Origin of the sequence: Crossiella sp. S99.2 (assembly GCF_023094165.1) — a bacterium.
Lineage (GTDB): Bacteria > Actinomycetota > Actinomycetes > Mycobacteriales > Pseudonocardiaceae > Crossiella.
This window is the reverse complement of record NZ_JALMDK010000013.1, coordinates 228,461-280,414: the sequence shown is the minus strand read 5'-3', so window position 1 is coordinate 280,414 and position 51,954 is coordinate 228,461. Positions and strand designations below refer to the sequence as shown.

The following is a 51,954-nucleotide window of genomic DNA, read 5'->3' as shown; positions in this document are numbered from 1 at the left end:
GCAGCACCATGCTGACCGAGGTTAGCCCGGGTGATCACCCGGCCGACACCCCCATCCAATTCGCCAACAGAGTCGTCCTACTTGGGCCAACTCGACGGTTGGCGCTGTCCCCGGAGCCGGGCCCGGCCAGGTCGGCGGGCGAACATCAGGTGCTGATCCGCCGGATCTCGGGTAAGCATGCAAGATGGCGACCGAAACGCGGGAGATCGAGCGCAAGTACGAGGCGGCGGAACCACTGGCCCTGCCCGACCTGGGCGGCCTGCCCGGCGTCGCCGCCCTGCTGGGCCCCGACGAACTGGCCCTGGACGCCACCTACTTCGACACCGCCGACCGCCGCCTGCTCGCCGAGGGCGTCACCCTGCGCCGCCGCACCGGCGGCGACGACGCCGGCTGGCACCTCAAGCTGCCGCTCGGCCCGGACACCCGCGAAGAGATCCGCCTGCCCCTGGGCCGCTACCGCAAGGTCCCAGCCACCCTGGCCACCCTCGTCCGCGCGCACACCAGGGGCGGCGACCTGACCCCCATCGGCCGCCTGCGCACCACCCGCCGCCGCTGGCACCTGGTCGACACCGAGGGCGCGGTACTGGCCGAGGTGGTCATCGACGATGTCAGCGCCCAGACCATGGGCGAGTCCGCCACCCTGGACACCTGGCAGGAAGCCGAAGTGGAACTGGTCAACGGCGACCTGACCCTACTGTCCACAGTGGACGAACGCTTCGCCGCGGCAGGCGCCCGCCGCAGCACGTCCAAGTCCAAGATCGGCCGCCTGCTGGGCACCCCGCCCCGCCCGGTTTTCGCGCACACCCCACCCCGCCCCCTGACCAAGAAGTCCGCCGCCATCACCGTCGTGCTGGCCTACCTCCGCGCCCAGGCCGCCGCCCTGGTGGCAGGCGACATCCTCATCCGCCGGGACAAGCCGGACGCCGTCCACCAGATGCGGGTCGCCACCCGTCGCCTCCGCAGCACCCTGCGCGCCTACGGCAAGGTCATCGACAAGGAACAGACCGGCCGTCTGTCCGACGAGCTCAAGTGGCTGGGCGCGGTCCTGGGTGCGGCGCGAGACCTGGAAGTCCTGCACGACCGCCTGACCCAGCACATCCAGGACACCCCGGACGATCTCGTCCTCGGCCCCGTCAAGGCCAGGGTCGAGGGCCACTACCGCCAGGAGTTCGCCGCCGCCCGCAAGAAGGTCCTCGCCGAATTGGACGGCCAGCGCTACCTGGACCTGCTGTGCCTGCTGGAGTTCGCCCTCTCCGAACCCCCGCCCACCCGCCTGGCCACCCACCCCGCCAAGGACGTCCTGCCCCAGCAGGTCCGCCGCGCCTACCGCAAGCTGGACCGAGCGATGACAGCGGCCGCGACCAAGGACGGCCCGGAGCAGGAACTGGCCCTGCATGAGGCCCGCAAGGCGGCCAAGAGAGCCCGCTACGCCGCCGAAGCGCTGGAACCGGTGTTCGGCAAGAACGCCACCCGCTTCCGCAAACGAATGAAGGACCTGCAAACCCACCTGGGCCACCACCAGGACGCGGTAGTGAGCCGCCAAGCTCTCCGCGAGCTGGGCAGCCAGGCCCACCTGGCCACCGAGAACGGCTTCACCTACGGCCTGTTCCTGGGCCGCGACGAGGCACGAGCGGCACAGTTCCGCACCGAACTCCCGGCACTGTGGCGCAAGGCTTCGGCAACCAAGCTCCGGAAGTGGCTCCGCTAGCAGCGCCTGAGTAGAAACCCGAAGCCGTCCAGGATTGGATCCTGGACATTGTATCCAATCGGTGTCAGGATCCGGCCACACCGGATCCCGTCCGCCGTTGGCCGGGATCGGACCTGGCAGCGGGCTGCCCGCCGGTGGCCCGAGATGGGAGTCATTGGTGACTCGTCCGCACCCCCGCCGGCCGCGACTGGCCGCATCTGCCGTCTGCGCATTACTCCTGACCTGCGCCGCACCCACCTCCGCCGTGGCGGACGAGGCCGTTCCGCTCCGCCTCTACGCCAAGCCCGGCGGCGTCACCACCGGTGACTGCGCGCAACCCAGCACCGCCTGCGGCCTGGACCGGGTGCTGGCCCGGCAGCGAGAGCTGACGCCCACCATGACCCGGGACCTCGTGGTGTACTTCGACGGCGGCCGCTACCAGAGCACGCAGCCCAGAACACTCGGCGCCGCGGACTCCGGCAAGAACGGCCACCGGGTCATCTGGCGCAACCTGCCGGGCGAATCACCGGTGCTCAGCGCGGGCGTGCCGATCACCGGGTGGACCAAGGACCAGGACGGCCTGTGGCGCGCCGACGCCAAGGGCCTGGACTTCCTCCAGCTCTACGGGCTCGGCAAGCGGTTCACCCGGGCCCGCACCCCCAACACCGGGTTCGTGCCGTCCCGTCTGATGCTGGTCAAGGGCCAGCAGGCACTGCGGATCAGCATCCCCGGCGCCGCGCTGCCGGACGGGGATCTCGGCGGCCTGGACGGGGCGCACGCGGTGGTGCAGTTCACCTGGCGCCAGCTGCGCTACCGGATCGACGCCGTCTCCGCGGCCCAGGACGGGTTCCGGCAGGTCGTGCCGAAGTCGCCGGAAGGGATCACGAACCCCACCGGCACCGGCGGCACCCTCAAGGTCGCCCTCGAGACGAAGGAGTGGGTCACCGGCCAGCGGTACGCGACCTTCTTCGAGGGCGCCAAGGAGTTCCTGGACGCCGACAACGAGTGGTGGCTGGACCGCAAGGCCAACCGGGTCTACCTGAAGTCGGCCCAGGATCCCAGCACCCTGGGCATCGTCGCACCGGTGGGACAGCAGGTCCTACGGCTGGACGGGGCCTCGGACATCCAGTTCCACGGCCTGCAGTTCGCGCACACCAGCTGGCTGCTGCCCAACCAGCAGGGCAACCTGCAACGGCAGGGCGGGGTCCACTTCGAGGCCGTGCCACCGGGTAAGACGAGTGCGGGCTTCCCGGTCTGGGAGGTCAACCCCGGCGCCGTGCACATCGAGAACTCGCGGAACATCTCCTTCACCCGCAACGCTTTCCGCCACCTCGGCGCGACCGGCGTGGTGCTGGGACCCGGCACCAACCAGGTGTCCTTCGACAGCAACGTGTTCACCAAGATCGCCGACAGCGGGATCTTCATCGGCACCCCCCAGGACCCGGCTGTCCCCGAGCAGGCGCAGAACCGCGGCACCACGGTGCGGAACAACTACTTCGACGACCTGGGCCTGGACTACCACACCGATTCGGCCGTCACCGCGACCTACCCGAACGGCCTGGCCATCGAGCACAACACCATCACCAATGTGCGCAACATCGGCATCAACCTGGGCTGGACCCACAACCTGGAACTGAACCAGGTGTCCGCGCTGCGCGACGTGCGGGTGCGGGACAACCGGCTGGAGCGCAACTGCCTGGTGGCCATCGACTGCGGTGCCATCCACACCAAGGCGAACTTCCACTACGCCGCCGGGGTGCCGCGTTCGACCATCAGCGGCAACTACATCACCCAGGTGAACCGGCAGCCCACCGCGGTGGGCTCGACCAAGGTCGCCGCGATCTACCTGGACGACCGGACCAACCGGCTGCTGGTGGAGCGCAACCAGTTCGACTCGGTCGACGAGGGCGTGTACAGCCCGAACCCGATCGGCCAGGACAACACCATCGAGCGGGAGCCCACCGGCGGCCAGCAGGTCAAGGACAACGCCGGTCTGCCGCCGGCGAACAAGTGGCTGACCACGTTCGACTTCGCCAGGGACAGCATCGGCGGCAAGGCCGGCCCCTACCCGGATCCCGCCTGACCACAAGGAAAACCAGCACCGGAGCCCACCCGCCGACGGTAGCGGGTGGGCTCCGGTCTGCCAGGGGGAGGACTCAGTCCGTCCCGTCGCGGCCGGGTTCGATCCAGATCGGGCTGCTCCACGCGGTCGCCTTGCGGCCGCGGTAGCTCGTGCGCTGCCGGACCCGGAGGTAGTAGAAGGTCCGCTTCGCCGGCGCCACCGCCGAGAAGTTCCCGCTGAAGTCCATGCCCGTCGGCACCCAGGCCGCGATCACCTTGGTGGACTCGCCCGCCCCGACCCGGCCGCGCAGGACCTGCACCGTGTCCAGCTCCCCGGTGCCCGCCACCCTGATCGCGAACCGGAGCAGGCCGCCGGCGGTGCGGAAGGACTGGCCCATGGGCGTGCCGTTGACGCTGAAGTCCAGCAGCATGCGCGCGCCGGTGGTGCCGTAGCTCTGGCGGTCGTGCAGGGCGTCGAAGACCGCGCCGCGGTCCAGCGCGGGCGCGAACACCGCGGCCAGGCCCAGCTCGCCGCGACCGGGCTGGGCGCGGTGGTTGTCCGAGGAGCCGATCACGCCGAGCTGGTGGCCGAGTTCCCAGGCGTCCCGCGCGTAGTGCGGGCCGTTGCGCGAGGTGTTGGTGGAGAAGTCGGAGTTCTCATACGACAGGTCGAAGGAAGGGTCGTAAAACTCCGACTGGCCGTGGCCGGAGTAGATCTCCACGGTCCTGCGCAGGTCAGGGTCGTGGTGCCGCCAGTCCACCGCGGGCGAGGTGCTGCCGGGGATGCTGCCGGCGGTCTTGGGGGAGAAAGCGACGCCGGTGTGGTGCGGGATGGTCAGCGCCCGCCTGCCCTGGAGCGCGCGCCACAGGTCCAGCACGGTGCCCTGGTCCGCGCCGAACACGAGTGCGTCATCCGGGTCGCGGAAGTAGACGTTGTGATGTCCCCATGGCTCGTGGAACGTGGCCTCGTAGGCGAGGAAGGTGACGAACCGGCCGGGGTCGTGGTACTTCGCGACCTGCTCGCGCAAGTGTTCCCAGTCCCCGTCCCGCCAGCGCTCGCAGTGCTCGGTGAGCGCGTAGAAGTCCAGGCAGGAGACGTCCCTGGCGTACTCGTAGGGGAAGTGGCCGACCCCGTCGAAGCTGTGGTCGGCGTGGGAGTGCAGGTCGCCCCAGTACAGCCGCTGCCGCGGCGCGGCCGGGCTCACCCAGCACGGGTTGGTCAGCCCCGACGGCAGCGCGGGCAGGTACACCGACACCCGCACCACCCCTGGCGACCGCGCGGTGAACCCGATCTCGAACGTCCCGCCCAGCTCGCCGGGCACCGGGTCGTCCAGCAGCACGTCGCCGTCGCGCACCCGCGGCACCGGCAGACCGCCGACCGAGTTGACCCGGTTGCCCTCGGCGTCCACCACGACCACCCGGATCCGGCCGGACTCGCCCGCGCCGAGCAGCGAAGGGCCGTAGCAGAGCAGTTCGGCCGGGGCGCCGGGCTGGACCCGCAGCACCGGCGACTGCTCGGCAGGCAGGGTCCGGGCGTGCCCGGCGCCGTCCGGGTCCACCGCCACCAGCACCTGCTCCGGGCCCTCCGGGTGCAGCGCGGCGGCGAATCCCCTGCTGCCGCCGGAGACATCGCCGAAGCGGATCTCCACCAGGTCGCCCGGCGCCAGCCTGCCGCGGAGCACGGTCAGCCTGGTGACGTAGACGTAGCGGCCCGCCCTGCCGTCGATCCCGGTCCGGTTGCTCTTCACCACGTCCTCGGCCACGCCGCCCTCGACCTCGCAGCGCACGCTCGCCGAACCGGAGGCGACCCGGCCGGTGACGTAGTTGTCGGCGGCGGGCTCGTGCGACTGCACGCCCTTGGCGCCGTTGCGCCGCCAGGCGTGCCAGCTGTCCGGCAGCTGCACCCGGATGGTGCCGCCCCGCTCCAGCGGCTGGTCACCCACCCGGAAGCGGAACAGGTAGCTGCCCCACTCCGCCGCGGTGATCAGTTCTGGCGTGCACCAGGCCCTGTCGGTTGTCCTCGGGTCCGTTGTCATCGGGTTTGCCTCACCATCCCCCAGCGCACGACGGTGCGCCGCTCGATGGGCCGCAGCAGCAGGCGGTCCATGGCCAGCCACAGCAGGCCGACCACCACGATCGCCACCACCACGACCTCGCTCTGGTAGTTGCGGGAAGCCGACAGGGTCAGGAAACCCATGCCGGAGTTGGCCGCGATCAGCTCCACCGCCACCAGCGCCCGCCAGCCGAAGGCCAGGCCGGTGCGCAGGCCGGCCAGCACGCTGACCATCGCGCCGGGCAGCAGGACCTCGCGCAGCACCTGCCACCGGGTCCCGCCCAGGGTGCGCACGGCCCGCGGCAGCACCCGCTGGATGCCGTGCACGCCGAGCAGCGTGTTGTACAGCACGATGAAGAAGATCGCGTTGGCCACCACGAACAGCACTGGGCCGTCGCCGAAGCCGAACCACACGATCGCCAGCGGGATCCAGGCGATCCCGGCGACCGCCTGGAAGAAGGCCACGATCGGTTCCAGTAGCAGGGTCAGCACCCGGCTGGCGGCCATGGACAGGCCGAGCAGCAGGCCGAGACCGGCGCCGATGAGGAAGGCGACGGCCAGCCGCAGCAGGCTCGCCCCGATCGCCTGCGCCAGGGTGCCGTCCACGAGCAGGCGCCATCCGGTGGCGGCCACCTCGGCGAGCCGGGGCAGCTGGTACGCGGGCAGTTCCACCAGCACGGGCAGCAGTGCCCAGCCGAGCAGCAACAGCAGCACCGGGACCAGCCACAGCGCGCGGCCGGCCAGCAGCAGCGCGGCGATGGCCGCGCGGTGCGCCGCGGCCCTCACCCTGCGCTCCGCGCGACGCCCCAGCGCTGCACGGTGGCCGCCTCGACCGGCCGCAGGTAGCACCGGTCGATGAGCAGCCAGAGCAGGCCGATGACCACCATGCCGACCACCGTGCGCGAGGTCTGCATGTCCTCGCGGCTCTGGAAGATCAGGAAGCCGAGGCCGCTCTGCGCGGCGATCATCTCCGCGCCCACCAGGGACCGCCAGGCGAATCCCGCGCCCAGCCGCACCCCGGTGAGCACCGAGGGCAGCGCGCCGGGCAGCAGCGCCTCCCAGGTCACCTGCCAGCGGCCGGCGCCCAGCGTGCGCAGCGCGCTGACCACCGAGGGCGGCACCTGCCGGATGCCGGTCAGGGTGTTGTAGAGGACCAGGAAGAAGACCACGTAGCCGATGGACAGCTCGATGGTCAGCGTGCTGTAGCCGAACCACAGCACGAACAGCGGCAGCCAGGCCAGCTCGACGATCGCGTGGAAGAAGTCCAGCAGCGGCATCAGCATCCGCACGGCCGTCTCGCTCAGCGACAGCAGCACGGCCAGCGGGACCGCGCACAGGATGCCCGCGAGCACACCGATCAGCCAGCGCTGCGCGCTCACCTCGACGAAGGCAGGCAACAGGCCGTGCGACCACAGCTCACCCGCGGCCAGCCAGACCGAGGCCGGGGTGGGGTAGAACCGCTCGTCCTGCCCGGCCAGCAGCGCCGATGCCTGCCACACCGCCAGCAGCAGCCCGAAGGACAGCAGCAGCCGCGGCGCCGTGCGGGTCACCGCGCACCGTCGAGGGCGCGCGCGGCGTGGATCTCGTGCAGCAGTTCGGCGGCCACCTCGGCCTGGGCCGGGCCCGCGGCCACCGCCCTGCGCTCCGGCCTGGGCACCCGGCCCTCGACGATGGTGTGCACCCGGCCGGGGTGCGGGGCCAGCACCACCGTGCGGTCGGCCAGGAACGCGGCCTCCTCCACCGAGTGGGTCACGAAGACCACGGTCTTGCCGCTGTCCCGCCAGACCCGCACCAGCTCCTCCTGCAGCCCGGCCCTGGTCTGCGCGTCCACCGCGGCGAACGGCTCGTCCATCAGCATCACCAGCGGATCGGCGGCCAGGGTGCGGGCCACCGCGGCGCGCTGGCGCATGCCACCGGAGAGTTCGTGCGGGTAGCTGTCGGCGAAACCGGCCAGGCCCACCCGGTCGAGCTGCTCGCGGGCGAGCTCGCGGCGGCGTGCCTTGCCGACCCCGGCCAGCTTGGGGCCCAGCGCCACGTTGTCCAGCACGGTCCGCCAGGGCAGCAGGGCGTACTCCTGGAAGACCATGCCGCGGTCCCGGCCGGGGCCGCGCACCACGACGCCGTCCACGCTGACCGTGCCCTCCTCGGCTTTGACCAGGCCCGCGATGATGTTCAGCAGGGTGGTCTTGCCGCAGCCGGAGGCCCCGGCGAGGCAGAGGAACTCGCGCGGCCGGATGTCCAGGTCGATCCGGTCCAGTGCCCGGACCCGTTGCTTGCGGTCCTGGTCGATGTAGGTGTGCCCGACGCCGCGGATGGTGATGCGACCGGTCTGTTCGCGCACTGCTCACCTCCGTTCGTGGACGGACCGCACCCAGTGCAGGCCCGCGATCTCGCGTAGTTCCGCCTCGGTCACGCCGAGCAGGTCGACCGTTGTGCCGCGCACGCCGACCAGGCTGCCCCGCTCGGCCAGGAACGCGGTGTTGAACTGCTCCGGCGGGAAGTTCAGCTCGACCCGGATGTCGGCCCAGCCCCGCTCCCGCGCCGCCTCGGCCAGTCCGGCGGGCAGCACCTGCTCCGCACGCACCGCGCCGTAGACCGCCTGCGCGCCCAGCAGGGCCAGCGCGGCCGCGGTGGCCAGCACCGGCGCTCGCCACGAACTTGTCGGCACCGCGACTCCTATCCGGGTAGTTCCTGCTCGGCGGACAACGGCGGCAGGTCCGCGAAGTACTCGGGATGGCGGCGCCGGACCGCGGCCAGGTACCGGTTGTCGATGGCCGAGGCCACCGGGTAACCGGCCGGGAACCCGGTGGAGCGCACCAGGAACGGCACGGTGTACTCGGTCAGGCCCGCCAGCACCGGCTTGGCCAGGCGCGGGTCGAAGCGCATCCGCCGGATGGCCTGCCCGGCGATCTCCTGGGACAGTCCGTTGATCCAGTGGGTGGCCACCTCGGCCAGCGCGCCCGGCTGGGCGCGGGCGAGCTGGGCGGTCCGCGCGATCCCGGTCAGCACCGCTTCGGTGGCCCCGGGATGGGCCGCGGCCCACGCGGTGTTCACGATGACCACGCCGGGGTCGTTCCACTGCCGCGCGCCGCCGCTGGCCACCGCCACCGAGCCGGCCACCTCCGCCAGCGCGCGGCTGGTGATCGGCTCGAAGGTCACGAAAGCGTCGATGGAGCCTTGCCGCAGCGCACTGGTCATGTCCGCGGGCGCGATGTTCTGCACCGTCACCTCGCCGGGGGAGAGGCCGTGCTGGCCGAGGATGCTGCTGAGGTAGGCGTGCGGGCCGGTGTTCACCGAGACGCCGACCTTCTTCCCGCGCAGGCTCGCCACGTCTCCGGCCCGGATCCCCGAGTGGGGCCCGGCCACGATGGTCTGGTTGACGTTGTAGGCGCTGCTGGTGGCGTCACCGTGGCTGATCGCGAGGATGCTGATCGGCAGGCCCTTGGCCTTGGCGGTCAGTGCCACCGAGGCGGCCAGCAGGCCGAACTGGGCGCCGCCGGCGGCGACCTGGTTGGTGATCTCCACCCCGGTCGCGTGCAGCCGCACGTTCGCCCTGATCCGGTCCGCCAGGAAGAGGCCCTGTTCCAGCGCGGTGAACACGGTGCTGTGGTCGATCGCGGCCGCGCAGGCGAACTGGACCTTCGACAGCTCGTTGCCGTGGGGGGCGGGCCCCGCGCAGCCGGTCAGGGCCAGCGCCGACACGGTGATCGCGGCCAGTGCCCGGTGCGGATGTCCCTTGCTCATGTCCGCGCGCTCCCGTCGAACGGCGTCGGCCATCCGGGTGGGCTGGCCGTGCTGCCGGATGCTGGCACATATTGGATTTAATGTCCAGAATGCAGTAAGCTGGTGGCATGGCCGACGACGCAGCCGGACCGGCGCCGAAGATCCCCCGCATCCGGCGCACCATGCTCGCCGACGAGGTGTACGAGTCCCTGAAGGCGATGTTGATGGACAACGCCTTCCCGCCGGACTCCCGCCTCACCACGGACTTCCTGGCGCAGGAGCTGGGGGTGTCCCGGACTCCGGTGCGGGAGAGCCTGGCCCGCCTGGAGACCGAGGGCCTGCTGGTCAAGCGACCGATGGCCGGGTACTCGGTCACGCCGCCACTGGACCGGCGGGCCCTCGGGGAGCTTTACACCGTGCGGCTGGCGCTGGAACCCATGGCCACCCGGCTGGCCGCGGTCTACGCCACCGACGAGCAGCTGGCCGCGCTGGCCCCCACCGAGCCCAGGGCCGCGCCGCAGGACCGGAGCCGGTACGCCGACTACCGGAGCTTCGTCGCGCACGACGCGCAGTTCCACGACGGGGTCGCCGCCGCGGCCGGGAACGAGCTGCTGCGCCGGTCGATCCAGCGGCTGCACAGCCACCTGCACACCTATCGGCTGTGGTCGCACGGCACCGACCAGCCGATCGAGGCGCTGCGGGAACACGCCAAGATCGCCGAGGCGCTGCGCGCCCGCGACAGCGAGGCCGCCGAGGCCGCCATGCGCGCGCACCTGGAAGGCGCGCTGGCGAGGTTGAACACCGCGTTCGAGTAACGCGGGCCGAGCCCTGCCGGGCCACCCCAGCCCCCCACCCGGCAGGAGGCGTCCCGGCCTCGGGTCCCCTGCTGACGGGGCCGGGACGCGCTGGGGCGCAACGGCCTGGTCGCGGGCCGGGAAAGGTTTCCGTGCCCAGATCCTCGATCAGTGCGATCCGGCCTGCCGGGGTGGCCGCCTGGCCCGGCGTTCGCCGGCACACCTGGCGGGCCGTCCTGCTCGCGGCGGTGTTCACCGCGGCGTACACCCTGTTCGCGCTGGGCCGTCATGCGGCGTTGCGGACCAACGGGTTCGACCTCGGGATCTTCGAGCAGGCCGTGCGCGGCTACGCCAACGGAGAACTCCCGGTCTCCACCATCCGCGATCCCCACCTCATCCTCTTCGGCGACCACTTCAGCCCGGTCATCGCCTTGATCGCGCCGTTGTACCGCCTCTTCCCGGCCGCGGAAACCCTGTTGGTGGTCCAGGCCGTGCTCTTCGGCGTCTCCATCATCCCGGTCACCCGGGCCGCCACCCGGCTGCTGAGTCCGGCGGCCGGGCTGGTCATCGGGGTCTGCTACGGCCTGTCCTGGGGTTTGCAGGCGGCGCTGGCCTTCGACTTCCACGAGATCGCCTTCGCGGTGCCCCTGCTGGCTTTCGCGCTGGAGGCGTTCCTGTCCGGCCGGTACGGGCGGGCCGTCGCCCTCGCCGCACCGCTGGTCCTGGTCAAGGAAGACCTCGGGCTCACCGTCGCCGTGCTCGGACTGCTCATCGCCACCCGGACCGGCCACCGGAAGCTGGGCCTGGTCACCGCGGTGGGTGGGCTGGTGGCCGCGCTGCTCACCGTGTTCGTGGTGATCCCCCAGTTCAGTGTGGACGGCGGCTACCGCTACCTCGGCACCGGCGGGCTGCTGCCCACCGGCGAGACCTTCCGCGGCGAGCTTTTCGACCCGCGCAAGCTGGAGCTGGTGGCGCTGTTGTGCGCGCCCACCCTGTTCCTGTGCCTGCGCTCCGCACTCGTGCTGCTCGCCGTGCCCACGCTGGCCTGGCGGCTGGTCGGCACGAATCTGCTGTACTGGGTTCCGGGCTTCCACTACGACGCGATCCTGATGCCCATCCTGTTCTTCGCCCTCATCGACGCGGCGGTCCGGCTACGGCCCGCGGTCGGCAGGTGGTGCCGTCGACTGGCGTTGCCCAGGCTGCTGCCCGCCGCCGCGGTCGCCGTCGCCCTGCTCGGCACGGCAGGCGTGATCGCCGCGCATTTCCCGCTGCGCGAGTTGCTGATTCCCGGCTTCGGCGCCCAGACCAGCGAGGCGGCCGCGGCGCGCCGGTTGATGGACCGGATCCCGGACGGTGCGTCCGTGGCGACGGAGAACCGCCTCGCGCCCCACCTGACCAACCGGACGCTGGTCTACCCGATCGGCGCGGCGGACCGTCCTGAATGGACACTCGCCGAGGTGGGCAGGCGGGCTGAACTCGCCGTCGCCATCGCGATGGCGGACTCGGTGCGGCAGGACGGCGGGTTCATCCTCATCCGGCACCACCGCCGGTAGCGGTCACCGGAGCTAGCCGAGCAGGTCGTCCATGGCCCGGTAGATCCGCTTGTCCGACACCGGGTAGGCGGTGCCCAGGGATTGGGCGAAGTAGCTCACCCGGAGTTCTTCGATCATCCAGCGGATCTTGGCGAGGCCGGCCGCTGCCTGGGGGGCTTCCTTGCGGAGTTCCAGGTAGGCGCGGTGGACTTCGGTGATCTGGGCTTCCAGTTCGGCGTCGCGGCGGGGGTTTTCGGGGAGTTTTTCCAGGCGGTGCTTGGCTGCTCGTAGATAGCGGGGCAGGTGGGCAAGGCGGGACCAGCCGGTGGCGGTGACGAAACCCTTGTACACCAAGCCGGTTACCTGTTTGCGGACGTCCGGTGAGGGCACGGTTTCCAGTACGGCTTCGACCTCGTGCCAGGCCAGCAGGGTGGCCTCGACATGGCCGACTACCTCGAAGGTGGCCAGTTGCAAGCCTGAGCGCACGCCTTCGCGGAGCTTGGTGAAACCGGGCTCGTCCCAGGCTGGGCCGCCGCCTGCCGCGATCAGTTTGTCCGAGGCGGCGTTGATGCAGTCGGTCAGCAGGTCGGCCACGCCGCCGTGGGGGTTGCGGCTCAACGTCAGCTTGGCCTGGTTGGTCAGGCCGCGTTGGAGCTGTTTCACCGGGGATGGCACGGTCAGCAGGAGTAGGCGGCGGGTGCCTCGCCACATCGCGCGGCGTTGTTCGGCCGCGCTGTCCAGCATGCGGACGGACACGCTGTCGGTGTCGTCTACCAGGGCGGGGTAGGCGGTGACGGTGAAGCCGTTTTGTTGCTGGGAGAAGGTTTTGGGCAGGGTGCCGATGGTCCAGTCGCGCAGGCCCTTGCGTTCCAGCTCATTGCCTGCCGCGGACAGGGTTTTGCGGACCTGGGCGGTGAGTTTTCGCTTGAGGGCGGACAGGTCTTTGCCTTCGGCGAGGACCTTCTCGTTCTCGTCGACCACTCGGTAGGTGGTTTTGAGGTGGTCGGGGACCTGGTCCAGTTGCCAGGATTCCCGGGGGACCTCGATCTTGGTGAGTTCGTAGAGGATGTCCTCGACCGCGTCGAGCAGGTTGCCGTCTTCGGCGGTGATGCGGGAGAGGAGGGCTTCGGCCACGTCCGGTACGGGGACGAAGTTGCGGCGCAGGTTTTTCGGCAGGGACTTCAGCAGGGCTACCACGATGTCCTTGCGCAGGCCCGGAATGTGCCAGGCGAAGCCGTCGCCGCCGACCTGGTTCAGCACGCCGACCGGGATGTGCGCGGTGACGCCGTCGTCGCGGGTGCCGGGCTCGAAGCGGTAGGTCAGGGGGAGGCGTACGCCGCCCTGTCGCCAGTCGTCGGGGTAGTCCTGTTCGGTGATGGCGCCCGCGGTGGCGTTGATCAGCGCTTGTTTGTCGAAGGTCAGGAGTTCCGGGGTGTCGCGGCGGGTTTTCTTCCACCAGCTGTCGAAGTGCCGGCCCGAGACGACTTCCTTGCCGATGCGTTCGTCGTAGAAGGCGAACAGGGTTTCGTCGTCGACCAGGATGTCGCGGCGGCGGGCCCGGTCTTCCAGGGCTTCGACTTCGCCGAGCAGGGCCCGGTTGGCGTGGAAGAACTTGTGTGTGGTCTGCCAGTCACCTTCGACCAGGGCGTGCCGGATGAACAGTTCGCGGCTCAGGTCCGGGTCGATGCGGCCGTAGTTGACCTTGCGGTCGACCACCAGGGGGATGCCGTAGAGGGTGACCCGCTCCACGGCCATCACCGCGCCCTGTTTCTTCTCCCAGTGCGGTTCGCTGTGCGTGCGCTTGACCAGGTGGCCCGCTAGGGGTTCCACCCACTCGGGCTCGATCCGGGCCGCGATCCGGCCCCACAGCCGGGAGGTCTCCACCAGTTCGGCGGCCATCACCCAGCGCGGCGGCTTCTTGAACAGCGCCGAGCCGGGGAAGATCGCGAATCGGGCACTGCGCGCGCCCAGGTATTCCTTCTTGCGTTCCTCCTGCAACCCGATGTGCGACAACAGCCCGGACAGCAACGCGATGTGCACCTGCTGTTCCGGCGCGGGGTTGCTGTTCGGGGTGATGCCGAGCTGTTTGACCACCTGGCGCAGCTGGCTGTGGATGTCCTGCCACTCCCGCACCCGCAGGTAGTTCAGGTACTCCGCCCGGCACTGCTTGCGGAACCGGTTGCTGGACAACTCCTGCTGCTGTTCGCGCAGGTAGTCCCACAGTTTCAGGTAGGCCAGGAAGTCCGAGGTCGGATCGCTGAAACGGGCGTGTTTGCTGTCCGCGTCCTGCTGTTTGTCCACCGGGCGTTCGCGTGGGTCCTGAATGGACAGTGCGGCGGTGATCACCAGCACCTCGCGCACGCAGCCCAGGTCGTCGGCGGCCAGCACCATCCGGGCCAGCCTGGGGTCCACCGGGAGCTGGGACAGCTTGCGCCCCAACGGGGTCAGCCGCTTCTTGTGATCGTCCTGCTCCGGGTCGAGCGCGCCGAGTTCCTGCAACAGCTGCACGCCCGCGGTGATGTTGCGCGCATCTGGGGGGTCGATGAACGGGAACGCGGCCAGATCGCCCAGTCCCAGCGAGGTCATCTGCAGGATGACCGAGGCCAGGTTGGTGCGCAGGATCTCCGGATCGGTGAACTCCGGCCGCGCCTCGAAGTCGTCCTCGCTGTACAGCCGGATGCAGATGCCCTCCGACACCCGGCCGCAGCGGCCCTTGCGCTGGTTGGCCGAAGCTTGCGAGACCGGTTCGATCGGCAGCCGCTGCACCTTGGTGCGGTGGGAGTAGCGGGAGATCCGCGCGGTGCCGGGGTCGATCACGTACTTGATGCCGGGCACGGTCAGCGAGGTCTCGGCCACGTTGGTGGCCAGCACGATCCGCCGTCCGGTGTGGGACTGGAACACCCGGTGCTGCTCGGCCGCGGACAGCCGCGCGTACAGCGGCACCACCTCGGTGTTGCGCAGCTCCCGCTTCTCCAGCGCGTCCGCGGTGTCCCGGATCTCCCGCTCGCCGCTGAGGAAGACCAGGATGTCGCCCGGCCCTTCCCGCAGCAGCTCGTCCACCGCGTCGGAGATCGCGGTGACCTGATCCCGGTCGGTGTCGTCGGCCTCGCTGTCCGGGTCGATGATCGGCCGGTACCGGGTCTCCACCGGGTAGGTGCGGCCGGAGACCTCGATGATCGGCGCGTCGCCGAAGTGCCGGGAGAAGCGCTCCGGGTCGATGGTCGCGGAGGTGATGATCACCTTGAGGTCGGGGCGGCGGGGCAGCAGCTGGGCCAGGTAGCCGAGCAGGAAGTCCACGTTGAGGCTGCGCTCGTGCGCCTCGTCGATGATCAGCGTGTCGTAGCGGGACAGCGTCCGGTCGTTCTGGATCTCGGCCAGCAGGATGCCGTCGGTCATCAGCTTGACCAGGGTGTCCGTGCTGGACTGGTCGGTGAAGCGGACCTGGTAGCCGACGGTCTCGCCGAGCGAGGTGCCCAGTTCCTCGGCGATCCGCTCGGCCACCGTGCGCGCGGCCAGCCTGCGTGGCTGGGTGTGCCCGATCAGGCCCTGCACCCCGCGCCCCAGTTCCAGGCAGATCTTGGGCAGCTGGGTGGTCTTGCCGGACCCGGTCTCGCCGGCGACGATCACCACCTGGTGGTCCCGGATCGCGGCCAGGATCTCGTCCTTGCGCTGGCTGACCGGCAGCAGCTCGGGATAGCGGATCTTCGGCCGGGCGTTGCGCCGGTTCTCGATCCGGATCTCCGCGGCGGCGATCTCGGCGGCGAGTTCCGCGGTGACCGCGGCGCGTTTCCCGGTGTCCCGCAGCTTGCGGGCGTTCTCGACACGACGGCGCAACCGACGCTGATCGCGCAGCATCAGCTCGGGAAGGCGGTCGTGGAGTTCGGTGAGCGAAGCGCTCACAAGCGGCGTACCCATACTGGGACCCAGTTTAAGTGCCCGGCAAACGGTTTTCCCCGCTCACCCGGCGCACGGTGGCGAAACCCACGCGACCGGGTAACCCGCACGTCACGTGGCGGGCCCAGGATCGGGGCATGGAGGACATTCCGGCCCCGCGCCGCACCGGCCGCTGGCCGTTCCGCCGTGGCTCGCCGCCCCCGATCGCCGAGACGCTGTGGCGGATCCGGGTCACCGTGCCGGACACCCCGGGCGCGCTGGCCCGGCTCACCGCCCGGCTGGCCAGGCTGCGGGTCAACATCCTGGCCCTGGACGTGCACCCGCTGGCCGAGGGCGCGGTGGACGAGCTGGTCCTGCGCGCACCCGCCGACGTCGAGGAGAACGCGCTGGTCAACGCCCTGATCGAGGGTGGCGGCGCGGATGTGCGGGTGGCGCCGGCCGCGGTCAGCGCGCTGGCCGACGAACCGACCAGGGCGGTGCTGCTGGCCACCTGGCTGGCCGAGGATCCCGACGACCTGCCCAGGGTGCTGCACCAGCTGCTCAGCGGCGCCGAACTGAGCTGGGTGGAGCACGAGCACACCGAGGTCCTCGACGGCGGCAGGCTGGCGCTGCGGCACCCCGACGGCGGCACCTTCCTGGCGCACCGTCCAGGGCTGGCCTTCACCCCGGCCGAGTTCGCCAGGGCCCGCGCGATGATCACGCTCGCCCACCGGCTGCCGCCCCCGCCGGGGGAGATGGTGCAGCTGGGCGAGCGCACCGCGGTGCTGCGCCGGGCCCGCCCGCAGGACCTGGACGGCCTGCTCGACCTGCACGCCCGCTGCACCCCGGAGACCCTGCGCCGCCGCTTCCTCGGCGCGCCGCAGACCAGCGGGCGGGCGCTGCGCACCCTGGTCAGCCGCTGGTCCACGCACACCCTGCTGGCGCTGTGCGACACCGAGGTGGTCGGCACCGGCAGCGTGTTCTGGGACGGGGACACCGCCGAGGTGGCCTTCCTGGTCCGCGACGACTGGCAGGGCCGCGGCCTGGGCCGGGAACTGCTGCGGCGGCTGGTGGCCACGGCGGTGGCCAGGCAGGTGCGCACGATCTGCCTGCACACCTACGCCGACAACACCGCCGTGCCGCACCTCGCGCACGCGCTGGGCCACCCCGTCCGGCGCAGCATCGCCGACGGGGTGCTCACCCTCGAACTGGCCCCGGCGGCCGCGGTCACCAGGTGACCGGCAGCTCCGCCACCCCGTACACGCCCTGGTGCGGCTGGAACCGGATCTCCTCGGCCGGCACGGCCAGCGCCAGGTTCGGGAAGCGGGTCAACAGGGCCCGGAAGGCGGTGCGCATCTCCGCCCTGGCCAGTGGCGCGCCCAGGCAGTGGTGCGCGCCGTGGCCGAAGCCCAGGTGCGGGCGGGCCGGTCCCGGCCGGTCCAGGAGCAGCTCGTCCGGCCGGTCCAGCAGCTCCGGGTCCCGGTTGGCGCTGGAGAGCACGAACATGACCATGTCACCGGCCCGGATCTGGTTGCCGTGCAGCTCCAGGTCCTGGGTGGCGATCCGCGGCACCCCGGCGGCCACCACGCTGAGGTAGCGCATCAGCTCCTCGACCGCGCTGTCGGTCTTGTCCAGGTTGGCGCGCAGCCAGGCGAGCTGGTCGGGGTGGGTGAGCAGCGCGTAGGTGCCGATGCCGAGCATGTTCGCGGTGGTCTCGTGCCCGGCGAGCAGCAGCAGCGCGGCGATGTTGACCAGCATGTCGTCGTCGACGGTGGCGCCGTGCTCGCGGATGAGCATGCCGATCAGGTCCTCGCCGGGATCCACCCGCGCCCTGGTGACCAGCGAGCGCATGTACGCCTGGCTCTGCCGGGTCAGCTCGACCCGCTGCTCGACCGGCAGCACCGCGTTCATCTGCTGCGTGGAGCGGGCCTGGAACTCGGCCCGGTCGGCGTAGGGCACGCCGAGCAGTTCGCAGATCACCAGCGAGGGGATGGGCAGCGCGAAGTTGGCCACCAGGTCGGCGCCGGGGCCGAGCTTCTCCAGCTGGTCCAGGTGCTCCTCGACGATCGAGGTGATCCGGTCTTCCAGTCGTCGCATCCGGCGCATGGTGAACTCCGGCATCAGCAGCCTGCGCACCTGGGTGTGGTCCGGCGGGTCCATGATCAGGATGTTGCCCCGGCGCATCCGGGCGGCCTCCTCGGCCGTCATCCCCATCGGCAGCGTGTACCGATCGCCCCTGGACCGCGGATCGTTGCTGAACCGGGCGTGATCGGCCAGCCCCGCCCGCACGTCCTCGTGCCGGGTGACCACCCAGGCCTCGCCCCGGACCCCGAACACGTCCATCTGGATCTTGCGCACCGCCTCGCCCGCGCGCACCCCGGTCAGCTCGGCCGAGGGTGAGAGTCCGTCCCGCGCCATGAACAGCGGGATCTCCACCGCGTTGGTCATGTCCTGCCCCCAAGTCATTACGTTGTCTGGCTACCCAAGTTAGCCACGTTCGGGGGAGTTGTCTCTCCATCTCGGGAGGGAACGGTGTCGTGCCCGTGGGTGAGCCCCGGCTCCCGGATCCGCGACACCGTGGCGGAGACACTGCGAACACACTGGGAGAAGTCATGATCCGCTGGTCGGCCACCCTCTGGTCAGCGCTGTACGGACTGGTCGCTTTGGGCTGGTTTTTCGGCGCTCCCGGCTACCCTTTCGGCCCGGCCGACCCCGCCGCGCAGCTGTCCCCGCTGGGCGGGATCCCCGCCGCGACCAGCGCTCCAGTGCTGGCCATCGGCATGGTGGCGGCCACCGCGGTCGCCCTGCTGATGGCTCGTGGCGTCCGTGCCGGCCGGCCGGTCCTGCTCACCCTGGGCTGGCTGATCACCGCGGCGCTGGCGCTGGTGCTCAACGACGGCCGGGTGCTGATGCTGATCGGCTACCTGCCGATCGTGCTCATCGGCGCACCCCTGGGCCTGATGCCGTTCACGGCCTACCTCGACAAGTTCGACGGCCCGAACCTCAACCAGTTCGCCCTGGTCCTGGGCGTGCTGCTGTGGCTGGCCGCGACCCTGCACTACCAGCGCCGCACCGCGGACGCCTGCCTGAGCTGCGGGGTCGGCCCGCGCCCGATGCCGCGCTGGGCCAGGCCGGCGGCCGCGGCTCGCTGGGGGAAGTGGTTCGCCTACCTGGCCTTCCTGGTGCCGCTGGCCTACGCGGTGACCCGGTGGGCCTGGTTCGGCGGGTTCAGCCTGGGGCTGATCAGCGAGGAGTTCCTGCGCGAGGGGCAGCAGAACGGGGTGTGGATCGCGGGAGCCGGGCTGGGCACCTTCGCCGCGGCCGGCGGGTTGCTGACGCTGGGGCTGGTGTACCGGTGGGGCGAGGTCTACCCGTTCTGGCTGCCGGGGCTGCGCGGGAAGCGGGTGTCGCCGCTGACCGCGATCATCCCGGCCAGCGTGGTCGCGGTGATCGTGACGGCGGCGGGGATGAACGTGTTCACCGGGCTGGTGGGGCGGGTCGGGCTCACCGAGTTCATCGTCAATCCGATGACGTTCTTCCCGTTCTGGGGGCTGGCGCTGGGCGGGGCGACGGTGGCGTATTTCCTGCGGCGGCGGGTGGAGTGCGCTCGTCATGAAGATCGCGTTTTGGTTGATCTGTGATTTCAGTGCCGATCGAAGTGGATCAGATTGAGGCAACGAGCTGACCAGCGCCGGGAGGGCGGCCGGCATGCCGGAGCGCCCTCCCTGCGGGTGCCGCCAGGTTCGCCCGTTTAGCCTGTGCGCTATTTAGCTCCTGTGCTAAAAAGGAACTGTGTCAGAAGGAACCACGTCCCACCCGGACCCCGCCACCGAGGCCAGCGTTTTCCGCGCCCTGGCGGACTCCACCCGCCGCCAGATCCTGGAAGACCTCCGTGCCGGTGAACTCACCGCGGGCGAGATCACCGCCCGGTTCACCATCAGCGGCCCGTCGATCTCCCGGCACCTGGGTGTGCTCAAGGCGGCCGGGCTGGTCCGGGAGCGGCGGCAGGCGAACCGGATCTTCTACGCCCTGGTCGAGGAGCGGCTCGCCCTTGGCGTGAACCGGTTTCTCAGCGCGGTGTGCCCGGAGCAGGCGCTGGTCCGCCATCGCCGATCGAGCAGGGGAGACCAGCCATGAGGATGGCCAGTGTGGTGACGCGGCGGTTGCTGGTGAACTACCGCGTCGACCCGGCGGTGGTGGCCAGGCTGCTGCCGGATCCGTTGCGGCCGCGGCTCGCCGGGGGCTGGGCGGTGGCGGGGATCTGCCTGGTCCGGCTGGCCCAGGTGCGGCCGGCCGGACTGCCCGCGGCGCTGGGACTGCGCTCGGAGAACGCGGCGCACCGCTTCGCCGTCGAGTGGGACACCCCCGACGGCCTCCGCACCGGCGTGTACCTTCCGCGGCGGCACACCGATTCCACCATCGCCGCGCTGGCCGGCGGCCGGCTGTTCCCTGGCAGGCACCAGCTGGCGAAGTTCACCGTGCGGGAGACCGCCCGGGAGCTGGAAATCCGTTGTGTCAGCGGGGATCGGCGGACCCGGGTGTGGGCGGATGTGCGGTTGTCCGGCCGGTTCGGGCGCAGCGCACTGTTTGCCGAACTCGACCAGGCCGCCGACTTCTTCACCTGCGGCAGCGGCTATTCCGCCACCCGCGACCCGCACCGCCTGGACGGTGTGGCCATGCACGCGCGGAGGTGGCGATTCGAACCGGTCGACTTGATCGGCGCCCGCTCCACCTTCTTCGACAGCCTGCCCGCCGGCTCGGCCGTACTGGACCACGCCCTGCTGCTGCGGGACACCCCGGCCACCTGGACACCGCTGCCCTCGCTGCGGGTCAGCTCAGCCGGACAGCCGGTGCAGGCGTAGCGCGAGCTGGATCTCCAGGGCACGGGCGGGTTCCGGCCAGTCCGCGCCGAGCAGGTCGGCGACCCGTTCCAGGCGCTGGGTGACCGTGTTGACGTGCACGTGCAGAGCCTCCCGGGTTCGCGCGGGCGAGCAGCCGTGCGCGAAGTACTCGGTGAGCGTGCGCACCAGTTCGGTGCCGCGACGCGCGTCGTAGTCCAGCACGGCGCCCAGGGTGTCGCGGACGAATCCGGCCACGTCGGCCCGGTCGCCGAGCAGCACGCCGACGAAACCCAGTTCGCCGATGGCCGCACCCTCGCCCCGGCGGCCCAGCGCGGTCAGCGCGGTCAGGCACCGCCCGGCCTCCCGGTGCGCGGCCGCGATCCCGGCCAGGCCGTCGCCGTTGGCCTGCGCGCGGGAGCCCTCCAGTGCCACCGGTCCGGCCCCGCCCACGGTCACCGGCCCGCCCACCGCCGTGCCCAGTTCCGCCGCCATCGCCCTGGCCACCGCACCCGGGTCGGCCCCGGGCACCAGCAACACCGCGCCGGCCGCCAGCCCCTGCGCGGCCCGCGCCACCCGGGCCGCGGCCACGCCCAGCCGTCCGCGCGCACTCTCCGCCACCAGCAGCACGTGCCCGCGTCCGAGGTCCACGCCCAGCCTGGCCGCCCTGGCCAGCAACGCGTCCGGATCCGTGGTGGCAGTAAGGAGATCCGTCAGCAGCTCGCCGCGCACCCGGTTCTCCGCCTCGGCCACCGACCGGCGCAGCAACAGCACCAGCGCGGTCACCACCCCGGCCCGCTCGAACAGTCGTTGATCGGCCTCGGACAGCTCCGGCCTGCCGGTCAGCACCACCGTGCCCAGCAGCTCGGATCCGGCCAGCACCGCGCACACCCAGCGCCGCCCGCAGCGCACCGCCCGCCCGCTGGATCTGGCCTGTGCCACCGCCTGCGCGGGCACCCGAGGCGGGGCGGTGCCGGTGCGGGCCAGCACCGCGCCCTCGGCGTCGCGCACCGCGATACCGCCGCCGAGCACCTCGGCCACCGCGATGGCCACGTCGTGCACGTCGCCGCCGCGCAGCACCAGATCGGTGAGCCGGTCGTGCGCGGCCTCGGCCCGGCGCAGCGACTCGTGGTGGGCGCGGGTCTCCTCCAGCAACCGGGCGTTGTCCAGCGCGATCGCGGCGTGATCGGCCAGGCTGGCCAGCAACGCGATCTCCTCCGGGGTGAACGAGCGGGTGTCCCGCTCACCCGCGTACAGCACGCCGATCACGGTGTCCGCCAGGCGAAGCGGCACACCGAGGATGGACACCAGGCCCTCGTCGGCGACCGCGGCGTCGATGGCCGCGGTGTGCGCGAACTGGGTGTCGCCGAGGTAGCCGGAGGTGGCCGCGGGCTCGGCGGTGTGCGCGACCCGCCCGCCCAGTCCCTCGCCCATGCCGAGCCGGACCCGCTGGAACGCCCGGGAAATCGAGCCGTCGGTGACCCGCATGTAGGTGTCGCCGACGGTCTCGTCGTTGAGGCTCAGGTAGGCCAGATCGGTGCCCAGCAACAACCTGGCCCGCCGCACGATCGAACGCAGCACCGCGTCCACATCGCGCAGCGCGGCCAGATCGCCCGCGGTGTCGAATAACGCGGCCAGTTCGGCCTCCCGCCGCCGGTGCTGGCCGAGCGTGCGGTGGATGCGCAACGCGTGCTCGGTGGCCTCGGCCAGCACCCGCAACTCGGCCGCGGGCAGCCCGGCTTCCCTGGCCAGGGCAAGGGGTTCGGCGAGTTGCCCGGCCTCGGCGTGACTTGCCAGCAGGCCGAGCAACCGCGCCAGGGCGGAGCCGCTCACCCGAGTTCTTCGCCCCTGGTCTCACGGGAGAGCAGCACCGCGCCGGTGGTGAGCACCGCGGCCAGGAACAGGTACACCGAGATCGGGAAGGAGGTGCCGAACTGCTGCAGCAACGCGGTGGCGATCAGCGGGGCCAGCGCCCCGGCGAAGATCGAGGCGAGCTGGTAGCCGATCGAGGCCCCCGAATAGCGGACCCTGGTGCCGAAGAGTTCGGAGAAGAACGCCGCCTGCGGCCCGTACATCGCGCCGTGCAGGATCAGCCCGATCGTGGTGCCCAGGGTGATCAGCCAGAACGACTTGGTGTCCAGCAGGGCGAAGAAGGCGAAGCCCCACAGGCCGGTGCCGATCGCGCCGAACAGGTACACCGGTTTGCGCCCGAGCCGGTCGGAGAGCGCGCCCCACAACGGGATCGAGATGAAGTGGATGGCCGAGGCGATCAGCACCGCGTTGAGCCCGGTGGACTTGGGCAGGCCCAGCGGTCCGGTGAGGTAGACCAGGATGAACGCGGTCAGGATGTAGTAGCAGACGTTCTCGGCGAAGCGGGCGCCCATGGCCACCAGCACCTCGCGCCGGTGCTCACGCAGCACCCGGATGATCGGCGGGGCCTCGCGTTCCCCGGTCTGCTCGGCCTTGGCCTGGGCCTCCAGGAACACCGGCGACTCGGACACGGCCAGCCGGATCCACAGCCCGACCGCGACCAGCGCGCCGGAGAGCAGGAACGGGATCCGCCAGCCCCACTCCAGGAAATCGGCCTCCGGCTGCACCGCGGCCAGCACCGCCAGCACCGCGGTGGCCAGCAGGTTGCCCGCGGGCACCCCGGCCTGCGGCCAGGACGCCCAGTAGCCCCGCCGTTTCGGATCGCCGTGCTCGGAGACGATCAGCACCGCCCCGCCCCATTCGCCGCCCAGCGCGAAGCCCTGGACCAGCCGCAGCAGGGTGAGCAGCAGTGGCGCGGCCGCGCCGATGGTGGCGTAGGTGGGCAGCAGGCCGATCAGGAAGGTCGCGCCACCCATCATCAGCAGGCTGATCACCAGCAGTTTCTTCCGGCCCAGCCGGTCCCCGAAGTGCCCGAAGACAATGCCGCCCAACGGCCGGGCGATGAAGCCGATGGCGTAGGTGACGAAGGCGAGCAGGGTGCCGGTGAGCGGGTCGGAGGTGGGGAAGAACAGCGTGTTGAACACCAGCGCGGCGGCCGAGCCGTAGAGGAAGAAGTCGTACCACTCGATGGTGGTGCCGATCATGCTCGCGCCGACGATCCGGGTGATCGAGGAGCGCGCTGGGGCAGCGGTGGGGACGGACATCGTGTACCTCACGTCATCGGGAGGGCAGGGAGATTAGCGGGCGGTCCAGCCGCCGTCGATGGGAATCGAGATGCCGGTGAGATGGCCGCTGTGTTGCTGGCAGAGCCACAGCACGGCTTCGGCGACCTGCACCGGTTCGAGGAGCCGTTTCACCGCGGTCCGGTCCAGCAGGATGTCGGTGAGCACCTCCTTCTCGCTGATCCGGTGTGCGCGCGAGAGGTCGGTGACCTGCTTCTCCACCAGGGGGGTGCGCACGTAGGCGGGGTTGATGCAGTTGCTGGTGACCCCGTACGGCGCGCCCTCCAGCGCGACCACCTTGCTCAGGCCCTCCAGCGCGTGTTTGGCCGCGACGTAGGCGGATTTGAACGGGCTGGCGCGCAGGCCGTGCACCGAGGAGATGTTGACCACCCGGCCCCAGCGGCGGGCGTACATGTGCGGCAGCACCCGGCGCAGGATGAGGAACGGCGCGGTGACCATGACGTCCTGCATCAGCCGGAACATCTCCGGCGGGAACTCGCTGATCCCGGCCACGTGCTGCATGCCAGCGTTGTTCACCAGGATGTCCACTGTGGACGGAAGGGTGTCGATCGCGGCCGGGTCGCTGAGGTCGATCTCGTGCGCCACCCCGCCGTAGTCCTCGGCCGCGGTGTGCACCGCTGGTCCGTTCTTGTCGACCAGGTGCACGGTCGCGCCCGCGCCGGCCAGCATCTTGGAGATGGCCAGTCCGATGCCGCTGGCGGCGCCGGTGACCAGTGCGGTGCGCCCGATCAGCCCTGGTTGAGTGGTCATGGACTCCGAAGGTAGGCAAGTCCGGGGCCGCTGACCATGTGCTGGCGCACCACACCTCCGACCGAAACAGTGGATTCCACCCACATGCGCGGTCGCGGTCGCTGTCCGTCACGGTCAGGGCTAGCGTGGGTGACATGCCTCGCCGTGGTCTGCCGTTGCGGTTGCTGTCCACCCCAGCCTGGCCGGACCAGGAGCCGACCTGGCGCGAGGCCAAGCCCGGCCTGATCGCCGCCGCCCTCAAACGCGCCCAGGCCCGCCCGGCCGGGAACTGGTTCGTCCTGGCCGCCAGCGGCGAGATCCCGGCGGCCAAGCCGTTCGGCCGCACCATCGCCGGGGTCGAGGTGGTGGCCTGGCGCGGCGCCGACGGCAGTCTGCACGCCGGTCCCGGTTCGTGCCCGCACCTGGGTGCGCCGCTGTGCCAGGCCGCGGTGCACGGCGGAAAGCTGTTGTGCCGCTGGCACGGCCTGGCCCTGGGACCGGCGGGATTCCCCGGCTGGCAGCCGTTTCCCGCGCACGACGACGGCGTGCTGGCCTGGGTCCGCCTGGATTCGGTCGGCGGCGAGGAACCGCTGCCGGAACCCGTGCTGCCGCAACGCCCCGCGCCCGGTTCCCTGGCCGCGGTGGCCACCATGATCGGCCGCTGTGAACCGGAGGACGTGCTGGCCAACCGCCTGGATCCTTGGCACGGCGCCTGGTTCCACCCCTATTCCTTCGCCAACCTGCGGGTGGTCTCCGCGCCGGAGCAGGACACCGACGAGGACCGGTTCCTGGTCGAGGTGACCTTCAAGCTGGGCGGGCGGTTCGGCGTGCCGGTGCTGGCCGCGTTCACCTGCCCGGAACCGCGCACGGTGGTGATGCACATCGTCGAGGGCGAGGGGCAGGACAGTGTGGTGGAAACCCATGCCACCCCACTGGGTCCGGGCCGCACCGCGGTGATCGAGGCGACCATCGCGCACTCCGACCGGCCCGGTTTCCGGTTCGCCAAGGCCGCAGCGCCGGTGATGCGACCGCTGATGCGGTGGGCGGCGGAACGGTTGTGGCGGGACGATCTGGCCTACGCCGAACGGCGGTATGCGTTGCGTCGCAAGGGATGTTTCCCGGGCTGAGCCGGTCAGCGCAACCGGCGGGCCAGCGTGCGCAACAGTGGGCTGCGGCCCTGGGTGGGCACCGTCCACAGCGTCCGGCCCTGCACATCCCAGTTGCCCAGCAACGCGTTCGCGGCCAGGAATCCGGCGGTGGCGGCCCGTTCCATCAGCGCCACCGGCAGTCCGGTGCGCACGTGATCCCCGGCCGCCACCAGGAAATCCTCGGGTGTGCGCACGGCTAACCGGTCCTGGTAGGTGCCGGGCAGGAACAGCGGGCAGTCCGAGCGGATCTCGAAGCGCTCGTCCACGATCCGGGCGTCCACCGTCTCCGGGTACACCTTGCCCAGCTGGGCGAGGAGTTCCGCGCGCACGTCGCCCAGCACCGCGTCCACCGGCAGCGCGTAGGCGTGCAGTTCGACCACCGCGCCGTCGTGCCGGATGGCCCAGTCGCGGGCCTGGTGCTCGTAGCGGTCCAGCACGCTGATGTTGTCCAGTGGCCCGAAGCCCGCGGTGCCCAGGAATCCGGCCCGGTCCGCGCGCACCGGCCGGTCCAGCCACAACCGCAGCACACCGAACCGGGGTGCGGTGCGCAGCCTGCTGACCGCCCCGCGCCAGTCGGCGGTGGCGATGCCGGGGGAGTCGCCGACGATGGTGCGCAAGCCGCCGACATCGGTGGCCAGCACCACCGCGTCGGCCTCCAGGGGGGTCAGGGAATCGGCCAGGTGCACGGCGTAGCGGCGGCGGGCGCTGGGTTCCACCGCGCTGACCCGCACGCCGGTGCGGATCTCCACGCCGCGCCCGGACAGGTAGCGGCCCAGCGGTTCCCACAGGCCGTGCGGGAACGGGTCGGCGGCCACGTCGAAGACCAGGCCCTCGCTGGAGCCGAGGAAGTAGATGTGGAACATCACCGCCAGTTCGGCCGCGGACAGCAGCCGGGGGTCGCTGAAGAAGCTGCGGGAGAACACCTCGAAGGCCAGATCCCTGGCGGCGGCGGGGAATCCGATGCGGTCCAGGAATTCCACCGCGTCCAGGTGGTCGAGTTCGGCGTAGGTCTCCGGGACCCGCACGTCCAGCAGTGTCATCGCCCTTCTAGGGTCCACTGTGGACAGTTCGGCCCAGGAGAAGGTGGGGCTGCGCAACACGAACGCGGCGGCGTTGAGCGGCGGGGTCCTGGGCAGTCCGGCGAAGGTGTCGGCGTGGCCGTTGCTGTGCAGCAGCGGGTAGTCGGTCAGCGGGGTGAGCGCGCGCAGCTCCGGGTCGGCGCGGCGGAGCAGCTGGCGCAGGTTGTAGTACTGGCGGAAGAAGGCGTGGAAGCCGCGGGTCATGGTGACCCGGCTGCCGTCGGTGAGGGTCACCGGCCAGCCGCCGACCCGCCCGCCCAGGTAGTCCTCGCGTTCCAGCAGCACCACTTCGACGCCGCGGTCGGACAGCGCGGTGGCCGCGGCCAGTCCGGCGATCCCGCCGCCGATCACCACCACCCGGGGTGGCGCGGACAGGTGCCGGACGTCGGGGCGGCTGCCGCGCGGCAGGTGTTTCACCGCGCGGCGATCGGTGCCCAGCGGGATCATCCAGTGCCTCCGTCGAGTTGCCTGCGCCCGCGCACGGTGTGCGTGATCCCGCGTTGCCAGCCCCCGGCTGATCCGGCCCTGACCTCGGTGAATTCGTTGCGGCGCAACCGGTCCCGGAGTGCGTCGACCCGGTCGAAGTCCAGCACGCTGCGCCACAGGTAGCGGTAGAGCCCGGTGCGGCCGGTGGCCAGCAGCCCGGCCGGGATGATCACGCCCCAGCACACCGCGGTCCACACCGCGCGGCTGAGCGGGCGGCGGTCCAGGGTGTAGTCGTGCAGCACCAGGTGGCCGCCGGGACGCAGCAGCGCGCGCAGGTCGGCCAGCACGGCGTCCGGTTCGGCCACATTGCGCAGCAGATATCCGGCGAAGATCGCGTCGAACGGCCCGCGCACCCCGGCCGCGGCCAGCCGCTCGGCCCTGGCCTGGGTGAAGGTCACGCTGCCCGGCCAGGGTTTGCGCCGCGCGGCCGCCAGCATGCCGCCGGAGGCGTCCGCGCCGACCACGGTGGCCAGCGGGTAGGCGGCCAGGATGGCGGCGGTGGAGGCGCCGGTGCCGCAGCCCAGGTCCAGCACCCGCTGCCCGCCGCCTTGTTCGCGCAGGCCGAGCCGGGCCGCGGCGCGGCGCAGATCGCGGTGGTAACCGAGGTTGGCGCCGACCAGGAGGTCGTACCGCCGGGCGTGCGCGTCGAACTCGCTCTGCAGTTCATCGGCGTCCAGCGCTCGGTTCATGAATTCAACCCTGCCGGAGCAACCCCGCCCGCGCACGCCGACGCCCGGACTCTGCCACGATTTGTTCATGGTCGAAGCCCAACCCATGCGCCTGGTGATCCGGTGCGCCGCCGCGGCTGCTGTCGGCGCCTCGGTGGTGCTGCTGTGGCTGGCGGTACTGCCGCTGCTGCCCTCGTCGTGTCCGGAACAGCCCTGTGACCAACCGAGGGGCTGGGTGCCCGTCGAGACGCTGACCAGCCCCGGCGTGGTGGTCGGGGTGGTGGCGCTGCTGGCGGTGACGGTGGGCTGGTGGCTGCTGGGCCTGCTCCAGGTGGCGGGCAACGGCCTGATCGCCCTGCTCGGCCCGGTGCTGGTGCTGGGCTTGATCCGGATCGGCGGCCTGGTCGGCTACACCCCGGCGCTGCCCTCGGTGGAAACGGCGGTGCTGGCCGCGGTGTCCTACCTGCTGGCCGCCCTGCTCACGGAGAAGACGGTGCCCTGGCTGTTCCGCGCGATCGCCGCCGCGGTGCTGGTGGTCGCCGCCGCCCTGGGCGGCTGAGGCGACCCCGGACAAACAGCAACCCCCGGACCTGCTCCCACCGGTAGCTTGGTGGGCCGAGTCGGACTGTACTCGGAGGTCCGGGGGCCGGGTAGCTGTCTGGAATTCGCTCAGTGAAGCCGAAGGCGGTCCTAGCGGACAGCCACCTCACGAGTCCTGTTGATATCCAACGCTGGACCACCTCCTCTCTCGTGTACCGCCACGCTAATCCGCGGAGATCGCGGCCCGCAACGGCATTTTCGAGACCTTCAGCGGTGGCTGCCCGCGTGCTGCGCGGACTTGGCGATGTGCCAGCACTCATCGCAGGTGGTCCACAGGATCCACTCGCGTTCGGAGGCGGTGCGGGTGACGACCTGCCGGCCGCAGAGGGTGTCGGCGGGCTGGCCGGGGCGGTGCGAGCCGTGCGCGCCGCAGATGGCGTGCCGGCGGCCGTCCACCGGCATCCAGTAGAAGAGCAGCTGCTCGGGAGTGGGATTGCCGAAGCCGATGGGCTCGTCGAGCGCTCCCGGGTCGCCGAGTGCGGTGGGCGGGCCGGGCTCCGGTGCGATGGTCATGACTGCTCCCGGGTCGCGGCGAGGGGGGCGTGCGCGGGTGCGGGTGGGAAGCCACCCAGTGCGGTCTCCACGGCCCTGGCCACCCGCAGACACAGGTCGTCGCGGTGGTGCGGGCCGACGATCATCATGCTCACCGGCAGCCCGTCCACCCGGCCCGCCGGCACGGCGATCGCGGGGTGGCCGCTGGCGTCGAACGGGGCGACGTTGGGCACCAGGCCCAGCGCGGCGATCACGTACTCCTCGCGGCTGGCCCCCGGGCCGGGCAGCGGGGTGGCCACGTGCGGGGCGGTAGGCAGCACCAGCACGTCGACCTCGGCCAGCGCCTGGTCGTAGCCCTTGATCAGGTGCGGCACCAGGTTCTGCGCCATGCCGTAGTGCGCGCCGTGGTACTTGCCGAGGGTGTAGCCGCCGTTGAGCGTGACCAGCTTGACCGTCTCGGAGAAGGCGTCGGCGTGCTCGGCCCGGCCGCGCCCGAAGTGCGCGATCAGCTCCGGGTCGTAGCGCCCGGCCCAGTTCCGGCCGATCGCGTTGCCCTCGATCATCTGCCAGGCGATGCCGTCGGTGGCGATGACCTTCCAGACGTCCATGCCGGTGCGGTGCCAGGGCACCGAGATCGTGCTGACCCGCGCGCCTGCCTGTTCCAGCGCGTAGGCGGCGTTGCGCACGGAGTCGTCCACGCAGGCCTGGGACAGGCCGGGGATGTCGAAGCCTTCGGCGAGCAGGCCGATCCGCAGGCCCTTGACGCCGTCGTCGAGGTGCTTGAGGTAGTCCCGCGGCCGCAGTGAGGCGTCCTGGCGCGGGTCGTCCGGGTCGTGCCCGGCCAGCGCGGTCAGCATCAGCGCGGCATCGCGCACGGTCCGGGTGATCGGGCCGAGGTGGTCCAGGGTGTTGTCCATGGAGAACGCGCCGGTGCAGGGCACCAGGCCGTAGGTCGGTTTGTGTCCGACCACGCCGCAGAAGGCCGCCGGGATGCGGATCGAGCCGCCCTGGTCGCCGCCGAGGCCCAGATCGGCCTCACCGGTGGCCACCAGCACGGCCGGGCCGGAGGAGGAGCCGCCGGAGGTGCGGGTCGGGTCCCACGGGTTGCGCACCGGGCCGGAGATCGCGGTGTGGCTGCCCGCGGAGTAGCAGAGGTCCTCGCAGGTGCCCTTGCCGACGATGGTCGCGCCCGCCTCCAGCAGACGGCGCACCACGGTGGCGTCCTCGCGGGGCACGAAGCCCTGTAACGAGCGGGAGCCGTTGCCCATCGGCACGCCGGCCACCGCGATGTTGTCCTTGACCACCACGCGCCGGCCGGCCAGCGGGCCCTCTGCCTGGGTGGACAGCTCGGTGTAGAGCTGCCAGGCGTTGAGCGGGTTCTCCGCCGGGCTGGGCACCGCGTAGTTGCGCGCGGGCATCGGCGGGGCGTGCTCGGCGTAGAGCTTTTCCACCACGTCGTAGGAGGCCAGCGTGGGGATCATCAGCCCGCGGAAGGAGGCCAGCGCGGCATCGTCCAGGGTCAGGTTGTAACGCTCGGCCAGGGCGCGGAGATCTTCGATAGTGGGAGGGACTGTTCCCATGGCCGAAAATCCCCTCCAGCGTGCGATAGTGGAAAATCCGAGTTACCGAAGCGTATTGACCTACCCGTTACGTGTCAATGGATCTTGACGCGAACGTCTGTCCAGTCTGCTCCGGATGAGTGGCGGAGAATCACCCACTTGTCTTGCTGCCTTCCCGGTGGATCGCCTACAGTGATCAAATTGGGGCGGTCGTGGGGGCCGAGCGAGCTTGGTGGGTGGTTGCTGTGGGCGGTGGTGCGTCCGCATTTGACGCGTTGGCCGACGACACCCGTCGGACCGTGCTCAGCCTCCTGCGCGAGCACGGCGAGCTGACCGTGACCGAATTGGCCGGACACATCGAGCACATCGGCCGCACCGCGGTGTCGATGCAGCTCAAGGTGTTGCGCGAGGCCGGCATGGTGCAGGAGCGCCGGGCGGGCAAGTATCGCTATTACTCCCTGCGGGTCGAGCCGATCAATGACGTGGTGGCGTTCCTGAGCACCCTGTACGGAGCGTCGCTGGACGGACTCGCTACGATCTCGGCTAAGCACCGCGATCCGGAGGCGGAACAGCGCAGGTGGGGAACCTCGTACTGACTCAGCAGCGGGACGTCGCCCTGCCACCGGGGGACGTCTTCGGACTGCTGGGACAGGACAAGGAAGCCGGCTGGCTCTTCGGCGCCGACTACGACGCGTTCATGGTCGGCGGCCTGGTCCGCTTCGAGCTTCCGGTCAACCCCTCCGATCCGCAGAGCCCGACCATCGAGGCCGTGGGTCGCATCGCCTATCTCAACCCGCCGCACAAGATCGTCATCGAGCAGCAGGTGCCCTGGCCCGGCCGGGTCTCCTGCACCATGACACTGACCAACGGCGGTCGCGGCACCACCGTGCGGCTGGGCGTCGAGGTGCCGGACGACGCGGTCACCTGGTTACTGCGGCAACGTGGCTATGACCCCCTTGAGGAGTTGGCCGGACCGAGCACGATCCGGATCGGGGTACTGGTCAGCAAGTCCGGCCCGGCCAGCATCTTCGGTGGCACCACCGAGAACCTGGCCCGGATGGCCGCCGACGAGGTCAACGCCGACGGCGGCGTGGACGGCTGCCATCTCCAGGTCGTGGTCCGCGACGACGCCAGCTCGCCGGACATCGGCGCCGAGCAGTTCCAGCGCCTGGTCCGCGCCGACGGTTGCCGGGTCGTGGTCACCAACTGCACCTCCGCGGTGTTTCCGGTCCTGGCCAAGTGGGCCAGGAAATTGGGCGTTCTTCTGGTACATACGCCGATCAACGAGGGCGGCCGGTTCTCACCCAGCGTGGTGCGCCTGGGCGAACGACCCTCCGCCCAGTTGCGCGCCGCGCTGCCCTCGCTGGTCGCCGAGACCGGCGGCCGCACCTTCCTGTGCGGCGATGACTACGTCTGGCCGCGGGTGTGCAACCGCGAGGCCCGCCGGATCATCGAACAGCTCGGTGGCTCGGTCGTCGCCGAACGGTACAAACCCTTGGGCACCAAGGACTTCGCCGACATCATCGAGGAGATCATCAGCACCGGCGCCAGCCTGGTGATCTCCACCTTCGTCGGCTCCGACGAAGCCCACTTCGAGCGCCAGAGCCATGCCGCGGGTCTGCGGTCCCGCTGCCGGACGCTGTCCATGGCCTTCGACGAGTCCACCCGGGAGCTGACCGGCGGCATCGCCGCGCAGGGCGTGTACAGCGCCTTCAGCTACTTCCAAGAGGTCGACTCCGCTACCAACACCGCCTTTCTCCATCGTTACCGGGACCGTTTCGGGGCCAGCGCCGCTCCGCTGTCCAGCATCACCGAATCGGTCTACGAGGCCATTCACATGCTCGCCTCCAGCGGTGCCCTGCGCCGGGAGTTCGACCTGGGCGCGCTGTCGGCGGCGATGCGGGAACAACGTGAGTCCACCCTCTGGCGGTCCGCACGTCCGGCCCTGGGCAAGGCGCCGCTGTTCCTCGCCAAGGCCGTGCCCCACGGTTTCACCATCGTCGAGCGCTGAGCAACCCGCGAAACCCCGCCCTGTGGATAACTCGGGCCTGTGGATAACCCATGGGCCTTTTTTCGATGGTCCTGCCAAGGTGGGCTCATGCCGGCCCGCCCACCACTGCACCACGAGGAATCCGCCCAGCTACTGGCTTTCCTTGCGGCACAACGCCACGCCGTGCGCATTGCCGCGCACGGCCTCACCGACGACCAGGCCCGCACCGCCGCCTCGGCGAGTTCGCTCACCATCGGCGGCCTGACCAGCACCGAGCACCACTCGACCGCGATCATCACCGACCCCGGCCACGTCTGGGGCGACCCGTCGGAATACCAGGACGCCCATGTCATGGGACACGCCGACATCGTCCGCGAATCCGTCGAGGGCGCCACCTTCTTCCCCCTGCGGTCCGCGGTAGAAGGCTGGGCACCCACCCCTGGCTGCAGCCGTGGAAACCCCCGGTCCCCGCAACCTGACAAGGAGGCTTCAACCCACCCACTGGAGACGCCCAGCCGCACCAAGAAGGCGCCCACCTACGCGAAAGAAGCACCCAGCCGCAGAAAGGAGACGCCCAGCCACCCAAAGTGAGATGCCCAGCCACGCAAAGGAGACGCCTGGCCACGAAAGGACAGACCCAGCCACGCGACGAACAGACCCAGCCACGACAAGGAAGCGCCCAGCCGCAGGGAGGAGGCGCCAAATCCCGCGGATCCCAAGCCGCCCACCAACCGCAGCCAACTGCAACCAACCGCCCCAGCCCAGCCCAAGCCCGCCTCCCCCCCAGCCCAAGCCCGCCCCACCTCAGCCCAAGCCCGTCGCACCTCAGCCCAAGCACGGCCGGCATCCCGCTGCACCTTCGCTCGCCGCTGTGACCCGCGCGGACCCGCTCGCCGCGCGGCGACCGGCGGAGACGACCGGCGTGGCCGGCTCAGTGGCCGGATCAGTGACCGGTCAGCGGCGGGCGGAACCTGGCCGCCTGCCGGAGCCACAGACTGACCAGTTCCCGGGTCGCGGTGGCGAAGCGGGAGCGGTCGGTCAGCAGGGCCTTGGCGGTGGGTTCGGCGAGCAGGTCGTGGGCGACCAGGGCGGAGATGCCGGTGCGCAGGGCGGCGGCGGGGTCTTCGGGCTGGCGGCGCAGGGCTTCGTGCAACACGGCCAGGACCGTGTCGTCGGTGTCGGCGGTGTTGTCCCTGGTCAGGTTGGCGCCGTGCAGGTCGGCCCTGGCGTCCAGCCCGTCCTGGGCGGTGGAGGTCGAGAGCAGGGCGCGGCGCGGGCGGCGGCCCAGCGGGCGGTCTATGTAGCGGTCCCACCAGGTGACGTGGTCGGGCTTGTCCCTGGTGCCGATGTTGACCCTGGGCCCGGACCGGCAGTGGCGTTCGATCAGCGCCAGGCCGGCGGCGACCCGGGGCAGGTGCTGCTCGGCGCTGCCGCCGAACTCCCGGGCGCAGCGGTGGGACAGGCGGTGGATCAGCTCGGCCTGGTTGTCCAGCGGGGCCATCGAGCCTGCCTCGTCAACCAGGTACTCCAGCAGGGCGCGGTGGAACTCGTCGGGCAGGGTGCGGGCCCTGGCGCCGATGCGGATCCGGTCCACCCTGGCCTGGGCGCCCATGGCGGTCCGGCGGCGGCGGATCCAGTCCGGGGCGGCGCGTAGCCGCATGTGCACCCGGGCCGCGCCGAGTGGGTTGCGGAGTTCGGTGGCCCGTTCGGCCAGGGCCTGGTCGCACTCGACGAGCATGTCGACCAGGAAGTCCCGGCAGGCGCAGTCGCCGTCCAGGCCGAAGCCGGGGGAGCGCAGCCGCAGATCGCACCGGGTGGTGGCCAGGGCGCGGTGGATCGCGGCACGGTGTGGGAGCGCTTCATGCCAGATGGCAGCCAGCACCGCGGCAACGTCAACGCAGGCGGGTACGCGCTGCGGTGGTCCGTCACTGGGTTTCATGACCCGTAATCCTACGGGAACGAAAAAAGTCGCGAGCGACTGAGTACGAATCACCGTGTCGTAAGATCCACAATGTGCTACCCGAGTCAAGGAGTGCGGATGGGCCTGCTTCCCGCCGAGATTCCGGACATTCCCGAGGTCAGGTCGGAGATCGTCCCGGCCCGGCTGGCTCGTAAACTCGCCCCGCTCTTCGGCGTTCCCTGGACGCGCGGACCCTTCGGCGCCCGCACCTGGGTCTGCGACTACAACAAGCTCACGCTGTCCGAGATCGCCCGCGGCGCGCCGATGCCCGGCAGACGGGCGGACACCGCGGTGGACGGCGAGGCGGACTGGGCCATCGTCGACCGGGTCGCGGTCACCCGCCCCGGCGGCGCCCTGCCCAACGAGATCCCGAACGCCACCCTCAACCGATTCGGCCCCGACACCAAGGCCGCCGTGGTGCTGACCGCGGCGAACCGGCTGCTGGACCCGGTCGCCGACGCGATCGAGGCCGCACTCGCCCTGCTGGTGGCCGCGGACGGCACACCCCTGCCCGCCCGGTTGCGGGTGGTGGCCTGGGCGGCGCTGGTGCTGGAGGCGTTCCGGACCCAGCCCGCACTGGTCGCCGCGGCCATCCGGGCCCGCACGATCCAGCGCGAACTCCTCGTCGAGTGGCAGTTGCCGCTGGCCGAGTCGATCGCCGCGCTGCCGCTGACCCGGAGCGAGGTGGGCAGGCCGCAGCCGGAGACCGGCGGCGACGCCGAGGTGCGGAACGGCGGCGGCGCGTCCGGAGCGTCGGCAAGCGGCGGGTCGGCGAGCGGCGGGTCGGCGTCGCGGCCCCGGGAACTGGATCTCGCCGACCGGACGGTGCGCGGGCTGGGACTCAGCGCGCCCGAGGAGATCGTGGATCGGTTGCTGCGGCAGCTGATGGCCATCGGCACCCGGCAGAGTTCCAGCCACCTCTGGCTGAGCGAGCGCGCCCCCGGCCAACTCGCCGTCGAAGCCCTGGTGCCCCCCACCGAGGTGCTGGGCCGCTACGTCGAACAGCTCGGGCACCTGCTCGACGGCGAAGCCGACGCCGTCGACGTCCTGCCACGCATCCCCCGCGCCACCGACCTGAGCGGGTTGCCGGTGCCGGCGCGGCGGGCGGTGGTGCTCGGATTGCTCGCGGTGTTGCGGCAGGTCCGGTTCGACGTGCGGGCGCGGGAGCGGACCCGGGCGGGGATCGTGCCGTTGCTGGCCCAGGTGGCGTTGCTGGCCACCGAGAGCCTGGGAGCGGACGATCCGGTGACCGTGCTGGGACGCTGTCGGGTGGCCGACATGACCGTGCACACCCTGCGGCACGACCGGCGGCACGACCTGGCCGAGCCGCTGGCCGAGTTGATGAGCCAGGTCGAGCGATGCGTGGAGCTGACCGAGGCCGGGGTGGTGGACCGGGGGGCGGCGGCGGAGGCGATCTCCTCGGCCAATGTGGAGATCAACATTGTCCGGCGGACGAACGCGACCGATCCGGATGGCAAGTTGCCGCCGCCTGCGGAGCTGGACGACTGGTTGCAGGAGACCTGGGCTGCCTACCGCCGGGTGCTGGAACCCGTTGGCAGCGAAGGGGATGCCGACCTGTCGGTGGGGCATCACCTGCACAACTACGCCTCCTACCTGACCACGCATCCGGATCGGGAGGCCGATCTGGTCGCGGGGGTCGAGCTTTTCGCGCAGACCGTGATCCCGGCCAGAACGCGGTACTGGCAGCGGACCCGGAGTTTCCTGCCGTTGCGGCAGTCCTTGCAGATCGCCTCCCGGGCGACGACCACGCTGAGCGCGCTGGCCGCCGAGAGCGGGCGGGCGGAGCTGGCCCGGCAGTGGGCGGGGATGGGGTTCGACTGGATCTCGCGGGCGCTGGCGGAGGAGGACACCGTCGCGTTGCTGGGACAGGTGAGTGAGCCCGCGGCGCATTTCTGCCTGCTCGCGGTGCCCGCGTTGCTGACCGCGGTGGAACAGGGGGTCGCGGGGGCAGGCGAGGTGGCGTTGGCCGGGCGGTTGCTGGGGATCGCGGAGCAGTGGGCCCGGCTGGTCACCGATGGGGACGAGAGCAGTTACAGCCACCACGATCGCCTGGTCGGGTTGCGGGCCAGGCTGGCGCTGCTCGGCTAGGGGCAGAAACGGGCCGGGCCGTGGGTTTGGGTCAGCGTGGTCCGGGCGTTGGGTGTGGGCCAGCGGAGTTCCGGCCGGTGGCCTAAGGCCCGCGTGGCTCGGGCGGTGGGATTGGCCCAGCGGAGTTCGGGCCGGTGGGTCAGGGCCAGCCGTTCCGGCCGGTGGCCTACGGCCCGCGCGGTTCGGGCCGGTCCGCTAGGGCCACAGCAGTTCGGGCCAGGGGCCTTGGTAGCGCCGGAGTTGCTGGCGGGCGGCGTCGGCGCTGCAGCCGATCGAGCGGCCGAGGGTGTGGTAGTTCTCGACCCGGCCGACCTCGCCCCACGGGCGGTGCGGGCAGACCTCCGTGTCCGGGACCGGTTCCCGGGGGCGGTCGCCGCGCTCCGGCCGGGGTTCCGGGCAGCACGGTTCTTCCTGGAACACCAGTGCTTTGTGCACGAACTGCTGTGGCGCGCGTACCCCGTGCCCGGCCACCAGGGCGGCCTGGTGCTCGCTGCCGGGGCGGGTGCCGAGCTGGATCCGGAGGTGGGAGCCGACCAGTTCCCTGGCTGGGTGCCGATCTGTCCACAGTGGAGGGAGAGTGGCCAGTGGCACATAGTGGGCGTCCACAGTGGACCGTCCGGTGAGCTGGCCGGGGTCGATCCTGGCGGTGAGCTGGGCGAGCAGAGCCTGGAAACGGCTGGGGGACAGGCCGGCGGGGCGGGGTGCGGCGGCTTCCGGGACCTGTTCCAGGATCTTGATCGCGATGCGCAGTCTGCGCACCAGCAGGGGCAAATGCCTTGGCTCGTCGGGGGTATGCTTGCCGTCCAGCCAGTTCAGCAGCGGGCCGCGGGCTTCCGGGCCCGCGCCGCGGAACAGGCCCGCGATCAGCCAGCCGACCAGGTGTTCGGCTTCCAGCCGGCGAGTGGGGTGTTCGGCGGCGGGGGCGGGCAGGTCGCTGAGGTCGGCCAGGGCCTGGTGCGGAGGCTCGGTCAGGCCGAGGCGGTGGTTGAGCACCGCGTGCACCGCCCGGACCGCCTCGCGCGCCGGGTTGCCGGCCACCGCGCCGAGGTGCTCGGCGTACCGGTTCAGCGCGATGGCCACGTCCGGTTCACCGGCGCTGCGGCGGTTGGGGCGGTCCTCGACCGTGGTCATCGCCTTGCGCAGCACCGTGGACAGCTCGGTCACCGACTGGGCCAGCGGCGCCGGTTCCTGGCCGTGCTGTTCCTGGATGGCCACCCGGTAGGCGGCGATGCGGATCAGGAAGTCGGCGTTGCCGAGCACCGGTAGCCCGGGGTCGCCGACGCCGGCGCGGCGGCGGGTCAGCAGGTGCGCGGCGGCCAGTTCGGCGCCCCGGTCCAGCACGTCGAGGGCGACCTCGGTCAGCCTGTCCTCGGCGGGATGGGCCGGGCCCAGGGCGGCGACGATGGCGGGCAGCACCATGTTGAGGATCAGTTCGGGCTCCTGACCGGCGACCGCCTCGCTCACCCTGGTGCGCAGGCACAGCGTGCGGGCCAGCACCGAGATCACCCGGTCGTCATCGGGCACGGTGCGGTCGGTGCGGACCAGGATTTCCAGCGGCAGCTGGGCGAATCGCCGGTAGCGCCGGAACTTGCGGACGGCGTTGGTGGTGTTGGTGGCGATCCCGGCCTGGTTGCGGCCCCAGGTGAGACAGGCCGCGATAAGCAAGGGACCCTCGCCCGGCTGGACCGCCTCCGCGCTGCCCGCGAGCTTGGCGAGCAGCTTGTCCGCCCGGCGGACCACCTTGTCCCGCAGCTTCGCGCGTGGGCCGCAGCGGGCCAGCAGGGTGTCCAGATCGGCGCGGTACAGCGCGTCGAACACCCCCTCGGCACAGTCCGCCAGCCTCTGTTGACCCGGCGTCGGGTCCCCGGCCGCACTCATCCCAACCCCCTGCTCTCGGACCGAAATCGCACACTCACCGGCTCACCCGCACCGATCAGCCGCGCCCGCGGCTCGCCGCCTTCCCCGGCGGTGAAGGAGATCCACCGCTGCGCGCCGTCGTCCAGACCCGCCTGCAGCACCGCACCGCCGGGTGGTCCGGTGCGCCGGGCCCGCAGCTCGATCTCGAACTCCTCGTCCGTCAATGGCCGCACCGTCCAGCGCACCTCGGGCGCCACCCCGACCGCCGTGGCCAGTTCGGCGGGCAACTGCCAGGTGCCGTCCACCGCGGTGCGCTCCGGTCGCGGCGGCTCCGGTTCTCCCGTGCCGCGGACCTCGACCGTGGGTGGTGGCGCGGCCAGCGCCCGCAGCACCTCGCGCCAGTCGGGCAGCCCCAGACAGGTCCACAGCTCCCCGGCCCACGCGCCCAGCGCCCCCCGGTTCTCCCGGACCGGCTGCTCGGCGGCGAGGGTGACCCGCCGGTAGGGCGCCCAGGCCGCGGCCAGGCCGTCGATCTCGCGGAGGTCGAGTTGCAGCCAGCGGCCCGCCCGGCCGCTGGCGATCAGCTCGGCCACCGCCGCGGCCACCCGAGGGCCGAGGAGTTGCGCGATATCCGCGGGCAGCCCGCCCTCGCGGATCTCGACCTCGACGTACGCGGGTGGCCCCTGCCGGTCGACCGTGACGAACCCGGCCCGCAATCCGCTGCGCAACCGCAGCTCGGTCGCGGATTCGACGGTGACCAGGGTCAGCGCGACGGTGGCCTCCTCGGCGAGGTGGTCGATGCGCAGGTGACCGTCCCAGGTGGTCAAAACCATGTGAGCCTCCGGCCTCCTCGACTGCTTGTCCCCGCACTGACGGACCACCGCGCTGTCCACGGATCCGGAACGCCCCGCCATGAGGGTGTCCGGCTCCGGTGACCAGCTCGGTCGCCGCCAGTCCGCCGGGCCGAACCCGGAAGGAGCAGTCATGGCCGGTGGTTCCGACGACAACCCGTAGCTGAACACGGCTGTCGCGGGAACGTTCCCGCGACCATTCGCCAAAACTGCCGCCTGTCGGCTCCCCGTCCGTCATGGGTTGAGGCACAGAACGTGTCGAAGCAGGTCGAACGCGCACAGCGAAGGGGTAAGGATGCTCGCAGCAGCTAGGCCGCGGTCGTTGGCCGCGGCTCTGGCCGCGCTCCTGCTGGTCACAGCGGGGTGTTCGGGGCCGGAACACCATGACCGGGACACCGCGGCGGAGCTGACCGTCTCCTACCGGGCGAGCACGGCCGCGCTGGCCGCGCTCGACGGACCCGAGGTCACCGAGCAACTACGCGACTGGGCGCGGCTCGGGCTGGCCGCCGCACTCGGCCTCGGCGCGGACCGGACCGCGGCCGCCACCTACGAGTCCCCGCCGATCCGGGACGGGGCCTTCACCGAACTGCTCGACCAGCAGACCGGCCCCGGCCGGGGCCTGTTCGACGGCAGCACCCTGCACGTGCTGGTGCCCCAGGACGATCCGCACCGGCCGCGCACCATCGGCCTGGCCCTGGACCAGCATCGCGCGGACGCCGGATCCGATCCGGCCAAGGTCCAGGTGCACCGCTACCGGATCGCCCAGGAACAGCAGCGGATCGAGGTGGTCAGTGAGCCCTCCGCCGGTGCGGGGGAGGTCCGGGCGGCCAACGGCTGGCGGGAGTCCAGGGTCGACCGGCCCGAGTGGCTGGCCGGTTTCCTCGGTGACACCAGCCACCTGGCCCGGCTGGAGAAGCGGGGGGAGGAGGTCTGGGCGTCCGGGTGGCGCTGGTCGGCGGCACCCGGCGCCCGGGTCTCGCCCGCGGACGTGGCGGTGCTGCAACGCGGCTACCTGCGGACCGACGGCCCGCTACCGGGTTTCTCCCTGGACCCGAAGCCGGTGGCCGGTCCGGAGGATCTGCGCGCCACCGTGCCCGGACTCGATCCCAGGCTGGTCGCGGCGATCTTCTCCGGGAAGTGGTCCGGCACCGGGTACGCCTCGGCGGCCCAGCTCCGCGGGGCGGTCTCCGTCCGGCTGTTCCAGCCCGCGGCGGAGCGGGAACCGGCGCCCGGTCTGCCCACGGACCGGACCCAGTTGTGGGCGTTGCGCAGTGCGCTGGACGGCGGACAGGTCTACTCGCAGGCCCGCTACGACGGCGGCCTGGCGGGCACCGAGGCGGGTTTCACGCTCTTCTATGTCGATCTTGTGGCGAAGTCCTGGACGACCGGGGTCGGCCAGGGCGTGCCGGTACCGGCCGTGCCGGGGTTCGTGCCGAACCCCAAGGCGCCGGTGCCGCCCAGTCTCTGCGCGGGCAAATCCAAGGACGAGACCGGTCGCCTGTGGTTCGGCGCCAACGACGCGGCGGTGTCCTATTCGCCGACCGGGCTGGCCATCGGGGCCAGGGCCACCCGCCTGTTCTCCCGTGCGGACGGGGCGAGCGGCACCGAGGTGGAACCCAGCTACTCCTTCTCCAGGGGCCTCAACTGGTGGGACCGCAACTACCTCCAGGTCGCCGATTACGAACCCCAGTTCACCAGGGCCGATCAGTTGATGCGGTGGTCGGCGGCCCTGGAATGGCTGACCACGCAGGGCAGCGGCCGGATCCAGATGAGCGCGCCGGAGAGCGCGCCGGGCAGTTTCGCCGACTGGTACGCCCGGCACGGCGAGTTGCGGGAACGCGGTCCGCTGGCCGTGGTCGCCCCGCCGTCCGCGACCGGCGAGGCAGTGCTGCCGATACCCTCGGAAACCAGCGAAAGCTGTGGCCTGTACCGGATTTCCGGCGGGGTCTCGCTCTCCGACGGGCTCACCCGCAGTCGCGGCAAGCCATCCGGGACCGAGGCGCTGCCCGAGGGTATCCGGCGGGCGAGTCCGCTGGATCCGGCCAAGACCCAGGTCGACCCGGCCACCGGCTCGGCCCGCTTCGACCGGGTCAGCCGGGACAACCGGGGCGAGATCGCCGACCGCACCACGGTGGACCTGCGGCGCGGACCGGACGGCAGCTCGGTGCGGATCACCGGCACACCAAGGGAATCCGTGCCCTTCGCCGAGGCCCCGCTGCGCGGCGAGCACCCGAACCGCGAGTACCGGACCACCTTCCAGGCCGAGGGCAAGGACCTGGTGGTCGGCGGTTCGTACCAGCAGGTGTCCACGGGCACGGTGCGAGTGAAGGAAACGCCGAGCAGTGGCGCGCGGCCGGAGCGGGAGATCATCGCCTCGCCCGGTCAGGCCGCGCACCTGCGCGAGGCGATCAAGCGGGTGGGCAAGGATCCGGCGCAGGGCCTGACCGGGGCGCCCGGGATGCGCTACTCCTACCCGGGGCCGGACGGGCAGACGATTTACCGCTACGGCAACGGGTGGATCGAGGTGGGCAGCGGCTCGACCTCCTCGCGGGTGCTCGCCGAGTCCACTGTGGCCACTCCGGCCGGACCGCGGCAGGTGCGCCTGGTGGTGCCCGCTCGACTGTCCCCAGTGGACGTTGCGGCGGTCCGGGTGGTGTCGGAGAAGACGGGCACGCTCAAGGATGTCCAGCCCGCCGATGCGCTGGTGTACCAGGCCGATACGGCCGCCTTGGTGGGCACGGACAAGCCGGGTGCGCCACCGGCCGCGATCCCGGTCGAGGCCAAGATCCGGATTCGGGTGGTCCAGGTGACCGGCGAGGCGGGCGCACCGGGATTGCCCGGCGGGTCAAACCGGACCTGGAAGCTGAGCAACCAGGAACGTCCAGGGTCCGCGGGTGCCGGCACTGGCGGTCCGCTCGGCGGCGGGAGCGGCAGTGGCGTTCGCGTCGAGGACGACTGGCGGGGAATCGGCGGGCTGCTGGTGTTGCTCAGCGTGTGCCAGGAACCCAGCGAGCGGGAGCCGAACGCGGAGAGCTGCCCATGACCGCGGGGCCGGGCGGAGAGTTCACCGTCGACTCGGATTCGCCGTTCGCGCTCGCCCTGACCGCGGCCAGGGAGGCGGTGGACCGGGTCGCGCTGGACCAGGCATACCGGTGGGCGGTGCAGCTGGCCGATGCGGAGTCGGCGGAGTTGCGGACCGCGCTGGCCGCCGAGCACGTCAGCCGGTTGCGCGAGCTTGGGGACAGTTCGGCGGCGCTGACCTGGTGTGCGGACTACCTGACCAGGTATGGCGCGCAGCCGACGTTGTTGCTGCTGCGGGCGGAGACCAACCTCAGTCGCGGTGACTACCGAACGGTCGGTAGGGACCTGGTCGAGGCCCGCCGGAGCTGCACCGCCCCGGCGGACCACGCGCTGCTGTGCCGGCTGGAAGGGCTGGTGGCCAGGCAGGAAGGCCGGTACGAGCGGGCCAGGGAGCGGTTGCGGTCCGCGCGCAAAGCCTATGCGGCACTGGGGAACGCCGCGGCGGTGGCGATGCTGGCGGAGGACCTGCGGATGCTCGCGCTGAGCGAGGGCAGGCCGGTGGTGCTGCGGCGAACGGGCGGGGCGCGGTCGCCGCAGGACCGGTTGAGCCGGTCCGAGGAACTGCGGATCGCCGGGCGGTACGAGGAGGCCCTGGCTGAGTTGGCGCCCGCGCTGGCCGGGCCCCTGGACGCGGCGTTGCGCTACTTCTACCTGGAGGCGCGGGTCCGGTTGCTGCGACTGGTCCGCGCCGACGAGGAGGCGGCCGCCGCGCTGCCGGAGCTGTTCGCGGCCGCGGAGAGTTCGGCCCGGCCGGGCGAGAATAGTATTGCGGCCCAACGATTTGCCGATGGTGACAGGTTCCCGGTCGGGTTGTTGGCGGTGGGGGAGCACTGGTTGTTCCGGGTGCGCTGGCTGATCAGGGCGGGCGAGTTCGCCGAGGCCGAGCAGTTGCTGCTGACCGGAGCCGAGAACGCCGAATGGCAGCTGGCGATGGCCGAGTTCCTGCTGGCCACCGCCCGGAACTCCGGTGACGCCGCGGTGGCGGGGCAGGCGGTGGCGCACAGCCGGGACTGCCTGGCGGCCGCGGATGCGCTGCCGGTACTGCGGATCGCCGCCTGGCGGGTACAGGGGCACGCCTACCTCGAACTGGATCCCCAGCTGCACCAGGACCGCGCGGCCAGGGCCCTCGCCCGGGCGCACCGGGCCGAGGAGGAACTGGCGGCGCGGCAACCGACCGACGCGGTGCGGCTGCGGATGCTGCACGCCGCCGCCACCGAGTTCGACGAACAGATCCGCTGGGCCGCCGAACAGGGCGGCCGGGTCGACGACCTGGTCGCGGTGGCGATCGAGGCGGCCCGAGGCGCGGCGATCCTGCCCCAGCTCAAATGGGGCGCCACCCGCGCGCTGCCCGCGCCCGGCGACCGCGCGGGGGCGCGGCGCTGGATCCGCCGGGCGGTCCGCGGACTGCCGAGGGACCAGTGGATCTGGCTGCTGCACGCCGCTCCGGACACCGTGCACTCCGTCCTCATTGGACGAACCTGGCGTGGCGTGTCGACTGAGTATTATTCCGTTGGCTGCCAACGGACCCGGCTGATCAGCACGATCGACGCGCTGGCCGGGTGCTGGCGGAACAAGGGCGCACGACAGCTGGCCGAGGCGCCGCCGGGAACCACCGAACTGGACCGGCTGGTGCTCGAACTGGAGCAGCAGCTGGGGATGTCCGACCGGACGGAGTTGCCCGCGCACGTCCGGCGGATCACCGTGGTGGCCGGTGGTGAACTGGCCGAGATTCCGTTCGGGTTGCTCAGCTATGGCAAGTCGGAGACCGTGCTCGGCCGCCGGTACGCGCTATCCACCCTGCCCTGCCTGGCCGCGCGCGCCCCACTGCACCGGCGATCCCGCGGGCAGCGCGGCACCCGACCACCGAACATGCTGGTACTGCACGGCCCGAACCTGCCGAACCTGCCGGTGACCCCGGCCGCCACGATCACCGGCCGGCTGGTGCTCGACGGCGCGCGGGCCACCGCGACCGAGCTGGGCGCGGCACTGGCCGCGGGCACCTACCGCGTGGTCCGCGTCGACAGTCACGGCGACTACAGCGGGGATCCGGCCAACGCGGCCATGCTGCTGGCCGAAGGCCGGGTGAGCCCGGAACGGTTCCAGGACCTCGACCTCAGTCGCACCGGCACGATCGCGCTGGGCGTGTGCGAATCGGCCATGGGCAAGCGGATCGGGCGCGATGAGCACCTCGGGTTCGTCCGGGTCGCGCTCGCCGCCGGCGCCTCCGCGGTGCTCGCGGCGCGCTGGGAGACCGTGGATCTGCTTGCCACGCGGACCATCGACCGGTTCGAGCAGCTGCTGCGACGTTATCCCCGGGATGTCGCCCTCTTCCGCGCACAACGCGAGCTGGACTCCCCGGACCAGCACCCCACCCGGTGGGCCGCCCTCAGTCTCTGCGGCGACACCGGCTACCAGACCCGTCGCGGACCGCTGCTGCGATGGCTGACCAGTATCCCCCAACCCGAGTCGACACCTGGAGCACAGCGATGAGCACGCACCGATGGGCCGCCTGGACAGTGGCGATCATCCTTGCGCTGTCCGGCTTTTCACCCCTTCCAGCCGGGGCGCAGGAACCGCCGCCGGAGTTGCGGCCGGTGCGGATCGTGGTGCTGGTGGACGAGTCGGGCAGTCTGTCCGAAGAGGACATCGCCAGGGAACGCGACGCGGTGCGGGTCATCGTGCAGGGCGAGCCCGCGCCGAAGTCCACGGTGTCGGTGATCGGATTCGCCAGCGCGGACGCCTCCGGCCAGTCGCCGATCGACCCGGTCTGCCCACCGACCACAGTGGACACCCCGCAGAAACACCAGGCGCTGGCCGACTGCGTGGGCAAACTCCGCCGCCGGGCCAAGAACGAAGGCGACGGCACCGATCACGTCACCGCGTTGCGGGCCGCGCTGAGTCACCTCAACACGCCCGGCGCCGCGGATGAGCGCAAGATCGTGTACCTGCTCAGCGACGGCAAACTGGACGTCAGCGGCAGCCCCGCCTACGGCAACAGCCCCGAGGCGCGCAACGCCGCGGCCAGGGGACAGCTGCCCGGGCTGCTGGCCGAGTTGAACCAGGCCAAGGTTTCGGTGTGGCCACTGGGGTTTGGGCAGGCGGACCTGGCCCAGCTCAACGCACTGGCCACCGGTGCGAGCCAGGATCGTTGCGGGGCAAGGACTTCGCCGCCGAGTGCGACGGTGATCACCACCTCGGCGGATCTGCTGCGGGCCATTGGTGCGGCCTCCCGGTCCGCGCGCTGCGCCGGGGTGAGCGATCCGGCCACCGGTGACCTGCCCGCCGGCGGCAGCCTGGACCTGCCGCTGACCGTGCCCGCGATCGCCAGCGAGGGCGCTTTTGTTGTGCACAAACGGGATCCACGGGTGGTGGTGGCCTACCATGATCCGCAGGGCAGACCCGCGCCGGTGCACGGGACCGTCGGCGAATCCCGGTTCGAGATCAGCGGGCAGGGCACCGAGGCCGAGGTGCTGCGCATCGTCAACCCCGAACCGGGGGACTGGACCGTGCGACTGTCCGCGCCACCCGGGGTGCAGCCACGCAACGTCAGCGCGGTGGCCATTTTCCAGGGCGCGGTGCGCGCGGTGATCGGAGTGGCTCCGCCCGCACCGCAACCCGGCAGCACGGCACAGGTCACCATGCAGGTCCGCGGTTCCCGTGGCGCGGTCACCAATCCGGCCCAGTTGCGCGGACTCAGCTTCCTGGCCGAACTGACCGGCGAGGGGTTCGGCGCCCAGCCCGCGGTGGAGCTGACCGACCAGGACGGCGACGGCCAGTACACCGGCGGGGTCGCGGTGCCCGGCAGTGCCAGCGGCCGGCTGGATTTCTTCGGCAGTGTCACCGGAATCGGCGTCAGCGGCGACCGGCGGCCCTTCCCGACCCGGATCGCCCAGGGCGCCGCCGGGATCAGCGGCGCGCTGACCCTGGACGGCGTGGACACCGAGGTGACCGTGGGTGACTCGCTGTCCGGCCAGGCCCAGGTCACCAACTCCACCGGCCAGCCGCGCACACTGAAGATCGAGGTCGCCGAACCCAGTCCGGGCGCGGTGATCTCGGTCGAACCGTCCAAAGTGGACGTTTCGGCGGCGGGCGCCAAGGAACAGGACTTCGCACTGCGGTTCGCACCTGGCACCGCACTGGGCCCCAACCAGGCCCGGCTGCGGCTGGTCGACGAGGCCAACGGCACGGTCGCCGGCGAGTTGCTGATCTCCCGAGTGGTGGTGGCCGAGCCGTCCTGGTTTGAGGAATTCTGGTGGCTGTGTGTGCTATTGGCCGCCGCGCTGGTGGCACTGGTGATCGGATTCCTGCGGCGGCAACGGAAACAGCGGTCTGGGCGGGACATCCGCGGGGTGTCGGTCGAGCTGACTCGCCACGGCCAGAGCCTGGACACCCTGCGTGCCCAGATCGCCGGTGAGCGGTTCGGCTTCGTGCTGCGGGACGAGCCCGGACTGGGCATGAGCCTGGGCCACAACGGATCCGGCGACCGGTACACCGTGCGCCGCGGCCCGCAAGGACTCACCCTGACCGGCCCGGCCGGTGATCAGCTGGACCTCAGCCCCGGTGGCAGGCACGAGTTGCGGGACGGCATCGAACTCGTGCTGCACGACCGCTCGGCCGCCCGGGCCGAGCCACCGACCACCACGCAGTACGACTACTACTCCTGAACCCAGTCATGCGAAACCCAGGTGAGGAAACGGAATGGCTCTCGATCGAGCAATGCTGCTGGTCGGCATCGGCGGCACCGGCCTGAGTACCGGGCAGGAACTGGAACGTGTGCTGCGCACCCAGTTCTGCGGTCCGGACGGCACCGATCTGATCAGCCGGATGCGTGGCCACGACTACCGGCCCTACCAACTGCCGTCCTGTGTGCAGTTCGCCTACATCGACCTCAACATGAATGAGTTGAGCAAGGTGCTGCCCAATGTGGTGCCCAGCGCCGAGCACCACGCCGCGGCCCAGTCCACCACCAACCTCATCGCGAACCTGGTGCCGCCCAACCATCACAACAGCGCGCAGGTGCAGCGATCGCTGCGGATCAGCACCGAGCCGGAGGTGATCGACTGGCTGCCCAGTCCGGAATCCGACCCCAGGGTCGCGCCACTGGACGCCGGCGCCGGTCAGCTGCCGACGGTGGCGCGGGCGGCCTTGTTCGAGACGATGCGCCAGGGCGGCGGCCCGAACGCCGTGCTGCACGGGGTGACCACCGCCCTGCAACGGATCGGCGCCTCCGGCCCGGTGCTGCGGGAACTCGGCGGGACCCTGGACAACACCCTGGACGTGTTCGTGGTCTTCTCGGTGGCAGGCGGCACCGGCTGCGGACTGTTCCTGGACTACCTCTACCTGATCGGCGATCTGGTGCGGCAGAACGGTTTGCAGCCCAGAATCTACCCGCTGGTGCTGCTGCCGTCCGCGTTCCCGGAGGGTATGGGCGGCGGCAGGCCGGCGGTACTCAACGCGGCCTCCGCGCTGGTCGACCTGTTCCGGCTGATCGACGACCAGAACGCGCAGGGCGTCGAGGACGCGCTGCGGGACGGGCGACAGACCAGTGGGCGGAGCACGATCCGGTTGCCCGGTGAGCCGAATCCGATCGGCCTGCAACCGGCCACCGTGCAGACCGCGTTCCTCTTCGGTCGCCCGGACAACGGGGTGGGCCGGGCGGACCTGATCCGGTCCATGGTCTCGTTGATCATGGCACTGGTCAGCGCCGGTTCCGAGGGCGGCGTCCCGTTCGCCGATCGGTTCGTCAACGACAACACCGCGCGCGCGGCACTGGCCGACAGCGGGGTCGGGCGGTGCGGACTGTCCACCGCCTCGGTCGCCTCACTGAGCATCCCGCTCGGTGAGCTGGCCGACCTGGTCGGCTCCCGGCTGCTGGCCGAGGCGGTGCGGGACATGCGGGCCACCCCGACCAGTCCCGGGGTGCAGAACCGCCCGCACATCGAGCGATTCGACACCGACTGCGGGCTGGACGGTTTTCGGGCCTGCGCGCCGCTGGAGGGTTTCGCCGAGGTGGAGGACGCCCCGGTCGGCTACGACGCCATCCTCCGCGCGCTCAACACCCGGATCCGGAGCATGCAGGACTCGTTGGAGCGCAACGCGAAACTGCTCGACCCGCGGATCGGCGGACTGGCCAGGGACTTCACTCCGGTACGGGCGGCCGAGGAGCTGTTGCGCGCGATCGACCCGTTCCACCTGCGCCGGGTGCTGCAGGGCGATCCCGGCTACACCGAAGGACTGGACAAGGGCGGCTTCGAGCGGATCCTCAAGAGCCGGATGGAATCCGCCAAGGTCCCGTCCGGCTACGACTTCGGCTTGCAGGCGCCCCAGCCGGAGGCACTGCACCGGCGGGCCGTGCTGCGCAGGCCGCGCTGGGGCGATGACACCGTGCAGAACGTGGTCAAGGAGCAGAACGCCTGGTACCAATGGCGATTGCGGCGGCAATGGCATGAGGCGTGGGCTCGCAGTCAGCGGATCTGGGAACCGCGCTGGCAGGACTTCTGCGCGCAGGTGGCCGCGATGACCGGGGAACTGACCGACTACCTCGCCACCGAGGAACGCCAGTTCACCCAGCGCTCGGCCGAGCTGTACGAGCGGCGGCTGGGCGTGTCCTACCTGCTGCCGCCCGACGACGGCCAGATGCAGGCGTTCTATCAGCGGGTGAAGGCCAACCTGGTCATCCGCTACCGGGATCGCTTGCCCACCAACACTTCCGCCGCTGACCTGGTCTCGGTGATCCTGGGCACGGACGGCTGGCGGGAGGCATACCGGGCCGGGCGGGAACGGCCAGAGGTGGCCGTGCACCGGGTGCGGCAGCGGATCCGGCGCGCGGTGTCGGAATGCCTGCGGCCCGGTGGCGGTGAGCGGGCGATCATCCCGGCCATGCGGGATCTGCTGACCGCGGCGGCGGGCAGGCCCAGCAGCCTGCTCGACGACGCCGACGTGGCGCACTTCCGCAACCAGCTGGCCGGCATGGTGCCCAGCGGCTACGCCCCCTCCGGCGAGGGCACGCTGAAGGTGCTCATCTCCTACCCGGCGGGCGCGCCCGATCTGGAGGTGGAGGCATGCCTCGGGCGCGAGCTGCTGCGGACGCTGCAGGTGGAACAGCAGGCGGTGGAGTTCCGTCCCAACGACTCCGACTCGCTGGTGGTGGTGCTCTTCCGCAGTTCGATGAGCATCACCCAGGTGCCGGAGGTGCGCGAGGCGATCCGGTTGCGCAGCGCGGCGCAACGGCACGAACGGCCGGGGGACCGGCTGTCCTGGCGGCAACGGCTGGGCACGGAGCAGGGCTACCCGGTGTCCACCCCGGCCGACCGGGCGCTGATCCTGCAGTCCTTCCTCAACGCGATGTGGAACGGCTGGGTGCAGGTCGAGGCGCCGGGGCAGGACCGCAGTCCCACCAGGGTGCGGGTGCGGGCCGGCCGGGCCGAGGCCACGCCGCTGGTGCTGGAGCTGACCCCGTTCGGCGGGCTGTCCTCCTGGGCGAGCCTGTTGCAGGCATATGAGGAGTGGGCGCTCAGCGACGGCAGCGGGGCCCGCAGCAGCCTGGCCGAGCAGTTGATCGCCGCGGTGCCGCTGGACATCGACCGGAACCCGGGCCCGCCCGCGCCGCTGTTCAGCCTGCTGTACGAGTTGCCAGCCAAGGAACTCCGGCTGGTGGACGAGTTGCGGGCCCGGCCGGGCCTGGACGCCGCGCGGCAGATCGACCTGATCGAGGAGTTCTGGCAGGAGACGCTGCCCGCCGCGCTGGACCTGCCCTTCCGCGGGGTGCAGGCGCCCTTCCCCAACCTGCGCGGCATGACCGAGTACTTCGCCTGCCAGTCCCCGGCGGTGGACCGGTGAGCGCGCCAACCGAACGGTCGGTAGTCGTGCTGGATCTGCGGGCCGGCGCGGTCGAAGTGGACCGGATCGAGGGATCGGTGCTGGTCATCGACGGGGCAGGCACCGCGGCCGAGCACGATGAGCTGTACCAGGAGCTGCTGGGCAGTCCGCTGGTGTCCGGGGTGATCTGCCTGGCCGTCGGGGACAGCGCGGCCAGGGACGAGGTGCGGATCCGGCCGGCGCCCGCGCTCGGCCCGGTGGACCGGGCGGCCACGCTATGGGTCAGCGACGAGCACGGGGTGCACTGGCGGCCCGCCGATCACCTGGTGCGCGGGGTGCGGCCGAGCGCACCGTCCAATTTGGACCAGCTGATCGCCGCGCTGTCCGAGCCGGTGGTGTTCGACGCGGTGGTGCACACGGTGAGCACGCTGCCGTACAGCACCGCCAGCGTCGGACTCGCGCTGGAGCGGACCAGCCTGCACGAGGCCGAGCGGCGCCGGGTCCAGGAGGAGGCGATCAGCCTGTTCACCGACCCGGACGCCGGTGGGGTGAGCGCGCCGGAACCACCCAGGGCCGAGTTCCGGGCGGCGATCGGCCGGTTCACCGAGGCCGAGGAGACCGAGCCCGTCCTGGTGGCCGGTGGCCCACTGGACCGGGCTCGCACCGCAGCCAACCGAGCGGTCGGGGACGCCGCACTCGAACTCCACCGCCTGGACCACCCGCTGGCCGCACTGGCGGCGCAGCGGCCGGGATCGGCGGTGGGGGCGGCGGTGCGCCAGGCATTCACCAGCACGGACGCCTACCACCGGGAGGCACAACGCCAGCTCAGCCACGTCAACGACCGCCTGCTGGGGCAGCAGACCGGCGATCTGGCCGGGGCCGAACGCGGGTTGCGTGGCCCGGAACAGGGCAGCCGCAGGCAGGCCAGGGACGAGGTGCGCGAGCTGGTGGAAATCTGGCTGCGGCGGTACCGCTCGATCGGCAGGCTGCTGCCCGACCTCAACGCGGTCAAGATCGACCGCGAACCGCAGGGCTGTCTAGCGGCACTGGACACCCTGGCCGCACTCGCCCCACGGCAGCAGCTGCCCGAGTTCGACCTCCGGCCGACCCCACTGGGCGCGGCGCTGCTGTCCGCGCTGACCGGGGTGCTGTCCGCGCTCGGCGTGCTGCCCTGGCTGTTCACCCCGCTGCTGGCGATCGCCTGGTTCGGCAGCGGACTGCTGCTGCACGCTCGGCAACCCACCGCCACCGGCGAACTGGGCCTCCGGCGTGCCCTGCTGCCCGCCTCCTGGTGCTGGGGCGGACCGGCGCTGGCCGGCTGGGCGGTGGTGGCCTATCTGAGTCCGCCACCGCTGCCCTGGGCGGCCGGGCCGACCGTGCTCGCCTGGCTGCTGCTGCTTGTGGTGGTGGCCACGAGCTGGTGGATCAGTGCCCGGCGGTGGCGGATCGAGGTGGACCTGGCCGAGCTGTCCGAGCAGGTCGAGCAGATCGACCGGCTGGTGCACCGGGTGGCGCGGGCGGACTGGCGGCCCTCGGCCCGGCGGGCGCTGTTCGCCGACGGGCTCGGACAGGCCGTGCTGGGCCTGACCGCCATCCAGGCCGCGCTCGCCGCCCGCACCGAGGACCTGTTCACCCCGTTGCCAGGCAAGGAGATCGCCCCGGCCACCGACGGTGAGCCGGAGCCGCCGCCGGACCGGGACGTCTACGAGGAGGTGCGCGAGGTGGTGCTGACCGACCTGGTGGACCTGACCCTGGCCGCGCTGCGCCCGTGCTGGGCCGGGATCGAGGCGGGC

37 protein-coding genes (1 of these 37 running past the window's edge) are annotated in these 51,954 nt (G+C 71.5%); 19 read left to right on the top strand and 18 right to left on the bottom strand.

All coding sequences use genetic code 11. The annotated features are described in order from the left end of the window. Positions 1 to 184: 184 nt before the first annotated feature. Together MZC64_RS37945 and MZC64_RS37940 are read left to right on the top strand one after the other, a co-directional pair. On the top strand, positions 185 to 1,708 hold the full coding sequence (locus tag MZC64_RS37945; protein WP_247764499.1) for a CYTH and CHAD domain-containing protein: 1,524 nt from the start codon (positions 185 to 187) through the stop codon (positions 1,706 to 1,708). A 244-nt stretch (positions 1,709 to 1,952) separates the two neighbouring features. Continuing rightward, on the top strand, positions 1,953 to 3,770 hold the full coding sequence (locus MZC64_RS37940) for a right-handed parallel beta-helix repeat-containing protein (protein WP_247764498.1): 1,818 nt from the start codon (positions 1,953 to 1,955) through the stop codon (positions 3,768 to 3,770). Between the two features lie 73 nt (positions 3,771 to 3,843). On the opposite strand, the gene MZC64_RS37935 is transcribed toward MZC64_RS37940, so the two are convergent. From MZC64_RS37935 to MZC64_RS37910, 6 genes are read right to left on the bottom strand one after another with little or no spacing between them, the layout of a single operon-like run. Then, entirely contained in the window at positions 3,844 to 5,784 is a 1,941-nt protein-coding gene (locus tag MZC64_RS37935; protein ID WP_247764497.1) for a DUF3604 domain-containing protein, read from the bottom strand. Beyond that, positions 5,781 to 6,587, bottom strand: coding sequence for an ABC transporter permease (locus tag MZC64_RS37930; protein ID WP_247764496.1), 807 nt, complete (start codon positions 6,585 to 6,587; stop codon positions 5,781 to 5,783). The genes MZC64_RS37935 and MZC64_RS37930 overlap by 4 nt, the downstream gene beginning before the upstream one ends. Beyond that, complete coding sequence (locus tag MZC64_RS37925) at positions 6,584 to 7,351, bottom strand: ABC transporter permease (protein ID WP_247764495.1); 768 nt, start codon at positions 7,349 to 7,351, stop codon at positions 6,584 to 6,586. The genes MZC64_RS37930 and MZC64_RS37925 overlap by 4 nt, the downstream gene beginning before the upstream one ends. Then, on the bottom strand, positions 7,348 to 8,142 hold the full coding sequence (locus tag MZC64_RS37920) for an ABC transporter ATP-binding protein (protein ID WP_247764494.1): 795 nt from the start codon (positions 8,140 to 8,142) through the stop codon (positions 7,348 to 7,350). Before MZC64_RS37920 ends, MZC64_RS37925 begins: the two co-directional genes overlap by 4 nt. A 3-nt stretch (positions 8,143 to 8,145) precedes the next feature. Then, complete coding sequence (locus MZC64_RS37915) at positions 8,146 to 8,469, bottom strand: hypothetical protein (protein ID WP_247764493.1); 324 nt, start codon at positions 8,467 to 8,469, stop codon at positions 8,146 to 8,148. Positions 8,470 to 8,477: 8 nt separating this feature from the next. Next, the gene (locus MZC64_RS37910; protein WP_247764492.1) at positions 8,478 to 9,545 is read right to left on the bottom strand and encodes an ABC transporter substrate-binding protein; all 1,068 of its coding nucleotides are present in this window, start codon (positions 9,543 to 9,545) and stop codon (positions 8,478 to 8,480) included. Positions 9,546 to 9,652: 107 nt separating this feature from the next. Here MZC64_RS37910 and MZC64_RS37905 point away from each other — a divergent pair, with 107 nt between their 5' ends. Then, positions 9,653 to 10,339, top strand: a complete 687-nt coding sequence (locus MZC64_RS37905) for a GntR family transcriptional regulator (protein ID WP_247764491.1) — start codon at positions 9,653 to 9,655, stop codon at positions 10,337 to 10,339. A gap of 131 nt (positions 10,340 to 10,470) precedes the next feature. Then, positions 10,471 to 11,871 (top strand): DUF2079 domain-containing protein, encoded by a 1,401-nt coding sequence (locus tag MZC64_RS37900; RefSeq protein WP_247764490.1) that lies wholly within the window; start codon positions 10,471 to 10,473, stop codon positions 11,869 to 11,871. 12 nt (positions 11,872 to 11,883) lie between these two features. Here MZC64_RS37900 and hrpA read toward each other — a convergent pair whose 3' ends face one another. Further along, on the bottom strand, positions 11,884 to 15,765 hold the full coding sequence (gene hrpA / locus MZC64_RS37895) for an ATP-dependent RNA helicase HrpA (protein ID WP_282106504.1): 3,882 nt from the start codon (positions 15,763 to 15,765) through the stop codon (positions 11,884 to 11,886). Positions 15,766 to 15,881: 116 nt separating this feature from the next. On the opposite strand from hrpA, the gene MZC64_RS37890 reads away from it, so the two are divergent. Next, on the top strand, positions 15,882 to 16,961 hold the full coding sequence (locus MZC64_RS37890) for a GNAT family N-acetyltransferase (RefSeq protein WP_247764489.1): 1,080 nt from the start codon (positions 15,882 to 15,884) through the stop codon (positions 16,959 to 16,961). Here the strand turns inward: MZC64_RS37890 and MZC64_RS37885 are convergent. Next, positions 16,951 to 18,171 carry a cytochrome P450 gene (locus tag MZC64_RS37885; RefSeq protein ID WP_247764488.1) on the bottom strand — a complete coding sequence of 407 codons (1,221 nt, stop codon included), beginning with the start codon at positions 18,169 to 18,171 and terminating at the stop codon, positions 16,951 to 16,953. The genes MZC64_RS37890 and MZC64_RS37885 overlap by 11 nt on opposite strands. 164 nt (positions 18,172 to 18,335) lie before the next feature. Here MZC64_RS37885 and MZC64_RS37880 point away from each other — a divergent pair, with 164 nt between their 5' ends. The 3 genes from MZC64_RS37880 (at position 18,336) to MZC64_RS37870 (ending at position 20,585) form a co-directional block, all read left to right on the top strand. Further along, a complete protein-coding gene (locus MZC64_RS37880; protein ID WP_247764487.1) occupies positions 18,336 to 19,364 on the top strand; it encodes a hypothetical protein in 1,029 nt (342 codons plus the stop codon). Positions 19,365 to 19,515: 151 nt separating this feature from the next. Then, positions 19,516 to 19,860 carry a metalloregulator ArsR/SmtB family transcription factor gene (locus tag MZC64_RS37875; protein WP_247764486.1) on the top strand — a complete coding sequence of 115 codons (345 nt, stop codon included), beginning with the start codon at positions 19,516 to 19,518 and terminating at the stop codon, positions 19,858 to 19,860. Continuing rightward, positions 19,857 to 20,585 carry a DUF2071 domain-containing protein gene (locus tag MZC64_RS37870; RefSeq protein ID WP_247764485.1) on the top strand — a complete coding sequence of 243 codons (729 nt, stop codon included), beginning with the start codon at positions 19,857 to 19,859 and terminating at the stop codon, positions 20,583 to 20,585. The genes MZC64_RS37875 and MZC64_RS37870 overlap by 4 nt, the downstream gene beginning before the upstream one ends. On the opposite strand, the gene MZC64_RS37865 is transcribed toward MZC64_RS37870, so the two are convergent. The 3 genes from MZC64_RS37865 to MZC64_RS37855 are packed head-to-tail and all read right to left on the bottom strand — an operon-like array spanning position 20,559 to position 24,484. After that, a complete protein-coding gene (locus tag MZC64_RS37865; RefSeq protein WP_247764484.1) occupies positions 20,559 to 22,394 on the bottom strand; it encodes a helix-turn-helix domain-containing protein in 1,836 nt (611 codons plus the stop codon). The genes MZC64_RS37870 and MZC64_RS37865 overlap by 27 nt on opposite strands. Beyond that, positions 22,391 to 23,695 (bottom strand): MFS transporter, encoded by a 1,305-nt coding sequence (locus tag MZC64_RS37860; protein ID WP_247764483.1) that lies wholly within the window; start codon positions 23,693 to 23,695, stop codon positions 22,391 to 22,393. The genes MZC64_RS37865 and MZC64_RS37860 overlap by 4 nt, the downstream gene beginning before the upstream one ends. A 33-nt stretch (positions 23,696 to 23,728) precedes the next feature. Further along, positions 23,729 to 24,484 carry a 3-hydroxybutyrate dehydrogenase gene (locus MZC64_RS37855; RefSeq protein ID WP_247764482.1) on the bottom strand — a complete coding sequence of 252 codons (756 nt, stop codon included), beginning with the start codon at positions 24,482 to 24,484 and terminating at the stop codon, positions 23,729 to 23,731. Positions 24,485 to 24,618: 134 nt separating this feature from the next. On the opposite strand from MZC64_RS37855, the gene MZC64_RS37850 reads away from it, so the two are divergent. Next, positions 24,619 to 25,590 carry a DUF5914 domain-containing protein gene (locus MZC64_RS37850; protein ID WP_247764481.1) on the top strand — a complete coding sequence of 324 codons (972 nt, stop codon included), beginning with the start codon at positions 24,619 to 24,621 and terminating at the stop codon, positions 25,588 to 25,590. Positions 25,591 to 25,595: 5 nt separating this feature from the next. Here the strand turns inward: MZC64_RS37850 and MZC64_RS37845 are convergent, their stop codons facing one another. Beyond that, entirely contained in the window at positions 25,596 to 27,137 is a 1,542-nt protein-coding gene (locus MZC64_RS37845) for an FAD-dependent oxidoreductase (protein ID WP_247764480.1), read from the bottom strand. Further along, positions 27,134 to 27,865 (bottom strand): methyltransferase, encoded by a 732-nt coding sequence (locus MZC64_RS37840; RefSeq protein ID WP_247764479.1) that lies wholly within the window; start codon positions 27,863 to 27,865, stop codon positions 27,134 to 27,136. Before MZC64_RS37840 ends, MZC64_RS37845 begins: the two co-directional genes overlap by 4 nt. 67 nt (positions 27,866 to 27,932) lie before the next feature. On the opposite strand from MZC64_RS37840, the gene MZC64_RS37835 reads away from it, so the two are divergent. Continuing rightward, a complete protein-coding gene (locus tag MZC64_RS37835) occupies positions 27,933 to 28,403 on the top strand; it encodes a hypothetical protein (RefSeq protein ID WP_247764478.1) in 471 nt (156 codons plus the stop codon). A gap of 248 nt (positions 28,404 to 28,651) precedes the next feature. Here the strand turns inward: MZC64_RS37835 and MZC64_RS37830 are convergent, their stop codons facing one another. Then, on the bottom strand, positions 28,652 to 28,957 hold the full coding sequence (locus MZC64_RS37830; RefSeq protein WP_247764477.1) for a zinc finger protein: 306 nt from the start codon (positions 28,955 to 28,957) through the stop codon (positions 28,652 to 28,654). Continuing rightward, complete coding sequence (locus MZC64_RS37825; protein WP_247764476.1) at positions 28,954 to 30,516, bottom strand: amidase; 1,563 nt, start codon at positions 30,514 to 30,516, stop codon at positions 28,954 to 28,956. Before MZC64_RS37825 ends, MZC64_RS37830 begins: the two co-directional genes overlap by 4 nt. Before the next feature lie 119 nt (positions 30,517 to 30,635). On the opposite strand from MZC64_RS37825, the gene MZC64_RS37820 reads away from it, so the two are divergent. The 3 genes from MZC64_RS37820 to MZC64_RS37810 all read left to right on the top strand — a co-directional run bounded on the left by MZC64_RS37820 (position 30,636) and on the right by MZC64_RS37810 (position 33,076). Continuing rightward, complete coding sequence (locus tag MZC64_RS37820; protein ID WP_308301114.1) at positions 30,636 to 31,091, top strand: metalloregulator ArsR/SmtB family transcription factor; 456 nt, start codon at positions 30,636 to 30,638, stop codon at positions 31,089 to 31,091. Further along, positions 31,073 to 32,506 carry a substrate-binding protein gene (locus MZC64_RS37815; RefSeq protein WP_247764474.1) on the top strand — a complete coding sequence of 478 codons (1,434 nt, stop codon included), beginning with the start codon at positions 31,073 to 31,075 and terminating at the stop codon, positions 32,504 to 32,506. Before MZC64_RS37820 ends, MZC64_RS37815 begins: the two co-directional genes overlap by 19 nt. Positions 32,507 to 32,593: 87 nt before the next feature. Continuing rightward, positions 32,594 to 33,076, top strand: coding sequence for a hypothetical protein (locus MZC64_RS37810; protein WP_308301113.1), 483 nt, complete (start codon positions 32,594 to 32,596; stop codon positions 33,074 to 33,076). A 352-nt stretch (positions 33,077 to 33,428) separates the two neighbouring features. Here MZC64_RS37810 and MZC64_RS37805 read toward each other — a convergent pair whose 3' ends face one another. After that, on the bottom strand, positions 33,429 to 34,424 hold the full coding sequence (locus MZC64_RS37805; protein ID WP_247764473.1) for a hypothetical protein: 996 nt from the start codon (positions 34,422 to 34,424) through the stop codon (positions 33,429 to 33,431). 99 nt (positions 34,425 to 34,523) lie between these two features. Here MZC64_RS37805 and MZC64_RS37800 point away from each other — a divergent pair, with 99 nt between their 5' ends. Then, complete coding sequence (locus MZC64_RS37800; protein WP_247764472.1) at positions 34,524 to 36,554, top strand: hypothetical protein; 2,031 nt, start codon at positions 34,524 to 34,526, stop codon at positions 36,552 to 36,554. Between the two features lie 195 nt (positions 36,555 to 36,749). Here MZC64_RS37800 and MZC64_RS37795 read toward each other — a convergent pair whose 3' ends face one another. Continuing rightward, a complete protein-coding gene (locus MZC64_RS37795; RefSeq protein ID WP_247764471.1) occupies positions 36,750 to 38,432 on the bottom strand; it encodes a hypothetical protein in 1,683 nt (560 codons plus the stop codon). Then, positions 38,429 to 39,244 carry a hypothetical protein gene (locus MZC64_RS37790; protein ID WP_247764470.1) on the bottom strand — a complete coding sequence of 272 codons (816 nt, stop codon included), beginning with the start codon at positions 39,242 to 39,244 and terminating at the stop codon, positions 38,429 to 38,431. The genes MZC64_RS37795 and MZC64_RS37790 overlap by 4 nt, the downstream gene beginning before the upstream one ends. A 313-nt stretch (positions 39,245 to 39,557) precedes the next feature. Here MZC64_RS37790 and MZC64_RS37785 point away from each other — a divergent pair, with 313 nt between their 5' ends. The 5 genes in view from MZC64_RS37785 to MZC64_RS37760 are tightly spaced (at most 34 nt apart) and all read left to right on the top strand, a layout consistent with a single transcriptional unit that may run on beyond the window. Beyond that, on the top strand, positions 39,558 to 42,305 hold the full coding sequence (locus MZC64_RS37785) for a hypothetical protein (protein WP_247764469.1): 2,748 nt from the start codon (positions 39,558 to 39,560) through the stop codon (positions 42,303 to 42,305). Beyond that, positions 42,302 to 44,833, top strand: coding sequence for a CHAT domain-containing protein (locus MZC64_RS48310; RefSeq protein ID WP_282106502.1), 2,532 nt, complete (start codon positions 42,302 to 42,304; stop codon positions 44,831 to 44,833). The genes MZC64_RS37785 and MZC64_RS48310 overlap by 4 nt, the downstream gene beginning before the upstream one ends. Continuing rightward, positions 44,830 to 47,007: a VWA domain-containing protein gene (locus MZC64_RS37770; RefSeq protein ID WP_247764468.1), complete on the top strand. Its 2,178-nt coding sequence runs from the start codon at positions 44,830 to 44,832 to the stop codon at positions 47,005 to 47,007. Before MZC64_RS48310 ends, MZC64_RS37770 begins: the two co-directional genes overlap by 4 nt. Positions 47,008 to 47,041: 34 nt before the next feature. Continuing rightward, positions 47,042 to 50,182, top strand: a complete 3,141-nt coding sequence (locus MZC64_RS37765; protein WP_247764467.1) for a tubulin-like doman-containing protein — start codon at positions 47,042 to 47,044, stop codon at positions 50,180 to 50,182. After that, on the top strand, positions 50,179 to 51,954 hold the 5' portion of the coding sequence (locus tag MZC64_RS37760) for a hypothetical protein (RefSeq protein WP_247764466.1). 405 nt of this gene lie beyond the right edge of the window; only the first 1,776 of its 2,181 coding nucleotides appear in the window; its start codon is at positions 50,179 to 50,181; its stop codon lies beyond the right edge, outside the window. The genes MZC64_RS37765 and MZC64_RS37760 overlap by 4 nt, the downstream gene beginning before the upstream one ends.

Coding starts and splice junctions, on each gene's coding strand:
- MZC64_RS37910 (WP_247764492.1), bottom strand. CDS start 9,545: ATGAGCAAGGGACATCCGCACCGGGCACTGGCCGCGATCACCGTGTCG.
- MZC64_RS37770 (WP_247764468.1), top strand. CDS start 44,830: ATGAGCACGCACCGATGGGCCGCCTGGACAGTGGCGATCATCCTTGCG.
- MZC64_RS37830 (WP_247764477.1), bottom strand. CDS start 28,957: ATGACCATCGCACCGGAGCCCGGCCCGCCCACCGCACTCGGCGACCCG.
- MZC64_RS37945 (WP_247764499.1), top strand. CDS start 185: ATGGCGACCGAAACGCGGGAGATCGAGCGCAAGTACGAGGCGGCGGAA.
- hrpA (WP_282106504.1), bottom strand. CDS start 15,765: ATGGGTACGCCGCTTGTGAGCGCTTCGCTCACCGAACTCCACGACCGC.
- MZC64_RS37890 (WP_247764489.1), top strand. CDS start 15,882: ATGGAGGACATTCCGGCCCCGCGCCGCACCGGCCGCTGGCCGTTCCGC.
- MZC64_RS37870 (WP_247764485.1), top strand. CDS start 19,857: ATGAGGATGGCCAGTGTGGTGACGCGGCGGTTGCTGGTGAACTACCGC.
- MZC64_RS37765 (WP_247764467.1), top strand. CDS start 47,042: ATGGCTCTCGATCGAGCAATGCTGCTGGTCGGCATCGGCGGCACCGGC.
- MZC64_RS37885 (WP_247764488.1), bottom strand. CDS start 18,171: ATGACCAACGCGGTGGAGATCCCGCTGTTCATGGCGCGGGACGGACTC.
- MZC64_RS37795 (WP_247764471.1), bottom strand. CDS start 38,432: ATGAGTGCGGCCGGGGACCCGACGCCGGGTCAACAGAGGCTGGCGGAC.
- MZC64_RS37845 (WP_247764480.1), bottom strand. CDS start 27,137: ATGATCCCGCTGGGCACCGATCGCCGCGCGGTGAAACACCTGCCGCGC.
- MZC64_RS37860 (WP_247764483.1), bottom strand. CDS start 23,695: ATGTCCGTCCCCACCGCTGCCCCAGCGCGCTCCTCGATCACCCGGATC.
- MZC64_RS37805 (WP_247764473.1), bottom strand. CDS start 34,424: ATGAAACCCAGTGACGGACCACCGCAGCGCGTACCCGCCTGCGTTGAC.
- MZC64_RS37825 (WP_247764476.1), bottom strand. CDS start 30,516: ATGGGAACAGTCCCTCCCACTATCGAAGATCTCCGCGCCCTGGCCGAG.
- MZC64_RS37935 (WP_247764497.1), bottom strand. CDS start 5,784: ATGACAACGGACCCGAGGACAACCGACAGGGCCTGGTGCACGCCAGAA.
- MZC64_RS37785 (WP_247764469.1), top strand. CDS start 39,558: ATGCTCGCAGCAGCTAGGCCGCGGTCGTTGGCCGCGGCTCTGGCCGCG.
- MZC64_RS37800 (WP_247764472.1), top strand. CDS start 34,524: ATGGGCCTGCTTCCCGCCGAGATTCCGGACATTCCCGAGGTCAGGTCG.
- MZC64_RS37880 (WP_247764487.1), top strand. CDS start 18,336: ATGATCCGCTGGTCGGCCACCCTCTGGTCAGCGCTGTACGGACTGGTC.
- MZC64_RS37850 (WP_247764481.1), top strand. CDS start 24,619: ATGCCTCGCCGTGGTCTGCCGTTGCGGTTGCTGTCCACCCCAGCCTGG.
- MZC64_RS37905 (WP_247764491.1), top strand. CDS start 9,653: ATGGCCGACGACGCAGCCGGACCGGCGCCGAAGATCCCCCGCATCCGG.
- MZC64_RS37810 (WP_308301113.1), top strand. CDS start 32,594: ATGCCGGCCCGCCCACCACTGCACCACGAGGAATCCGCCCAGCTACTG.
- MZC64_RS37855 (WP_247764482.1), bottom strand. CDS start 24,484: ATGACCACTCAACCAGGGCTGATCGGGCGCACCGCACTGGTCACCGGC.
- MZC64_RS37840 (WP_247764479.1), bottom strand. CDS start 27,865: ATGAACCGAGCGCTGGACGCCGATGAACTGCAGAGCGAGTTCGACGCG.
- MZC64_RS48310 (WP_282106502.1), top strand. CDS start 42,302: ATGACCGCGGGGCCGGGCGGAGAGTTCACCGTCGACTCGGATTCGCCG.
- MZC64_RS37790 (WP_247764470.1), bottom strand. CDS start 39,244: ATGGTTTTGACCACCTGGGACGGTCACCTGCGCATCGACCACCTCGCC.
- MZC64_RS37835 (WP_247764478.1), top strand. CDS start 27,933: ATGGTCGAAGCCCAACCCATGCGCCTGGTGATCCGGTGCGCCGCCGCG.